Origin of the sequence: Demequina subtropica (assembly GCF_000971235.1) — a bacterium.
Classification (GTDB): Bacteria; Actinomycetota; Actinomycetes; order Actinomycetales; family Demequinaceae; genus Demequina; species Demequina subtropica.
Map to the genome: position 1 here is coordinate 65,876 of NZ_BBMB01000006.1, position 49,510 is coordinate 115,385.

Below are 49,510 nucleotides of genomic sequence, written 5' to 3' on the forward strand. Positions count from 1 at the left end.
GTCGGGGCCCACGCGCGCGTCGACGGCCGCCACCGCGACCCCGGGGGCCACGCGCCCCAAGGCGTCCGCGGCGGCCTCGACCTTCGCGCGCCCCACGTCGCCGGGCCCGAACAGCACCTGCCGATGCAGGTTGGTCACGGACACGCGGTCCGAGTCGATCAGCGTGAGGGATCCGACCCCCGCGGCCGCGAGGTACAGCGCAGCGGGGCACCCGAGGCCCCCCACGCCGACCACCGCGACCCGCGCCGACCCGAGCGCGTCCTGCCCTGCGGCCCCGAAGCCCGGCAGGGCGCGTTGCCGCACGTACGCGTCAGCTTCCACCCGCGTCACGGTACCGGTCGAGCACGATCTCCACGAGGCGAGGATGCGGCGCCAGCGGGGCGGTGACGTAGTCCGCGCCCGCCTCGGTGAGCCGCTTCTGGAAGAACCCCGGTGCGAGGAGGAACGATGCGACGGCGACCACGCCGTCCTCTCCGTACGCGCGGGCCTCGGTCACCGCATCCGCCACCGTCGGGTGGATGCCCGCCGCGTAGCCGATGCGCACCGGCCCGCCCCACCGCGCACGCAGCATCTCCGCCGCCGTCGCGGTGTCGGCCTCGCTGCGCGGGTCGGAGGAGCCGGCCGCCGCGAGCACGAGCGTCGCCGTCTCCGGCACGCCCGCCTCGTGGATCCGATCGAGCACGATGTCGATGAGCCGGGCATCGGGCCCGAGCGCGGTCGCCGAGACGACGTCCGTGCGGTCCGCGACCGCCTCCGCGATGTCGTGGTAGACGTGATAGCCGCCGGCAAGCAGCAGCGGCACCACCACGGCGGAGGTGTCCTCCTCCGTGGAGACCTCGGCCACCACGTCCTTGCAGTAGGGGCCGTGGACGTCGACGTAGGCGTCGCGCACATCGTGGTCGGGCAGCGCCGCACGCACGTCCTCGACCACGCGCAGGATGGTCGCCTGGCCGTCCGGGTCCTTGGTGCCGTGCGCGCACGCGATGAGCACGCTCATGCCGCGCTCACCGCCAGCGCATAGCCCCGCTTCACCACAGTTCTCACCAGCATGGGTGCCCCCGAGTTCTCCCTCAGCCTGTTGATCGCCGCCTCGACCGCGTGCGGACCCGCCTGCGCGCCCGGAAGCACCGCGGCGAGCTGCTCACGCGTGAGCACGTTCCCCTTGGCGTGCGCAAGCGCACGCAGGATCTCCAACCCCGTCGGCGTGAGCGGCAGCACCCGCCCGCCGAGCACGGCGGAGGTCGCGCGCATCACCAGCGGGCCGTCGGGGGTCGGCACGCCCACCGCCGACTCCGTGAAGTCCTGGACCAGCAGGCGCACGAGCGCGCCGAGCCGCCAGCGATCGGGATGGCGCACCGCGATGCCCGCCGCCTCGAGCGGGCCGGCCGTCACCGGACCGACCGCCGCGACGACCAGGTCGCCCGCCTCCGCCCGCGCCGCGAGACGCTCGAGCATCCCCCGGGACCGCGCGGTCGCGAGCCACGACTCGGCGCCCGGGGCGGACGTGAACAGCACCGCGTCGACTCCGCCCGCCGCGGCCTGGTCGATCCATTCGTCGTGCAGCGCGGGGTTGAGCGGCGCGCCCCAGCCGTAGACCAGCAGGCTCTGCACCTCGGCACCGGCCGCCGTGAAGGCCTCGTCGAGGCCGTCCGAGCCGTTGCCGTGATGCTGGACCGCGACGCGGAGCCCGTCGACGCCCTCGGCGAGCAGGTAGTCGCGCAGCTCGACGGCGGTCTCGGACTCGGCCACCCAGTCGGCCTCGAAGCCCGCCTGCTGGATCGCTCCGCGCGCCTTGGGCCCCCGGGCGATGAAGCGGGCGTCCTTGATCGCGTCGAAGAGGTCGTCCACCAGCCCCGCCGCATCCGCGGCCTCGACCCATCCGCGGAACCCGATCCCCGTGGTCGCGACCACGATGTCCGGCGGCGACGCGATGAGCGCACGGGTGTCCGCGATCAGACGCGCGTCGTCAAGATGCGGGATGGTGCTGAGCGCAGGCGCATGCCGCACGATCGCACCGCGACGCTCGAGCGCCGAGGCGAGCTCGCGCTTGCGACGATCCGCGGTGATGACCATCACACATCCCGACAGCGGCTCTCCCACCATCGACATGCGGTCCTCCCCGTCACTCGCGTCGCTGCGGCGTCGCGGCGACCTGCGAGGCCAGAAGACCCGGCCTCGCCACGTTTCCGACGACCATAACGGCGGGAGGTTTCACCCCTGTTTCACCCGCGATAAGAACGATGTCAGCCAATGTCCCGTGGGTGACGCGCTCGTCGGCGGTGGTGCCCGACTCGACGATCGCGACCGGCGTCGCGGGGTCCGCACCCCCGGCCAGACCAGCGGCGACGATGTCCGGCAGCGCCGCGACGCCCATGAGCACCACCACGGTGGTGCCGTGCGTCATCGCCGCCACCGAGGTCGCGTCCGCGCCCGCATGCCCCGACGTCACGAGCACCGCGGTCGACAGCCCGCGCTGCGTCACGGGGATGCCCGCGCGACCGGGCACGGAGAGCGCCGACGTCACCCCCGGCACCACCTCGACGGCCACGCCGGCCTCGAGGCACGCGTGCACCTCCTCGCCGCCGCGGCCCAGGACGAACGGGTCGCCGCCCTTGAGCCTCACCACGGTGCGGCCCGCCTGGGCATGCTCGACAAGGATCCGGTTGATCTCGTCCTGCGGGACGGGGTGGCGGTCGGGCGACTTGCCCACGTTGACCACCTCGACGTCGTACGGCACCGTCACCAGCAGCTCGGTGGTGCCCAGGCGGTCGGTGACCACCACGTCGGCCTCGGCGAGCGCCTGGCGGCCGCGCACCGTGATGAGGCCCGGGTCGCCCGGACCGGCGCCCACGAGGATGACCCTGCCCGCGCCGGACCGGCGGCGGCGGAGGTCCACCTCCCCCGCGTCGATCTGAGCCGCGATCGCGTCGCGCACCGCGCGGATGCGGCGCGGATCCGGCGTGTCGGTGGAGATCACGCCCACCGACAGCTCGCCGTGCGACGAGACCGCGGCCTGGCGCGCCGTGCCTCGCGCCGCGTCCGAGGCGTCGATGCAGAACACGCGCCGCGCCTCCGCCCACGCCGCGACCGCGTCGTTGACCTCGGGGCTGTCCGTCGCGGCGAGCACGAACCATGCGCCGTCGACGTCGCCCTCCTCGACCGGACGCGCCGCCCAGTCCAGGTCGCCGTGCTGCGCGAGGCGCCGTACGTCGTCGCTCGCGTCCGGCGACACGACGCGCACGTCCGCGCCCTCCGCGAGGAAGCGCTTGATCCGCCGCGAGGCGACATGCCCCGCGCCGACGACGAGGACGCGCCTGCCCTTGAGATCGAGTCCGAAGAGAGCCGTCACGCACTACCTGCCAGGTCGATGAACACGTCGCCATTGTCGAGGCTCACCCGGTGAACGACCAAGTCCGCCGCGCGCCCCTCCTTCGGCTGCTTGTCCATCGTGACCAGGCAGGTCCCGTCGAGGAGGGAGAACACCTGCTTGTAGATCGGCGACGCGATCGTGGGGACGTCGCCCTTGGAGCCCGTGATCCCCCGCGACAGCACCGAGGCGCCGGAGAACGGATCGAGGTTCTGCACGCAGTGGAGCGAGCCGTCCGCGAGCAGGAAGATCGCGACCTGCTCGCCGTCCACGAGCGCCGCCACGCCGAGCTCGGGCGTGAGGTCCGCGAGCGCGCACACGCGGGTGGGAGCGGACGTGCCCGCGGTGGACGATGCGGTGGGCAGGGTCGCGGTCATGAGCGGACCTCCAGGGTGGTCGGGGCGATGAGCACGGGCGCGCTCGCCCGCTCCTCGGGTGTGGCGGGGCGGCGCTGGCCGCGTTGCGGGACGTACGCGAGCGTCGGGTCGGGCTCCTCGGGAGCGTTGACGAACGAGGCGAACTGCCGCAGCCGCACCGGGTCGTTGAGCACCGCCTTCCACTCGTCCTCGTAGCTGTCGATGTGGCGGGCCATGTGCGCGTCGAGCTCCTCGCCCAGGCCCAGGGAGTCGTCGACCACGATCCGGCGGATCTCGTCGAGCCCGCCCTCGTGCTCCTGCTGCCACGGCGCGGTCCGCTGCAGCCTGTCCGCGGTCCGGATGTAGTACATGAGGTAGCGGTCGATCACGCGGAAGACGTCCTCGTCCGGCACGTCCTCGACGAGCAGCTGCGCATGCACCGGGGTGAAGCCGCCGTTGCCGCCCACGTACACGTTCCAGCCCTTGTCGGTCGCGATGACGCCCACGTCCTTGCCGCGGGCCTCCGCGCACTCGCGTGCGCAGCCCGAGACGCCCAGCTTGAGCTTGTGCGGGCTGCGCAGGCCGCGGTAGCGCAGCTCGAGCGCGATCGCGAGCCCCACGGAGTCCTGGACCCCGTACCGGCACCACGTCGAGCCGACGCACGACTTCACGGTGCGCAGGGACTTGCCGTACGCGTGGCCCGACTCCATGCCGGCGTCGACCAGCCGCTTCCAGATCTGCGGGAGCTGCTCGAGGCGGGCGCCGAACATGTCGATGCGCTGGCCGCCGGTGATCTTCGTGTACAGCCCGAAGTCCTGCGCGATCTGCCCGATGAGGATGAGGTGCTCGGGCAGGATCTCGCCCCCGGGCACGCGCGGCACCACCGAGTACGTGCCGTCCTTCTGCATGTTCGCCATGACGCGGTCGTTGGTGTCCTGCAGGGCCGCCCGGTCGCCCGCGAGCACGTGCTCGTTGTAGAGGCTCGCGAGGATCGACCCGACCGTGGGCTTGCAGATGTCGCAGCCGCGGCCGGCGCCGAAGCGCTCGATCACCTCGGTGAACGTGGTGACCTCCGCGACCTTGATCGCGTTGAAGAGCTGCGCGCGCGACAGCGCGAAGTGCTCGCACAGCGCGTTCGAGACCTCGATGCCGGACTTCTCGAGCTCGGTCGCCATGATCTTCTTCACGAGCGGCAGGCACGAGCCGCACGAGGTGCCGGCCTTGGTGCAGGCCTTCACCGCGCCCAGGTCGTGGCACTCGTGGTCGTTGACGGCGCCGCGGATGGAGCCCGCCGAGACGTTGTTGCACGAGCACACGCCCGCCTCGTCCGGCAGCTCGATCTCGCCCTTCTCGACCGAGCCCTCGGGGAGGATCCACGCGGCCGGGTCGCCCGGCAGCTGGGCCCCCACCATCGGTCGCAGCGAGGCGTAGGCGCTCGCGTCCCCGACCAGGACGCCGCCCAGCAGCGTCGTCGCGTCGTCGGTGAGCACCAGCTTCTTGTAGACGCCGTTGACCGGGTCGGCATAGACCATCTCGAGCGCCCCGGGCGTGGTCGCGAACGCATCGCCGAAGGACGCGACGTCGACCCCGAGCAGCTTGAGCTTGGTGGCGGTGTCGGCTCCCGGGAAGGTGCTCTCGCCGCCCAGCAGGCGGTCCACGGCGATCTCGGCCATGGTGTTGCCGGGCGCGATGAGGCCGATGCAGGCGCCCTGGATGCACGCCACCTCGCCGATCGCGCTCACCGCGGGGTCGCCGGTGAGGCACGTGTCGTCGACCACGACACCCCCGCGAGGCCCCATCTCGAGACCGGCCGCCGCGCCGAGCTCGTCCCGCGGGCGCACGCCCGTGGCGAAGACCACCACATCGACCAGCTGCTCGGCGCCGTCCGCGAACGCCATCGAGCCCACGTGACCGTCCTTGCCCGCGCGGATCTCCTTGGTGGCGGTGTTGCAGCGCACCGCGACGCCCATGCCCTCGATGAGGCGCTTGAGCGCCTCGCCGCCGCCCGCATCGACCTGGAGGTTCATGAGGCGGTCGTTGAACTGGATGACCGTGCTGTGCGCGCCGAGGCCCTGGAGCGCGCCCGCGGCCTCGAGGCCGAGCAGCCCTCCGCCGATCACCGCGCCCCGCACCGGGCGTCCGAGCGTCGCGCGGCGCTCCTCGACGTAGCCGCGCAGCGCGGCGACGTCGTCGAGCGTGCGGTAGACGAAGACCCCGGGGAGGTCGGCGCCGGGCGTGGGCGGCGTCCACGCGTAGGACCCGGTCGCGAGGACCAGGTGGTCGTAGGCGACCTCGCGGCCGCCCTCGACGGTGACGATGCGGCGGTCGCGGTCGACGCCCGTGGCGCGGGAGTCGCGGTGCAGCGTCACCAGCGGGTCGTGCCACAGCGCGGGGTCGCCCAGCTGAAGGTCCTCGGGGGCGCGGCCGGTGAAGTAGCTGGTGAGCGCGACGCGGTCGTACGGCGCGCGCGGCTCCTCGGCGATCACCTCGACGGAGTAGCGCCCTTCCGCGTCGCGCGCGCGCAGCGCCTCCGTGAACCGGTGGGCGACCATGCCGCCGCCCACGACGACGATGTGCTCGGTGGTCATCGGGCCTCCCCCGCCCCCGCGAGCGCGGGGGTCTTGTCCTCGCTCGCGGCGTGCGCCTCGAGCAGCTCCTTCACCTGCGGCTTGCAGTCGCCGCATCCGGTCGACGCGCGGGTCGCGCGCGACACGTCCTGCAGGGACCCGCATCCATCGGCGATCGCGTCGCAGATGCGTCCCTTGCTGACCCCGTTGCACTGGCAGACGGTGTCGTCGTCGTCCATCTCGGTCACGCTCTTGCGGGCCGGCCCCGCGCCGGGGACGGGCCGGACGATGAGGTGGGCCGGGTCCGCCGGCACCGGCAGCATTCGCGTGTAGAGCGCCTGCAGCTCGGTCGCGCAGGCCTTGTCGCCGACGACCGTCGCCCCGACGAGCAGGCCGTGCGAGATCACGACCTCGACGAAGCGGCCGATGGTCGGGTCCGAGAGCCGGACCGCGCGCAGCTCGCGCTCGCCGTGCTCGAACTTGCCCGACAGCCCCATCGTCACCACGTCGAGACCGCTCGCCTTGACCCGCACCACGTTGGTGGTGTCGGCGTCCTCGCCGCGCGGGCGCGCGAGGTGGACGCCGGGCACATGCGCGTCGACCCACGCGTCGACGAGCCTCGCGGCCTGGTCCCACCCCTGCGCGACCAGCCCGGTGCCGCCCTCGGGCGGCTGCGCGCAGTCACCGATCGCGAACACGTGGGCGTCCTCGGGCGACGCCAGGTCCTCCCCCACCACGATGCCGCGCTCGCACGGCAGCCCGGCGCGCCGCGCGAGGGCGGTCTCGGGGATGGTCCCCGCGCACATGACGAGCATGTCGGTGAGCACCTCGGCGCCGGTGCCGAGCACGACGCCGCTGATGCGGCCGCGGCGCTCGAGCACCCGGGTCACCGAGGTGGTGGTCACCACCGTGATGCCGAGGCGTCCGAGCGCCCCCTCCGCCACGGCGGAGGCGGCGCTGCCGAGCTGGCGCTCCATGAGCCGGTCGGCGTGGTGCACGAGCGTGACTGCGATGCCTCGCGCGGCCAGCCCCGTCGCGACCTCCAGCCCCAGCACGCCCGCGCCGAGCACCACGGCGCGGCGCGCCTTCGGCAGCGCCGCGAGGATGCCCTTCGCGTCGTCGAGGTCCTTGAGGACGCTGACGCCGGAGACCAGGCCGTCGGGGGTCGCCACGTGCTGAATCTGAGGGATCCGGGCGGCGGACCCGGTCGCGAGCACGAGCCGGTCGTAGCGGTGCAGCGAGCCGTCGGACGCGGTGACGATGCGCCGCTCGCGGTCGATCTCCGACGCCGACACGCCCTGACGCACGTCGATGCGCTCGTGCTCCGGCGCGTCGAGCGCGATCCCGTCGGCGGCGGCCTTGCCGGCTACCACGCTCGACAGGAGGACCCTGTTGTACGGGGCGTGCGGCTCGCGGCCCAGCACCGTGACGTGTGCGTCGGGCAGGCGGGTGACGGCGTCCTGCGCGAAGCGCGAGCCCACCATCCCGTGACCGATGACGACGATCCTCATCGTGCCGCTCCTTCCAGCTCCGTCGCGGGGCGCAGCTGGTGCGCCGCGCGGATCGAGACGGCCGTGACCTTGAACTCGGGCATCGACGAGGTCGGGTCGGTCGCGTCGTTGGTGAGCCGGTTCGCGCTGCCCGCGCCCGCCCAGTGGAAGGGCATGAAGACCGTGTCGACGCGGATGTCCATCGTGAGGCGCACCCGCGCCATCGCCTCGCCGCGGGACGTCGCGAGGAACGCGACCGCGCCCTCCGTCAGCCCGTGCCGCTCGGCGAGCAGCGGGTGCATCTCGACGAAGGCCTCCGGCTGGGCCTGCACCAGCTCCCTGACGCGGCGCGTCTGCGCGCCCGACTGGTAGTGCTGGAGCACGCGGCCCGTTACCAGGTAGGTGGTCGCGCCGGGACGGACCTCGTCGTCGGGACCCCGGTGCGCCACCGGGATCATCCGCGCCCGGCCGGAGGGCGTGGGGAACCTGTCGAGGAACGGGCGCGGCGTGCCCGGGTGGGGCTCGTGCCCGAGGTCCGCGGCCGGGCATGGCCAGAACAGCTCCTCGCCCGCGTCGAGCCGGGCGTAGGTGATGCCGCTGTAGTCGGCCTTGCCGCCGGCCGAGGCACGGGCCATCTCGTCGAACATCGTCTCCGCGTCGTCGCTGAAGAGGGCGTCGCACCCGAGGCGCCGGGCCAGCTCCCCCAGGATCCACAGCTCGCTGCGGGCCTCGCCCGGGGCCGCGACGGCCGCACGACGGCGGATGATGCGGCCCTCGAGGTTGGTCATGGTGCCGTCCTCCTCCGCCCACTGGGTGACGGGAAGGATCACGTCGGCGAGCATCGCCGTCTCGGACGGCACGAGGTCGCACACGACCAGCAGGTCGAGCGCCCGGAGGCGCTCCTCGACCGCGGTCGCGTTCGGCGCGCTCACCACGACGTTGCTGCCGTGCACCAGGAGCGCGCGCGGGCCGCCCGGGGTGCCGAGCGAGCTCAGCAGCTGCACGGCGGGAACGCCGGGGCCGGGGATCACCTCGGGATCGACGCCCCAGACCGACGCGACATGAGCGCGCGCGGCGGGGTCGGTGATCATCCGGTATCCGGGGAGCTGATCGGACTTCTGGCCGTGCTCGCGTCCGCCCTGCCCGTTGCCCTGGCCGGTGACGGGCCCGTAGCCGGAGCCGACGCGGCCCACCAGGCCCAGCGCGAGCGCGAGGTTGATCGCGGCGTTCACGCAGTCGGTGCCCTGCGCCATCTGCTCGACCCCGCGCCCCGTGAGGATGTAGGCGCCCCGGCCGCCGCGCGAGGGGGATGCGGCGGCCAGGAGTCGCGCGACGTCGCGAAGCGTGTCGGCGGGGATCCCGGTGACGGCCTCGGCGCGCTCGGGCCACCACTGGGCCACCGAACGGCGGGCGTCGTCGAGGCCGTCGACCCGCGCCGCGAGGTACGCGGCATCGTGAAGGCCCTCGGCGAGGACGATGTGCAGCAGCGCGAGCAGCACCACCATGTCGGAGCCGGGCACGGGCGCGAGGTGGACGCCCGCGCCGCCGGCGGCGAGCTTGGCGGTCACGGTCGCGCGGGGGTCGACCACGACCAGCCCCCCACGCGACCGCACCCCCGCGAGATGCTGGACGAACGGGGGCATCGTGGTGCCCATGTTCGATCCGAGGACGAGCACCGCATCGGCCCCGCCGAGGTCCGCGAGCGGGAAGGCGAGGCCGCGGTCCATGCCGAGCGCGCGGTTCGAGGCCGCGGCGGCCGACGACATGCAGAAGCGGCCGTTGTAGTCGATGAGCCGCGTCCCGAGCGCGAGCCGCGCGAACTTGCCGAGCGCGTACGCCTTCTCGTTGGTGAGGCCTCCCCCGCCGAACACGGCCACCGCATCGTCCCCGGACTCCGCCTGGAGCGCCGAGATCCGCGACGCGACCAGGTCGAGGGCCTCGTCCCACGAGGCCTCGCGGAAGCCGCGATCCGCGGTCCGGATCATCGGTGCGGTGATGCGGTCGGAGGCACGGAGCACCTCGGCCGAGGTCCAGCCCTTCTGGCACAGGCCTCCGCGGTTGGTGGGGAACTCCCGCCCCGCCACCGTGACGGGGAGGCGCTCCCCCGCCGTCACGGTGAGCGTCTGCGCGCACTGGAGCGCGCAGTAGGGGCAGTGGGTGGCCACGGCGGCGGCGGCGTGGGGAGCCGCCGCCACCGTGGCCGGCTGGGGGGCCGTCATGTCAGACGTTCCTCATCGTGGCGCCCTTGCGCAGGTAGAACACCCACGTGAGGGCCGCCATCACCAGGAACACCACCACGTAGATCTGGAGCGCGGGGACGATGGTGCCGCTCTGCTCCTTGGCGATCTTGTAGATGAACGGGATCGCGAAGCCGCCGAAGGCGCCCACCGCGGAGATGATGCCCACGGCACCCGCGGCCTGACGCTTGAAGTCGAGCCGGCTCTCGTCGGTGTCGGCGCCCTTGGACTTCTGGAGCCGGCCGAAGATCGACGGGATCATGCGGTAGGTCGAGCCGTTGCCGATCCCGGTGGCCGCGAAGAGGACCATGAAGCTCACGAAGAACAGCGCGAGCGAGTGGTGCTGCACGCCGATCACCGCGGTCACGCCGGCGATCGCCATCACCACGAACGCACCGACAGTGATGATCGCGCCGCCCACCCGGTCGGCGAGCTTGCCGCCGTACGGGCGGGACAGCGAGCCGATGAGCGCGCCGAGGAAGCCCCAGCTGAGCGCGATGTCGGCACGCTCGAAGACCACGGTGAGCAGCGTGGGGAACGCCGCCGAGTAGCCGATGAACGAGCCGAAGGTGCCGATGTAGAGGAACGCCATGAGCCACGTGTGGCCGTGCTGGAGCGAGGCCGCGGTGGGCTTCGGGTCGGCCTTCGCCTCGCGCAGGTTGTCCATGAAGAGGAACGCGAGGATCGCGGACGCCACAGCCAGCGGGACGTAGACGAGGCCCGCGGCCGAGAGGCCGAGCGCGCCGATGCCGATGACGAGCGGCACGAGCTTCTGCGCGACCGCGACACCGATGTTGCCGCCGGCCGCGTTGAGGCCGAGCGCCCAGCCCTTCTCCTTGTCGGGGTAGAAGAACGAGATGTTCGACATCGACGAGGCGAAGTTGCCGCCGCCGAAGCCGGCTGTCGCAGCGATGAGCACCAGCACGCCGAAGGAGGTCTCGGGGTACTGGACCACCCAGGCGAGGCCGAGCGTGGGGATCAGCAGGAGGAGCGCCGAGATGACGGTCCAGTTGCGGCCGCCGAAGATCGGCACCGCGAAGGTGTAGGGGACGCGCAGGAATGCGCCGACGCCGGAGGCGACCGCGAGGAGCGTGAAGCCCTGGCTCGCGGTGAGCGCCCAGCCGTTGGCGCCGGCCGTGACAAGCGCTCCGGACTCGTCGAAGGTGCCGTACATCCGCACGACGACGATCGACCACAGCAGCCATACGGAGAATCCGATGTGCTCGGCGACGATGGAGAACACGAGGTTGCGGAACGCGATGGACTTGCCGCGGGCCTCCCAGAACAGCGCGTTCTCGGGCTCCCACCGCTCGATCCATCGGCCCTTGCCGATGACGCCGGGCTCGATGGCCTCGACGGCGGTCTTGTCGGAGATGGTCATGGTCCCTCCCGGGGGACTGAGGTCCGACCGGGACGGTTGCCCCGCGGGGAATCGGACTCCTCAGACGCTACGGAGGGGAGGTTTCGCCTGAACGCGCGCGCGATGAAACCTGCGAGAACTCTTCCTCACGCACGCGTGGGGCACTCGGTGAGAACTCTCACCGCGACCTGCCGACCACGAGAGGAACGCGACCTACCAGGAACGACGCCCTTTGGACGGGCCTCACAGCGCCCGCCGCGGCGCGGTGAGGAACGCGTAACCGCGAAACATGGGCGTCCCGCCCACGCCTCGCGGCTCCCGTCAGGCGTGCGCCGCGACCTCGCCGTCGGCCCAGTGGGCGACCGTCGAGACGATGTGGCGGACGTCGTGCGCGGTGTGCGCGGCGGAGACGAACCACGCCTCGTACGCGCTCGGCGGGAGAGCCACGCCCTCGCGGCGAAGCGCGTGGAAGAGGCGCGCGAACGCCTCGGTGTCCTGGCGCGACACCTCCTCGAAGGTGGTCGGCGCCTCGTCGAGGCCCAGGAAGATCGAGAACAGCGTCCCGGCGCGCCCCACCGCGTGGGCGATGCCGCGCGCGGTCAGCGCCTCCGAGACGCCCTCGACCAGCGCGTCGGCCACCGAGGCGACCCGCGCGTGGACCTCGTCGGTGAGCAGCCGCATCGTCGCGAGGCCCGCCGCGACCGCGACCGGGTTCCCCGACAGCGTGCCCGCCTGGTATACCGGGCCGAGCGGCGCGAGCTGCTCCATGAGGTCGCGGCGCCCGCCCAGGGCGGCCACGGGCAGGCCGCCGCCGATGACCTTGCCGAAGGTCACCAGGTCCGGGGTCCAGGGGTCGAGGCCCTGCGCGGCGTCTTGGTCGCGCTCGACGCCCCAGTACCCGGCCGGCCCGGCGCGGAAGCCCGTGAGCACCTCGTCGAGGATCATCACGGCGCCCTCGTTGCGGCACAGGGTCGAGATGAGGCGGTTGAAGCCCGCGGGCGGCGCGATCACGCCCATGTTGGCGGGCGCGGCCTCGGTGATGACGGCGGCGATCTCGGCGCCGTGCTCGGCGAACGCCTCGGTGAGCGCCGCCTCGTCGCCGTACGGCAGCACGATGGTGTCCTGCGCGGCCCCGGGCGTGACGCCCGCGGAGTCCGGGACGCCCGCCGTCGCGAGGCCCGAGCCCGCCGCGACCAGGAGCGCGTCCGAGTGGCCGTGGTAGCAGCCCGCGAACTTGATGAACTTCTGGCGTCCGGTGGCCGCGCGCGCGAGTCGGATCGCGGTCATCGTCGCCTCGGTGCCGGTCGACACCAGGCGCACCCGCTCGGCGGGCGCGTACCGGTCGCGGATGATCTCCGCGAGCTCGACCTCCGCCTCGGTGGTCGCACCGAAGGACAGCCCCTTCGCGGCGGCGGCCTGCACGGCCGCGACCACCTCGGGCCTCGCGTGGCCCAGGATCGCGGGGCCCCACGACGCGACCAGGTCGATCATCTCGCGGCCGTCCGCGTCGACGATGCGGCTGCCGTGAGCCTCCGCGATCGGCACGGGCTCTCCCCCGACGCCGTTCCAGGCACGCACGGGCGAGTTGACGCCCCCGGGCAGGATCGCGCGGGCGCGCTCCGAGTACTGCGACACTTAGTTCTCCTTGAGCCAGGCGGCGAGCTCGAGCGCCGCGTAGGTGACGATGATGTCGGCGCCGGCGCGGCGCATCGAGGTGAGGGCCTCGAGGTGCGCGGCGCGGCGGTCCAGCCAGCCATGCGCGGCGGCCGCCTCGATCTGGGCGTACTCGCCCGACACGTGATAGGCCGCGACGGGGACGCGCGACTGCGCGGCCACCTCGGCGACCACGTCGAGGTACGGCAGGGCGGGCTTCACCATGACGATGTCGGCGCCCTCGAGCTCGTCGAGCTCGGCCTCGTGGAGGCCCTCGCGGCCGTTCGCCGGGTCGAGCTGATAGGTCCGGCGGTCGCCCTGGAGCTGGCTGTCGACGGCCTCGCGGAACGGCCCGTAGAAGGCCGAGGCGTACTTCGCCGCGTAGGCGAGCAGCGAGACGTCGGCGAAGCCCTCCGCCTCGAGCGCGTCGCGCACCACGGCGACCTGGTGGTCCATCATGCCGCTGAGGCCCAGCACGTGGGCGCCGGCGCGGGCCTGCGCGAGGCCCATCTCCACGTAGATCGCGAGCGTCGCGTCGTTGTCCACGCGACCGGCGCCATCGAGGACGCCGCAGTGACCGTGGTCGGTGAACTCGTCCAGGCACAGGTCCGCCATGATGACCAGGCGGTCGCCCGCCGCGTCCGCGGCCGCGCGGATGGCCCGGTTGAGGATGCCCTCCGGGTCGACCGCACCGCTGCCCTCCGCGTCGCGCACGGACGGGATCGCGAACAGCATGAGCCCGCCGATCCCGGCCTCGATCGCGGCGTCGACGAGCGCCGGCACGGCGGACAGGGGGTGCTGGGACACCCCGGGCAGCGAGCCGATGGGACGCGCCTCGGTGAGGTCCTCGTGCACGAAGACGGGCCAGACCAGCTCCGAGGCGTGCGGCCGCACCTCGCGGACCAGGCGGCGCATCGCCGGCGTGGTGCGCAGGCGTCGGGGGCGGTACGAGGTCATGCGGCGTCTCCCTCAGGCGTCGGACGGGTCGGCGGTGGCGAGCGCCGCGTCGAGCGCGGCCCTGATGCCAGCGTAGGTGGGCGTCTCGGCCACGGCATCCACCGTGAGCCCGGCCGCGCGCGCACCCGCCTGCGTGGTGCGGCCGATCGCGATGATCCGCGTCCCGGGCGCGACGCGCGGGCAGGCCGCCGCGAAGCGCTCCGCGACGGAGCCTGAGGTGAGCAGCACGGCGTCGATCCCGCCCGCGGCCACGGCGGCGACCGTCGCCTGGTCCGGGCCCGGGCCGTCGACGGTCCGGTAGGCCTCGACCGTCGTCACGGTCCATCCCTTGCGCTCGAGACCGCGCTGGAGCACGGGAGACGCAAGGTTGCCCAGGGGCGCCAGCACCCTGCCGGGTCCCTCCGGCATCTCGGCCACGATGCCGCGCGCATCGTGGCGCTCCGACGGCACCAGGTCGATGGCGAGACCGACAGACGCGCACACGCCCCGCGTCGCCTCACCCACGGTCGCGATGCGCGCGCCGGGCTGAGGCTCGCCGAGCGAGCGGCCGCGCGAGCGCGCGATGCGGTCCATCGCGAGCACAGCGTTGCGGCTCGTCACCGCCATCCAGTCGTAGTCGCCCGCGAGCCACGCGAGCGTGGCCTCCTCGAGCGCCTCCGCGTCCTTGGGCCCGTCGATCGCGATGAACGCGACCGCGGTCACGATCGCGCCCTCGGCGGCGAGATCGTCGGCGAAGGCCGTGCGCTCGGCGGTCACGGGGACCAGGAGCCGCCGTCCCGCGAGGCTCATGCGCGGCCCATGAGGCGCTCGGCGCCGCGGCCCAGGAGCGAGAAGCCGCTCGACCGGCCGATCGACGCGGCCTCGGCCACCACACCCGTGTTGCGCTCGTTGAGCGCGAGCGCGCCGTCCGTGGAGATGACGCGTGTGTGGAGCGTCAACCGACCGCGCACGACGGTCGCGTGCGCCGCGACGGGCGCGGCGCAGCCAGCGTCCAGCACGCGCAGCGCCTCGCGCTCCGCGGTCACGCACGCGCGGGTCTCGGCATGGTCGAGCGTCGCGAGCAGCGTGCGCAGCTCGTCGGGGGCGTCCTCGCGGATCTCGATCGCGAGGGCGCCCTGACCCGGTGCCGGGACCATGTCCCCGACCGCGAGCGGCGCCGTCGCATCGTCCGCGCGGCCCAGGCGGTTGAGGCCCGCGGCCGCGAGGAGGACCCCGTCGAGGTCCTCGCCGATGTGGCCGAGCCGCGTGTCGACGTTCCCCCGCAGCGGGCGGATGTCGAGGTCGGGTCGCATCGCGAGCAGCTGCGAGCCCCGGCGGGGCGAGCCCGTCCCGATCGCCGCGCCCGCGGGCAGCTCGTCGAGCGTGCGCCCGTCGGTGCACAGCACGTCCCTGGGGTCCTCGCGCTCGGGGATCGCGACCACCTCGAGGCCCGGGTACGGCTGCGTCGGGACATCCTTGAGCGAGTGCACGATGAAGTCGCACTCCCCCGCGAGCAGCGCCTCGCGCAGCGCGGTGACGAACACGCCGGTCTGGGACAGCCCGACGAGCGAGCCGCGGTCGACGTCCCCCTTGGTGGTCACCTTCACCAGCTCGACGGTCGCCTCGGAGCCGCGCGCCGCCGCGGCGGCGACGACCGCATCGGCGAACTGCCCCGACTGTGCCGTCGCGAGCGCGGATCCACGGGTGCCCAGACGGAGATTCATGCGTACCAGGGTAACGAGTCGGTGACGGGACCCTGGACCGCGACGGGACCCGTCAGCGGCGGTAGCCCGGGCCGACGAACACGAGCACGACGGCGACGAGCGCGAGCGCCAGCGCGACCCAGGCCGGAGCCACGTAGCCCCAGCCGAGCCCGATCACCACCGCACCCAGGCCCGTGCCGACCACGGTCGCCGCGTTGAGCGCCGAGTGCGACAGCGCCGCGCCGAGCGAGGGCGAGGTGTGCACCACGTCCATGAGGTGCGCCTGAGCCGACTGGGAGAAGATCTGGATGCACGCGCCGAGCAGCACGAGCGCGATCACCACAGGCCAGCCGAGCGTGCCCACCAGGCCGAGCGCGAGCAGCATCACCCCGACCCCGATGATCCCGACCCGCGCGGTGAGCAGGGTGGACCGATCCGTGAGGCTGCCGCCGATGAACGCGCCGGCCGTCATGCCGAGGCCGAAGATGCTGAGGATGACGGTGACGGCGCCCGTCGAGAACCCGTTGGTGTCCTCGAGCAGCGGCACCATGTACGACTGCACCGCGCCGAGCCCGGCGAACCCCACCGTGACCGTGAGGATCGCTGTCCACAGCACGCGCCCGCGCAGCGCGGCGATCTCGCCGCGGAAGCCCGATCCGCGGGTCCCCGGGACCGACGGCACGAAGGCCCACATGAGCGCGAGCCCCACCAGCCCCACCGCGGTGACCACCGCGTAGGAGGCGCGCCATCCCGCCTGCACGGAGAGCCACTGCAGGCCGGGGACGCCCACGACCGCCGCCGCCGTGAGCCCGTACATGAGCGTCGCGATCGCCTTGCCACGGCGCTCCGGCCCGAGCGCGAGCGCGCCCACGTACGTCGCGCTCCCCAGCAGCGCGCCGTGCGGGAGCCCGTTGAGGAAGCGGATCACCAGGAGGGACTCGACCGTCGGGGCCACCGCGGTGAGCGCCGCGGTCGTGACGAACGCCACGGACATCGTGAGCAGCAGCGTGCGGCGGTCCCACGCGGCGAGCCCGACCATGATGAGCGGCGCGCCCACCACGACGCCGAGCGCGTACGCGACGATGGTCCAGCCGATCATGTCGACCGTGGTGTCGAGCGCGCTCACCTGATCCTGGATCACGCCCGCCGCACCCTGCTGCGACAGGCCGATCCCGAAGGCGGCGATCACGAATCCTGCAAGCACCAGGCCTGGGTGGGCCGCGTGGGCGGTGGGCGGCATGAGCCAGCGTGGGATGCCCGACCGCGACGTCGGGGGAAGGTTGGTCATCAGGAGCCTTGCGTGACGAGCCACACCGCGGACGCGGTGGCGGGCGGGACGACGATGCCGGTCGCCTCATCGGTCTCCACCTGGATCCCGCCGGACGGATCGGGGCCATGCACCCGGATCGAGGCGTCCACGGTCAATCCTAGGGACGCCAGGTCCCGGAGCACGGCAGGATCTGCGTCGGACAGCCGCGCCACGCTCCACGCGCCCGGCGCCGCGAGGGCGAGGTTGGTCCCGTCGACCGCGACGATGCGCCCGCTCGCGGTCGGGATCGGGTCGCCGTGCGGGTCGCGCGTCGGATGGCCCAGCAGAGAGTCGATCGCGTCGATCATGCGCGACGAGCACGCGTGCTCGAGCACCTCGGCCTCGTCGTGGACCTCGTCCCACCCGTACCCGAGGTGCGTCACCAGGAACGTCTCGATGAGCCGATGCCGGCGCACCATGTCGAGCGCGCGGCGCTCCCCCTCGACTGTCAGCGTGATCGCGCCGTACGGCTCGTGGTCGAGCAGACCCGCCGCGACGAGCTTGCGGACGTTCTCGGACACCGTGGGAGCGGACACCCCGAGACGCTCCGCGAGCGCCTTGGTGGTGACGGGCGCGTCGGACCACTCGGTGGCGCTCCACACGATCTTGACGTAGTCCTGGGCGGTCGCGGTGAGCGGTGCGTCGGCCATCGCGTCAGTCCTCCCGGCGCTGGCGGAGCGCGATCGTGAGCGCGAGCGCCGCGGCGGCGACCACGCCGATGATGACGTACACCGCGGGGTTGGGCCCGACCTCCTCGTACACGGTCACGTGCGGGCTCGGGCTCGCGGTCACCACCGGGCCCGCGGCCGCCGACGGCTCCACGGTCGCCGACGGGCTCGGCTCCGCCGGGCCGGACGCCTCGACGGGCGCGTAGGTGAACGTCACCTCGCCCTCGATGGGGTGGCCGTCGGCCGACACGACGCGGAAGGCGAGGATGTTCTCCCCCGCCGCGAGCGCATCGTCCGGGACGGCGGCGGTCACCACCTCGGTCACCGGCGCGTCGATCTCGAGCGCGGTGCGCGTCCCGTCGGGGGCGACGATCGCGAGCTCGTTGCCGATGTCGAGCAGCTGCTCGGTGAACTCGAGCGAGACCTCGGACAGCTCCGTCACGGTCTCGCCCTCCGCGGGCGAGGACGAGACAAGCGCGGTGTGGGCCGAGGCGGGCGCCGCGACCACGACGGCCGCCAGGAGCGACACCGCGAGGGCGGCCAGGAGCGCGGGGATCGTGCGAGGCATGCCCCGATCCTCCCACGAAGCCCTGGGAGCCTTCATGCAACCGTCATCGGACCGTCATGCGACATCAAGCCCGACGCAACCGTCGGTTCGCCTGGGCACCGAACACTGACGCGTGTGAAGGTCGCGCTGGTCGCAGAGTCGTTCCTGCCGCACACGAACGGCGTCACGCACTCGCTGCTGCGGGTGCTCGATCACCTCGCCGCCCGCGGCGACGAGGCGGTCGTCATCGCCCCCGAGGCCCCCGGGGCTCCGGACACGGTCGCGGGGGCGCGCATCGTCCATGTCCCCGCGGTCGGCTGGCCGGGCTACCGCGACGTGCGCGTCGCGCTGTCGAGCGTGCGCCGGCTCACCCGCCTCCTCGCGGAGCTCGGGCCCGACGTGGTGCATCTCGCATCGCCGTTCATGCTCGGCTGGGCCGCGGTGCGTGCCGCGGCGGACCTCGGGCTGCCGACCGTCGCGATCTACCAGACCGACGTGCCCTCCTACGCGGCCGCCTACGGGATGCCGTGGGGCGAGCCGCTGCTGTGGACCCGGGTGCGCCACATCCACAGCGCCGCCGACATCACGCTCGCCCCCTCGACCGCGGCGATGGGCCAGCTCGAGGCGCTGGGAGTCGAGCGCCTCGGGCTGTGGCCGCGAGGCGTCGACACGGCACGGTTCGATCCCGCGCACCGGGACGATGCGCTGCGCGCGCGGTGGGCGCCGCACGGCGAGGTCGTCGTCGGGTACGTGGGCCGGCTCGCGCCGGAGAAGCGCGTGGGCGACCTCGCGAGGATCGCGCGCATGCCGGGAGCGAGGCTCGTGGTGATCGGCGAGGGCCCCGAGGGCGCGCGGCTGCGGCGCGCGATGCCGCGCGCCGAGTTCGCGGGCTTCCTGGGCGGCGGAGAGCTCGCACGCGCCGTCGCGAGCCTCGACGTCATGGTCCACCCGGGCGAGCTCGAGACCTTCGGGCAGTCGGTGCAGGAGGCGCTCGCCTCCGGCGTACCCGTGGTCGCGCCCCGCCGCGGCGGCCCCATCGACCTCATCGACCACGGCGCGAACGGCTTCCTCTACGAGCCCGGCCGCCTCGACCACCTCGAGGACGCCGTCGCCGAGCTGGTCGCGTACGAGGACCTCCGCGCGCTCCAGGGCGCCCATGCGCGGATCTCGGTCGAAGGCCGGACCTGGCCGCGCGTGTGCGAGGCTCTCACGCGCCACTACGAGGCGGCCATGGCGGCGCGGGCGGTGCGGCGATGAGGATCGCGCAGGTCGCCAACTTCTACGGGCCGCGCTCGGGCGGCCTGCGGACCGCGCTTCACGCCCTCGGCCGCGGCTACGTCGAGGCCGGGGACGACGTCCTGCTGGTGGTGCCGGGCGACGCCGACAGCATCGCGGACACCCCCCATGGCTGCGTCGTGACGCTCCACAGCCCCCTGCTGCCGCACAGCGGCGGCTACCGCGTCATCACCCGGCTCGGCGCCGTGATCGACACGCTCGCGGCCTTCGCCCCCGACGTGCTCGAGGTCTCCGACCGCACCACGCTCGCGCATCTCTCTCCGTGGGCGCGCGAGCGCGGGACCGCCACCGCCTTCCTCGCTCACGAACGCGTGAGCGGGGTCCTCGACACCGCGCTGCGAGGCCGCGCGCCGGGCGCCGCCGCGCGGCTCACCGAGGCGCACTCGCGCTGGATCGCGCGCAGGTTCGACACGCTCGTCGCCACCACCGCCTACGCGGGCGCGGAGCTCGCCGCGGTCGGCGCGCACGTCGAGACGGTGCCGCTCGGGGTCGACCTCGACCGCTTCCATCCGGGCCGCGCGAGCGCCACGACCCGCCGTCGCCACGCTCCCGACGACGTCCCGCTGCTGGTCATGGCCTCGCGGCTGTCCCGCGAGAAGCGCCCCGACCTCGCGATCGAGGCGGTGCGCGAGCTGGGGCGCCGCGGCCGACCGGTGCGCCTGGTGGTCGCGGGGAGCGGGCCGCTCGAGGGGCGCGTGCGACGCGCGGCCGCGAGCCTCCCGGTCGAGCCCCTGGGGTTCGTGGACGACCGTGACCGCTTCGCGTCGCTGCTCGCCTCCGCCGATGCCGTGCTCGCGCCGGGCCCGATCGAGACCTTCGGGCTCGCGGCGCTCGAGGCGCTCGCCTCGGGGACCCCGACCGTCGTGAACGCCGCCTCCGCGCTCCCCGAGGTGGTGGGTGACGCGGGGCTCGCCGCGCTGGGCACGCCGGCGGCGTTCGCGGACGCGGTCGAGACGATGCTCGCGCGCGACGGGCGGCAGCGGCGGCTCGACGCCCGCGCGCGGGCCGTGCGGTTCCCGTGGTCCGCCACGGTCGCCCGCATGCGCGAGGTCCACTCGCGGGCCCTGGCGGGGGCGCGATGACCGGCCCGCGCATCGTCGCGCTCGGGGACTCGATCACCCTCGGGGTCGGCGACGGCGTGCAGCGCGCGTGGGGCGAGGTCGGCTGGGCGGCGCACACCGCCGCAGCCCTCGGCGCCTCGTCCTTCCTCAACCTCGCGGCGAACGGCGTGCGCGCCCAGGAGATGCTCGAGCGTCAGGTGCCGCGCGCGCTCGCCGCACGCCCCGACGTCGTGCTGCTCACGGTCGGCGGCAACGACGTGCTGCGTGGGGACTTCTCGCCGGTCGAGGTCGAGCGGGCGCTCCGCGGCGCGATCGATCGGCTCGCGAGACCCGGGCGACGCATCGTCACGGTGTCGCTCGATCGCATCGGACTCTTCGACCTGGCGCCGCGTCGCGTCGCCGAGGCCATGGCACGGCGCGTCGGCGAGGCGAACGCCGCGATCGCGCGGGCCGTCGCGCTCACGGACGTCGAGGTGATCGACGGCGCGACCCTGCTCGCCTCGCTCGGCCGGCGCGCATGGCACATCGACCGGATCCACCCGTCTCCGCTCGGCCACCGCGCCCTCGCCGGAGAGGCCGCCGCGCTTCTCGCCGGCGACTGGCGCCCCTGCGGCGCGGTCCCGGCCCCGCCTGAGCCGCCGAGCCGCGCCGCGGTGGCCGCGTGGCTCGCGGTCAACGGGGTGCCGTGGGCGGTCAAGCGCAGCCGGGACCTCATCCCCCAGGTGACGATGGTGGTCGCGCGCGAGCTGCGCGACGAGCGGCGCGCGGCGCGGCGTCCCGCGGACGCGTGACGCGTGCACGCACGACGAAGGGGCGGGACCCCGCGGCCCCGCCCCTCCTGCGTCCGGTCGGCTAGACCAGCCAGCTCTTCTCTCCCACGAGCCCGCGCCACCAGCGCCCGAGGCCGATGGTCTGGTGCTCGAGCTCGACCCACACGATCGCGAAGATCGCCAGGATGTAGATGATGTGCTCGTCGAAGATCGGGTTGGTCGACACGGGCATCTGCGTCATGTACATGAACAGCAGCATGAGCCCGCCCGCGAAGGCGGCGACCTTGGTGCCCATGCCGAGCATGAGCGCGAGGCCCACGCCCAGCAGGCCGAGCATGAACGGCCAGTCGGTCCAGCGCTGCCCGCCGAGGTCCACGAAGAAGTCGTGGAACGGGCTGTTGACGTTGCCCGCGTAGACCAGGTAGCCCTCCGTGATGGGCGCGCCGTTGAGCCACGACTTGTCGCAGAACGCGTCGATGGTGAAAGTCCCATCCTCCGCCGTCGTCCGGCACGTCGAGAAGCCGAGGCCCAGGAACTTGTCCAGGAACGCCCAGAGGAAGTAGAAGCCGAGCGAGATGCGGGTCACGCTCAGCATGGCCCAGCCGAAGCCGCTCCTGGTGGTCGAGCTGCTCGTCGTGGTTGTGGGTTCGGTGCTGTCCATCACTGCCTCCCGGATGAGATGCGAATGCGGTTCGTATCGACGGACTCCCTTGTCCGCTCCGACCACGCTACTCCGGATTGCACCATTCCTGCTGGAATGCAACGAAAACGGGGTCCCGCGCGCCGGCGCGGGACCCCGTGAGAACGGCCGTGGCGGTCAGACCAGCCACGCGTTCTGCTTGACGAGGGGAAGGCTCCTCCACCACTTCCCGAGCCCGATGGGCTGGTGCTCGAGCTCGACCCACACGATGGCGAGGATGGCCAGGATGTAGATGATGTGCTCGTCGAGGATCGGGTTGGTCGACGGCAGCATCTGGGTCATGTACATGAACAGCAGCATGAGGCTGCCGGAGATCGCGCCGATCTTGGTGCCGATGCCGAGCATGAGCGCGAGGCCCACGCCCAGGAGGCCGATCATGAACGGCCAGTCGGTCCAGCGCTGACCGCCGAGGTCCACGAAGAAGTCGTGGAACGGGCTGTTGACGTTGCCCGCGTAGACCAGGTAGCCCTCGGTGATCGCGTGGCCGTTGATCCACGCGCTGTCGCAGAACGCGTCGATGGTGTAGGTCCCATCCTCCGCGACGGTGCGGCAGGTCTGGAAGCCGAGGCCCAGGAGCTTGTCCAGGAAGGCCCAGAGGAAGTAGAAGCCGAGCGCGATGCGGGTCACGCTCAGCATGCGCCAACCGAAGGCGCTGCGGGTGGTCGTGGAGGTCTCAGCGACCTGCGAGTTGACTGCCATTGTCATTCTCCTTCGACGCGAGCCCTGTGGGCTCTCGGCGCCGGGGTAGCGCCTGGTACGAACCTAGAAGCGTTGCTGACAGCCCGGTAGGGACCTGAGTCCCGATCGATGATGGGTCAACCACCTGCACCCGCGTGTCACGTCAGCTGGGCGCGCAGGTGCGCCTCGAGCACCGCGGCCATGTCGACCTCGGGATCGAGCAGCCACTGGACCTGGAGCCCGTCCATGAGCGCCACGAGCTGGCGCGGCGCGGCCTCCGGCTCCACGCCGGCGGCGAGCGCCCCGGCCTCCGCCAGGGCGCGGTAGGCCCGCTCGAGGTTGGCCACGAGCGCGGCGTAGCGTGCCTGGAAGTAGGCGCGCGCGGGATGGTCGGGGCTCGACGCCTCCGCCGACAAGGTGGCGTAGAGCTCGACCACGCCGCGCTGCGTCGCGTTGAGCCGCGCGGTGGCGACGAGGTGCTCGAGCATCGCACGCGGCCCGAGCGCCTCGAAGCCCTCGCCACCGTCCGCCTCGTCGCGGCGCGTGAGCACCGCCATGAGCAGGTCCGGCTTGCGCGGGAAGTGGTAGAGCAGCGCCGGATGGGTGAGCCCGCAGCGCGACGCGATCTCGCGCACCGAGGTGCCGCGGTACCCGCCCTCCGCGAAGGCCGCGAGCGCGGTGTCGAGGATCAGTGCGCGCGTCTCCGCTCCTCGGTCGGACAGCTCCCTGGTCGCCATGCGTCCCCTCCGCTTGCATCGTTTCGACAGTCCTTTTTACCATGTGGTAGAACTCTCGGGACAGCCCCGCCCGCAGCCGTGCGAAAGGAACCGCCGTGACCGCTCCCTACCTTGACCCGACGCTCGCCACCGCCGAGCGCGTCGCCGACCTGCTGGGCCGCATGACCCTGCCCGAGAAGGTCGGGCAGATGATCCAGATGCACACCTACGACGGCGTCCCGCATCTGATCGAGGAGATGCACGTCGGGTCGATCCTCCACGCCTCGCCCGAGCGCCTCGCGCTCGCGCACTCCCTCGTCGAGCAGACGCGCCTGCGCATCCCGCTGCTCATCGGCGAGGACTGCATCCACGGCCACTCGTTCTTCAAGGGCGCGGAGATCTACCCGACGCAGCTGGGCATGGCCGCGACCTTCGATCCCGACCTCCTGGAGCGCGTCGCACGCGCCACCGCGGTGGAGGTCGCGGCGACGGGCATCCACTGGACCTTCTCCCCCGTGCTGTGCATCGCGCGCGACCTCCGCTGGGGCCGCGTGTCCGAGACGTTCGGCGAGGACCCGTACCTGCTGGGCGAGCTGGGCGCCGCGATGGTCCGCGGCTACCAGGGCGACGGGCTGGGCGACCCCACCGCGATCCTCGCGACCGCCAAGCACTTCGCGGGCTACTCCGAGACCCAGGGCGGGCGCGACGCGTCCGAGGCCGACATCTCGCAGCGGAAGCTCCGCTCCTGGTACCTGCCGCCGTTCGAGCGCATGGCGCGGGCCGGCTGCGGCACCTTCATGCTCGGCTACCAGTCCACCGACGGCGTGCCGATCACCATCAACGAGTGGCTGCTGAAGGACGTCATGCGCGGCGAGTGGGGATACTCGGGCACGCTCATCACCGACTGGGACAACGTGGGCAACCTCGTGCGCGAGCAGCGGCTCTTCCCCGACTACGCGCAGGCCGCGGCGGCCGCGGTCAACGCGGGCAACGACATGATCATGACCACGCCGGCCTTCTTCCAGGGCGCTCAGGACGCCGTCGCGCAGGGGCTGCTCGAGGAGTCGCGCATCGACGAGGCGGTGTCGCGCATCCTCACCCTCAAGTTCGACCTGGGCCTGTTCGAGGACCCGCGCCTGCCCGACCCGGCGCTCCAGGCCGCCGTGGTCGCCCAGCCCGCGCATCGTGCCCTCAACCTCGAGGTCGCGCGCCGGTCGCTGGTGCTGCTCGAGAACGACGGCACGCTGCCGCTGCCGGCCGACCGACCGCTGCGCCTCGCGGTCGTGGGCCCCAACGCCGACGACGCGGACTGGATGCTCGGCGACTGGGCCGGCGCCTCCGGCCAGGCCGACTGGCTCATGGAGGGCCACCCGCGCGACATGATCACCACCGTGCTCGACGGGCTGCGCGCGCTCGCGCCGTCCGGCTCCGAGGTGACGCACGCCCGGGGCGCCGAGATCATCACCACCGGTCCGGACCCCAAGGGCGCGTTCTTCCCCGACGGCCAGCCGCGCCCCCTCATCGCCTTCCCGGTCGAGCCCGACCCGGAGATGATCGCGGAGGCCGTGGCCGCCGCCGAGGGCGCCGATGCGGTGGTCGCGGTGCTGGGCGACCGCATCGAGCTCGTCGGCGAGGGCAAGTCGACCGCGACGCTCGAGCTCCTCGGCGGACAGGTCGCGCTGCTCGACGCGCTCGTGGAGACCGGCACGCCGGTGATCCTCGTGGTGCTCGCGTCGAAGCCGCACGTGCTGCCGCGCTCGGCCGAGCGCGCCGCCGCCGTGATCTGGGCCGCGAACCCGGGCATGGCCGGCGGGACCGCGCTCGCCGAGCTCCTGCTCGGGCGCATCGAGCCCAGCGGCCGCCTGCCGATCTCGTGGCCGCGCCACGTGGGCCAGCAGCCCACGTTCTACAACCAGATCGACGCGCAGCACGGCTACCGCTACGCGGACCTCACGCAGGAGCCGCGCTGGGTCTTCGGCGACGGGCTCTCGTACTCGAGCGTCGAGTACTCCGGCCTGCGCCTCGCGGCGTCCTCGCTGGGCCTCGGCGACACCGTCGAGGCGACGGTCACGGTCACCAACACCGGCGACCGCCCGGTGCTCGAGACCGTCCAGGCGTACGTCCGCGACGTCACCACCTCCGCGACCTGGGCCGACCGCGAGCTCAAGGGCCTCACGCAGGTGACCCTCGAGCCCGGCGCATCGGTCGAGGCGACCGTGCGCATCCCCGTCGCGGACTGCAGCATCGTGAACGCGCGCGGCGAGCGCGTGGTCGAGCCGGGCGCGTTCCAGGTGCTCGTGGGTCCCACCTCGCGCCTGGCGGACCTGCTGGTCGCGGACCTCTCGGTAGCGTGAGGCCATGACCGTCCCCACGGGAGCGCCCCCCGTCGCACGGCACCTGCGCCGCGCACGCCTCGGCGTCTCGCTGATCTTCTTCACCAACGGCATCGTGCTGGGCGGGTTCGCGCCGCGCGTGCCGGAGATCAGGGCGGGGCTGGGCATCTCGTACGGGACGCTCGGGGTCGCGATGGCGATGTGGTCCGTGGGCGCGCTCGCGCTCGGGCTGCTCGCCGCCGCGATGATCCGCCGGTTCGGGTCGGGACGGGTCGCGACGGTCACGATGATGGTGAGCGCCGCCGCGATGCTCGCCGCGGGGCTCGCGCCAGGGGTGTGGATGTTCGCCATCGCCCTGTTCGTCGTCGGCGTGACCGATGCGTGGGTCGACGTCGCGCAGAACGCGCACGGCCTCGAGGTCCAGCGGCTCTACAAGCGCTCGATCCTCAACTCCTTCCACGCGCTGTGGTCCATCGGCGCGGTGACGGGCGGCCTCATCGGCGGCGCGTGCGCCGCGCTCGGCATCGGCGTCCCGTGGCAGTTCGCGGCGACGCTCGCCATCGTGATCGCGGCGAACCTCGCGGCGTCCCCGCTGCTGCTGCGGAAGGACGCACCCACCGAGTCCGAGGTCGACCACGCCGCCGGCGAGGCCGCGGTGCCGCAGCACACGCCGCTCCGCAGGATCCCGCTGCGCACCTGGGGCACCCTGCTCGCCCTCACCGTGATCGCGATCGGCGGCGGCTGGGCCGAGGACGCCGCGTCCACGTGGTCCGCGTCCTACATGTCGGACGAGCTGCTCGCAGGCGCCGGGCTCGCCGCCTTCGCGTTCGTCGCGATGCAGGGATGCCAGTTCATCGGGCGCCTCCTGGGCGACGGCATGGTCGACCGCTGGGGTCAGCGCGCCGTGGCCCGGTGGGGCGGCGCGCTCGTCGCGGTCGGCATGGGGCTCGCGCTCGCGTTCCCGTCGCCGTGGGGCACCATCCTGGGCTTCGGCGCGGCCGGCTTCGGCGTCGCGACGCTCATCCCGGGCGCGATGCACGCCGCCGACGAGCTCCCGGGCCTCCGTCCCGGCACCGGCCTCACCATCCTGTCGTGGCTCCTGCGCCTCGCCTTCCTCCTGTCCCCGCCCGTGGTCGGCTGGATCGCGGACCAGACCTCGCTGCGCGCCGGCCTCACGCTGGTGCCGGTGTTCGGCGCGCTCATCGTCCTGCTCGCGGGATCGATGGCCACCCGCAAGGAGCCCGCCCCCGCGAACTGATCCGACCCCCGAACCCGGGTCGGGACGCTCAGCCCTCCTCATGGCGCTCCCACCGGGCCTCGCGGGACACTGAGTCCTCATGGACCACGTCAAGGCGAGCCCCGCCGCCCCGCCAGGCTTCTTCGAGGCCGAGGCGGCCGGGCTGCGCTGGCTCGCGGAGGCCGGCGGCGCCCGGATCGCCGCGGTGCGTGACGTGAGGCCGGGCCGCATCGTCCTCGAGCGGGTCGAGCGCGCGACCCCGACCCCGGCCGCCGCACGTGCCTTCGGTCGCGGCCTGGCCCGCACCCACGCGGCGGGGGCGCCGGCCTTCGGCGCGGGGCCCGAAGGCTGGGACGGTCCGCTGTTCATCGGCAGCCGCGAGATGCCGGCCACCACCCACCCACGTTGGGGCGCCTTCTACGCCGAGGCGCGCGTGCGCCCCTTCCTGGACCCCGCGCTCGCCGCCGGCTTCCTGCGCGAGGAGGAGGCCCGCATCGTGCACCAGGCCTGCGACCTCATCGCGAGCGGCCCCTTCGACGACGGCGCCCGGCCTGCCCGGATCCACGGCGACCTGTGGGCCGGCAACGTCCTCTTCTCCCCCGCCGGCGTGGTGCTGATCGACCCCGCCGCGCACGGCGGCCACGCCGAGACCGACCTCGCGATGCTCGCGCTCTTCGGGCTGCCGTTCCTGGACGATGCGCTGGCGGGCTACCAGGACGCGGCGCCTCTCGCGCCGGGCTGGCGGGCGCGGCTCCCGCTGCACCAGCTCCACCCGCTCGCCGTCCATGCCGCGGGGCACGGGCGCGGCTACGGGGTCGCGCTAGCCGAGGCCGCAGCGGCTGTGATGCGGCTCGCCTAGAGCTCCACCGTCTCCCCTGGCGCCACGTGCTCCACATCGACCGGCACCAGCGGGCCGGCGCTGAGGAACCTCGTCGCGGAGGCGATCCCGATCTCCGAGAGCATCGCGTCGTGGATCTGGACCGCCCGCGCGGGCGCGACCGCGCGCACGAAGTCGGCGGCCTCGCCGAGCTTGGCCCACGGCCCGCTGACGGGAACCAGCAGGACCTCGACCTCCACCCCCGGCGCCTCGTACGAGTCGCCCGGATGGAAGACCCGCCCGCCCACCAGGTACCCGACGTTGACGAAGCGCGGCAGGTCCGGATGGATGACGGCGTGCAGGCCGCCGTTGACCGCCACCGACAGCCCTCCGGCCTCGAACGCGTCGCCCGGCGCGACCACCGTCACCTGCCCCGGGAAGCGCTCGACCCACTCGCCGACCACCGCCGCAGGCCCCCACACGCGCAGCGCCGGCCGCGCCTCGAGGTCGGCGAGGATCGCCTCGGCGTGGACGTGGTCGGGGTGCTCGTGCGTGAGGAGCACCGCGGACGTGGCAGCCAGGAGCGCCGCGGCGTCGGGAGCGTAGACGCCCGGATCGATCAGCAGGTGACCCTCGTCGGTGGAGATCGCGACGCAGGCATGGGCGTGCTTGGTGACGAGCATGGCCCCATCACAGCACAGCGCGAGCGGAGGTGAGCGTCCCGCGTGAAGGGGTTTCGGAGGATCGCGGAGTGCTGAGCGTCCCGACTCCAGGGGCGGCGGGAATGAAACACCGGCGCGCGCGTTAGTTACATGCGTACGCATATAATCGGCGGCAGCGACCGGGAGCACCGCACCCGGCACGAGCAGCCCTCGAGTCCCCCGCAGGAGGCACACCATGCAGTTCGGCATCATGTCCGTCTCGGACATCACCCGCGACCCGGTCTCGGGCCACACACCCTCCGAGGCGGAGCGCATCGAGAACATCGTCAAGATCGCCGTCCACGCGGAGGAGGTGGGCCTCGACGTCTTCGCGATCGGCGAGCACCACAACCCGCCGTTCTTCAGCTCGTCCCCGACCACGCTCCTGGCACATATCGCGGCGCTCACGAAGACGCTCACCGTGACCACGAGCACCACGCTCATCACCACCAACGACCCGGTGCGCCTGGCCGAGGAGTACGCGATGCTCCAGCACCTCGCCAAGGGCCGCATGGACCTCATGCTGGGCCGCGGCAACACCGCGCCGGTGTACCCGTGGTTCGGTCAGGACATCCGCCAGGGGCTGCCCTTGGCGCTCGAGAACTACAACCTGCTCCACCGCCTGTGGCGCGAGGACGTGGTCGACTGGGAGGGCCAGTTCCGCACCCCGCTGCAGGGCTTCACCTCGACCCCGCGCCCGCTCGACGACGTCCCGCCGTTCGTGTGGCACGGCTCGATCCGCACCCCCGAGATCGCCGAGCAGGCCGCGTTCTACGGCAACGGCTACTTCGCGAACAACATCTTCTGGCCCAAGGAGCACTACAAGCGCCTCATCACGTTCTACCGCCAGCGCTTCGAGCACTACGGCCACGGCACGCGCAAGCAGGCCGTCGTCGGGCTCGGCGGCCAGGCCTTCATCGCGAAGAACAGCCAGGAGGCGCACGACCAGTTCCGCCCGTACTTCGACGAGGCACCCGTGTACGGCAACGGCCCGCGCATGGAGGACTTCGAGGAGATGACGCCGCTCAGCGTCGGCTCCCCGCAGGAGGTCATCGACAAGACCCTCACCTTCCGCGACGCCTTCGGCGACTACCAGCGCCAGCTGTTCCTCATCGACCACGCCGGCCTTCCCGTCGACATGGTGCTGAAGCAGCTCGACCTGCTCGGCGAGCACGTGGTGCCGGTCCTGCGCGAGGAGCTGGAGTCGCGCCGCGACCCCGAGGCGCCGGCGAACCCGCCGTCGCACGCCGACCTGGTCAAGGCCAAGTACGGCGACGCCGCCCCGCGCCAGCCGCGCCCCAACGCCAACCGCGGCGACAACGTCACGGGCGGCTCCCCGTACCAGGACTCGGAGTCGGCGGTCGACTCCTACCCGACCCTCTAGGAGGGACGATGGACACCCGCACACGCGGCCGCACGCGCCTCGCGAACGATGCGTGGGAGGCCGCCCTGGGCGCGCACGGCGCCCTCATGCGCGGCTTCTCGGCGGAGGACGTCTGGCACGGCCTCACGATGCGCGAGTACGACGTCCTCTACACGCTGTCCAAGTGCGACTCGCCGCAGCGGCTCGGCGACCTCGGCGGCCACGTGCTGCTGAGCCAGCCGGGCCTGTCGCGGCTGGTCGACCGCCTGGTCGAGCGCGGGCTCGTGGCACGATGCGCGGATCCCCGCGATGCGCGCGCGGCGAACCTCACGCTCACCGACGAGGGCCGCTCGCTCCAGCGGCGCGTCGGCCGGGCGCACGGCGCCTCCGTGGCGGCCGCGATGACGGCCCGCCTCACCGACGAGGAGCTCGCGCTCCTCGAATCCCTCTCCCTCAAGCTCGCGACCGACCCCGAAGGGGATCCGACATGACCGACTTCCGCCTCGTGGTGGTGAGCGCCGGCGTCTCCGACCCGTCCTCGACCCGCCTCCTCGCCGACCGCGCCACGCAGCGCGTCACCGCGCTCGCCAAGGAGCGCGGCCACACCGTCACCGTCACCACGGTGGACCTGCGCGAGCTCCTCCCCGAGCTCCCCGCCGCGCTCTCGAGCCAGCTCCTGGGCCCCCGGTTCACGCGCGCCGTCGACGCGCTCGGCGCCGCCGACGCGATCGTGGCCGCCGCGCCGGTGTACAAGGCCAGCGCGTCGGGGCTGTTCACCAGCTTCTTCCAGGTGCTCGACAACGACCTGCTGATCGGCAAGCCGGTCATCCTGGCGGCGACCGCCGGCACCGCTCGCCACGCGCTCGTGGTCGACGAGGAGATGCGCGCGCTGTTCGCCTACCTCCGCGCCCTGCCCGTCCCGACCAGCCTGTTCGCCTCGACCGAGGACTGGACGGACACCGGCTTCGGGACCCGCATCGACCGCGCCGCGCGCGAGCTGGTGCTCCTCATGGAGTCCGGTTTCGCCCGGGCCGTGCGGGACGATGCGTGGGGCGCGTACCAGCACAGCTACGGCTCGGCGGGCGGCACCGAGCTCGACATCGACCTGAACTCGGACCTCATGCGGCTCGCGACGGGCGGCACGCTGCGCCCGAGCACCGACGAGGACCCGTTCGACCCGCGCAAGGGCTAGACCCTCTCCCCTGGCAGACCGGCGCCTCACGAAGCAGGATGGAGACATGCCTCTTCACGAGCTGCCGGGGATGCCCGAGCACATGGTCGGGTTCCGCGCGACGGGACTGGTGAGCGCCGAGGACTACCGCGCCGTCTTCGACCCCGCGCTCGAGCGAGCCATCGCGACGGGCACCCCCGTCAACGTGGTCTACGTCCTCGGCCACGACTTCGACAGGTACTCCGCGGGCGCGCTCTGGGAGGACCTCCGGCTCGAGGCGCAGCCCCATGACTCGTGGGGCCGTCTCGCGCTGGTCACCGACCACGGGGTGCTCGCCGAGGTGGTCCACCTGCTGTCCTTCCTGCTGCCCGGCCATGTGCGGATCTTCCCCACCTCGGAGGAGCGCGAGGCGGTCGCCTGGGCGAGCGGCGCCACCGCGTGAACGACGTCGACGTGGTCCGGGTCGAGGACCGCGCCCGCTACGAGCTCCTGATCGACGGCGCCCTCGCGGGGGTCGCCGAGTTCAGGCTGCGCTCGGGCCGCATCGTCTTCACGCACACTGAGATCGCCGGCGCGTACGAGGGCCAGGGCCTCGGCACGACGCTCGCTCGCGAGGCCCTGGCCGATGCCGCCGCCCGCGGCGAGGTCATCGTGCCGGTGTGCCCGTTCATCGGGGCGTACCTGCGCCGGCACACCGTCCCGGGAGCCAGCGTGGACTGGCCGGAGAGCGCGTGACGCGCCTCGACGCGGGGCCGGTCGCGGAGGTGCTGCGCCCCGGGGCCGGACAGCGGCCCGGGCCCGTCGCGCGCGTGCTCGAGCCGCGCGACGTCCCTCTCGGCGGGGTCCGCGCGATGAGCGTGCGCCGCTCCCTCCCGCAGCGCGGGCTCACCACCATCGGCGCCTGGTGCTTCCTGGATCGGTTCGGGCCGCAGGAGGCGCTGATGCGGGTCGAGCCGCACCCGCACATGGGCCTCCAGACGGTGACATGGCCGCTCGCCGGCGAGATCCGCCACCGTGACTCGCTCGGCTCCGACGTGGTGCTGCGGCCCGGCGCGCTCAACCTCATGACCGCGGGGCACGGCGTCTCGCACTCGGAGTACTCGCTCGGGGAGGACGCGATCGAGCTCGACGCGCTCCAGCTGTGGGTGGCGCTGCCCGAGGACGCACGCCACGGGCCTGCCGGCTTCGAGTCGCATGCGACGTTGCCGACGCTCGTGCTCGGGGACGGCGCCACCGCCACCGTGGTGCTGGGCACGCTTGACGGGGTCACCTCGCCGGCGACGGCCTTCACCCCGATCGTGGGCGCACAGGTCGCTCTCGACGCCGAGACCGAGGCGGAGCTGCCGCTCGATCCACGGTGGGAGCACGGCGTCGTCCCGCTGTCGGGAGACGTCGAGGTGCACGATGCGACGGGCACCCTGGCCTTGCCCGAGCCTGGCGGGATCCTCTACCTGGGCACGGACCGCACCTCGGTGCGGCTGGGGTCGCGGCACGGCGGCACCGTGATGCTTCTGGGAGGCGAGCCCTTCCCTGACGACCTGGTGATGTGGTGGAACTTCGTGGGGCGCGACCACGACGAGATCGTCGAGGCATGGCATTCCTGGAACGGGGACGACGGCCGCTTCGGCACCGTCCCCGGTCACGGCGACATGCGCATCCCCGCGCCGCCGATGCCCGAGGTGAGGCTCAAGCCCCGGACGCGCGGGAGCTGATCTCCGGCGCTGCCCGGGTGCGGTCCGCGAGCGGAGCTCTCCCGTGGTCATGCGATGGGCCGTGGGTCGAGGCGTGCGGTGCCGCCGCGGATGGGGGTGCGGGTGTGGTCGACGGCGGCGGGTGGGATCAGCCACGGGTGCCCGTCGCGCAGCTCGAGCTCCCACTCGCTTGTGTGGAGCCGGACATGGCATCCCGTGCAAAGAAGCACGCCGTTGCCGATGTCCGTGCGTCCGCCGTCCGACCAGAATTCCACGTGGTGGACGACGCACCGGGTCGGCGGGGCGAGACACCACGCGCAGCCTCCGTCGCGTTCGACGATCGCTTTGCGCTGCGCTGGCGTGAAGAGCCGCTTCCTGCGCCCCCAGTCGAGCGGGAGGCTCTCTCCGCCGAGCACGACGGGAAGCATGCCTGCGTCGACAGCCATGATGCGCGCCGTGCCACCGCTGATGGGCCCCGTGAGCGAGTCGCACGAACCCACTCCGATCCCAGAACGGAGGGTGTCGTAGTCCAACCTCACCACCACCTCGGTGCGCACCCCGCTGCCGGGCTCGTCACAGCCCAGGCAGTGCTGCGCGAGCATCACCAGCGCGTCGGCGCGGATCTGCCCCGCGGTACGGGTGTCCGCGTCGGCGACCACCGCGTCGTCGCGTCGGCGCTGGAACGCGTCACGCACCTGCGCATCCAGCAATGCCACCACGGGCGCGGCGGACGCGGCATCCAGTCGTGCGCGGAGCGTGACCATGCCGTCCCCGTCTCGACCGACGACCAGCTCACGCTGGTCACGGTGACGGCGTTCCTTCTGCTCCAGGAGCTCCCGGCGATGCAGCGCGATCGCCTGCTCGCACGCGCGGCGGAGCTCACGAAGCGTCAGGCGCTCGGCCTTTGCGACAAGGCGCGCCTCAAGACCGGCAGGCGCCTCGCCCAGCATGTTCAGGCAGTGCTCGAGGATCTCGACCGCGGGTGCACCGATGCGCCCCTGACGGAATGCCTCCCGCGCCAGCGGGTGCCTCGCACGGTCGGGTTCCCCGCCGGCGGCGATCAGCTGTTGCGCGCTGCGCTCATCAACACCCAGCATCTGCGCCGTGTCACGGCGCTGCCCCGCGAGCTCGCGCGGCGTCGGCTCCCCACGCGTTCCCCGCACCCGATCGAGCTGCGCGGCGGCGCCCGCCGCGACGATCACACCCGCCTGACGGTAGACCGCAGCCGACGCGGCCGTGAACCGCGTGAGCTCGTCCACCGTCAACGCCGACAAGTCCCGACCCTCGAACTCGCGCAGCGCTTCGAGCGCCGTGGCGAGCCGGACCGAGGAGAACGTCATGGGTACATTCGATCACCAGGGTCTGACATCGCCCCCGGCCTTTTTCACAGATCTACCAGGGTGGATAACTCTCGCGCGCACGGGACTGTGGACATCGCCTCGCGAGACGGCGGCAACGCGGCGGCGGACATCCACGGGCGCTCAGGCGAGGCGAGGGCACACGAGGACTCCCTTGGAAACCCTCGTCACCCCACGCGGAGGACCCGCACCAAGCGAGACCGCACCAAGCGAGATCGCACCGACCCACGTCAGCGCGACGCTCAGCCGATCTCGATCTGCGCGCCCACCTGCAGAGCGGTGCGGCTGAACGGCACCTTGTCCTGCGCGTCCCACGCCGTCGAGCCGTCCTTGCCGGTCCACGCGTTGAGGTTCGCCCCAAGCGTTCCCGCGAGCGTGCCGCGCACGCCGTGGTCCCCTGGCTCCGAGGTGTCGAGGTCGGTGAGGTCCCACACCACGGGGAACGATGCGGTCCCGCCGCCGTGCAGCCGCGCCTCGGCGAACGCCGGGAGGGCGACGTCGAGCGCCTCGACGGACGTGCCCGCCGAAGCCGCGACCACCCCGAGGTCCGTCCGGACGGGACCCGCCGCATCGGCCCGCCGCAGGGCGTCGTGCCGGTCTCGCGTGAGCCCCAGGATCCCGCCGTGCTTGGTGGCGGCGCGCAGCGAGAACCGCGGGCTGTCGAGCGGAGCCCACGGGACGTCCGCGTCGAGGTCCGTCGAGACCATCGGCCTGTAGCCCACCGAGGGGATGACGTCCACGTAAAGGTACCAGCGGTCCTCACCGTGAGCCTTGAACATCGTGGGGCCCTCGACACCGTGCCCGGCGGCGTAGCCCTCGCCGATGCGGGTCTGGACCTCGCGCCACGCGGCGCCCGGCTCCCACCAGCGCTCGGCCTCGGTGACCTCCATGAACAGGCCGCGACGCGTCGCGCCGTTGGACTTGGTCACGCGGTAGGTCCGGCCGCCACGCTGGATCATCGTGGTGTCGATGGTGTCCTCGCCCTGGTCGAGGAGCACGCCCCCGTAGGCCCACGTGGACTGCGTGAAGTCCGTGGTGGAGCCCCACAGGATCACCTGGTGGTCGCCGACGGTCGACGTCCAGTACACGACGAAGGCTCCCTGACCCGCGCCGTGGAAGTCGGGCACGAACGTCGTCTCGGCGGCCCACATCATGCCCATCTCGGGCGCACCGGCGGCAGGCTCGCCGGCAGGACCGCGCGCCACGTCGATCTGGCGCAGCGGCGACCACGTGATGAGGTCGCGCGACTCCCACACGTTCATGCGGGTCGAGTAGCCGTGCGACCAGCCCGCCCAGCCCGCATCGTCCCCGCCGAAGACCCGCAGGTCGGTGCCGAGGATGTAGTAGACCCCGGTCTGCGGGTTCACCGTGAGGTGCGGGTCGCGCACGCCGGTGGTGCCCAGGTGGGACGCGAGCACGGGCGCCCCGCCGTTGAGCGGGACCCATCGCTCGGGGTCGTCCCCGTCGGAGAGGTCGAGGTAGATCTTCTCGGCATAGCCCTCGGGGTCCTCGAGGAAGTGGACCATGAGGTACCCGTAGGGCTGGTCCGTCATGCCACGACCACGGTGACCGCGACCTCGCGCAGCTCGGGCAGCAGCTCCTCGTCGGTCTCCATGTCGAGCACCGGCATGCCGTCCGCCGCGAAGTGGACCCGGCGCACGAACATGTCGCGACCGGTGAGGCCCTTGTGGTCGGTGCGCGCGTGGAACACGTACAGCAGGTTCCCGTCCTGGTCCTCGGACCACATGCCGTGGCCGGTGCCCAGCTGCATCTCGCCGTTGAACGGGCCGGACTTCTGGATCGGGTAGTTGAGGCGCGTCCAGGCGGCCGGGTCGGTGAGGTCGACGCCCTCGCCGGCGGTCGCGGTCACCAGGCCGGTGGTGTAGCTGTCGCCCACGGTCGAGCCCGAGTAGAGCATCCACAGGCGGCCGTCGCGCACCAGCACGTTGGGGCCCTCGGCGATGAAGTTGTCCCACGCATACTCCGGCGCGACGATGCGCACCGGCTCGGAGGTGAGTCGCGTCGGGTCGGCGGGGTCCATGGTCGCGACGAAGACGCTGCCGAGCATCTGCCAGGCGTAATAGTGCAGCCCGGAGTCCTGGAAGTACGTCATGTCGAGCGAGATGCCCTGGATCGTGTTGAGCGGCGAGCCGTCGGCGCAGACCACGTGGCGCGCCGCGGTCCAATGCTCGGGCACGGTCGGGTCGAGGTGGTTCCCGGACTCGTCCTTGCGCAGCTGGACGATGCTCGCACGGCCGGACCACATGTCCGTGGGCTCTCCGTAGGAGGGCATGAAGAGGATCGACAGGGTGCCGTCGATCAGGTGGATCTCGGGCGCCCAGAAGCAGCCGGTCATGGGGTTGCCGTCGGCGTCGAGCGAGCCGTGGACCAGCAGGTCGACCTCGGCGACGCGCCCGGCCTCGAGCGCCTCGTCGGAGAGGTCCTCGATGCGGTCCGCCATGCGGATCGGCATGCCCACGGGCTCGCCAGCGTTGTTCACCGGGTCCATGTGGAGGTCCTTGGTGGCGATCATGAGGAACTTCTGCACACCGTTGAAGTCGAAGCGGTAGACGCTCGGATCGGCGCGCTCGTCGGCGAACGGGGTCGGGTAGACCTCCTGGCGGACGCGGCCGTTCACCACATGCTCGCCCGGAGCCGTGGTGTCGATCGCGGCGATCGCCTCGGCGTCCCACCCGATCGCGAGCGAGCCGGTCGAGCCGTCGCTGTAGTCGAGCTCGAGGCGCGCGGGCAGGGCGTCCGCCGAGAGCGAGCCCCCGACGGCGACCTCGACGGCAGGCAGCGGGCGCGCACCCGTGTTGACGATCGGCCCGAAGCGGACCTCGAGGCCTCGCGCGACCTCGGCGGGGATGGCAAGGGGCGCGCCGGGCTCGAGGCCGGGGACGCCGCCGGGCTCGGCGGGGCTGACGGTGCCGCCGTCCGCGGGATCGGTGACGGCGGCGTGCCGAGCCTCGCCCGCATCGTCCGTCCAGGACACGAGGTACGTGTCGCTCTCCGCGTCGTAGACGGCGGCGGGACGATGCACGCCGTCGGTCACGCCGAGGTCGAGCAGGCCGAGCTCGGTGTAGGTGAGCAGGTCCGGCGAGACCGCGACGAGGACGCTCGAGCGCTCGGTGCCGTCGGGCCCGCCCCCGCGCGCCACCCGCGTGGCGACCACGCCGAAGCCGCCGTCACGCATGCGGAACAGGTGCGGGTCGACCAGCGACCGCATGATCTCCTCGGTGGTGCCGGCCGGTCCGGGGACCTCCGAGACGAGCGGGAAGAAGATGCCGTAGTCGTCGAACAGCGGTGCGAAGCCGTCGGGGCCCTCGAGCGCGAGGTGCAGGCTCAGCGCGACGTCCTCGTTGTTCGCCTCCGCGGCGGTCGTGGGCGTGCGGTGGTAGGCGCGGACGCGGCGCTCCGTCGAGTCGGTCACTGGCGCTCTCCTTCGAGTCGGGCTGCGGGGGGCAGACAAGAAATTTACATCGATTACCTACGCGGCACAAAAGGGCCGGGACCACGCCTGTCCCAGTCCTCCGCGACAGTCCGCCCGGCGACCTCGAGCCAGCGCTCGGGCGCGGCCATGGCGGCCTCGCGCGCGCCGGCGAGCGCCGCGAGCGAGACCGACGGCACGCCGGGGTCGACCGCCACCTCGCCCGCGACCACCGCGACGCGCGGGAAGGCCGCAAGCGCGTGTCCCGTCACCTTCCCCAGGACGGACTGCGCATCGAACCGCCCCTCCCCCGTGATCACCAGGTCCGCCGAGCGCGCGACGGCGTCGAGGCCCGTGAGCCGAGCCATCTGGCGCGCGCCCTCGACCAGCGCCGCTCCCCACGCGTGCAGCGCATAACCCACGCCGCCCGCGGCGCCCGCGCCCGGCGTGCGGGGATCCGCGCCGAGGCGCACCGCCACCGCCTCCAGCCTCGCCTCGAGCGCGCCGACGTCGGCCGCCGAGGCCCCCTTCTGTGGCCCGAACACCGCCGCCGCCCCTCCCGGGCCGAGCAGCGGCGCGCGCACGTCGCACAGCACCGTCACGCCTCCGGGCGGAGGCCTCCGGTCGCCCAGGGCCTCGAGCACGGGGACCCCGCCGTCGGTCGACGCGGAGCCGCCCAGCGCGATCACCAGGCGCGACGCCCCCGCATCGAGCGCGCGCGCCATGACCTCGCCGAGGCCCCGCGACGTCGCGCCGAGCGCGTCGAGACCCGGCATGAGGTGCATGCCCGCGACCAGCGCGAGCTCGCACACGGCGGTCCCGTCGCCGAGGTCGAGCCACGCGCCGGGGACCGGCGCGCCAGCGGGTCCGGTGACGTCACCGCACGGGTGCGTGGTCGAGCCTGGCAGGGCACCGCGGATCGCGGCGATGGTGCCCTCGCCGCCGTCGGCCTGCGGGATCTCCACCACCTCGTCGTCGGGCCGCACCGCGCGCCAACCGCGAGCGATCGCCGCGGCCGCACGCCCGGCGGCCAACGTGCCCTTGAACGAGTCCGGCGCGACCACCACCCGCATCGTCAGCCCGCCTCGCCGCGGGCGCGCGCGACCACCCGTCCGCGCTGCGAGCGGGGGAAGCGCGCGAGCATGTCACGCAGCTCGTCCGCGGTCGCGTCCGAGCCGAAGACGTCGGTGGGCGGCTCGAGCATCACCCCCGCGGACAGCGGTCCCGCATCGACGGGGTCGAAGCCCATCGCGTCCACCAGGGCCGCGACCACGGCCCTGTCCCTGGCATCGTCGCCCGCGATCGCGAGCCCGCGGCGGTCGGGATGGCCGGCCGGGTGCGCGAGGTTCTCGAGCTCCCACACGCTCGCATGGTTGAAGGCCTTCACCACGCGCGCGCCATCGAGGAACGCGGCGACCGTCTCGGACGTGGAGGTGCGCGGGTCGTCGAGGTCGGGCCGCGCGCCGTCGAGCTCCCACCAGTAGTTCATCGCATCGACCACCAGGCGGCCCCGCAGCAGGTCCTTCGGCAGCGTGCGGTACCGCCCGAGGGGCACTGCCAGGATCACCACCTCCGCGGCGCACGCCGCCGCGGGATCGTCGCGGGACGATGCAGCGTGCACCTCGAGCCCGGCGTCGCGTGCGAGCCGTGCCAGCACCGTCCCGACCCGGCCCGTGCCGAGGATCCCCACCGTGCGCGGCAGCGCCGCCTGGCCGCCGTCCCGCGCATCGTCCACGCCTGCGAGGCTACCCGGGGCGGTCGACGGGTGCCCGCCGTGCCGCCCTTACAGGCGCTCGATCTCGACGACCGCGTAGACGCCGTCGTCGGCGATGTACGCCATCGCATCCGCCACGAGGGCCCCTGACCTCGCGATCAGTGCGGCGAGCTCCGCGAACGTCCACCGCGGAGGGCTCGGCCACGCGGCGTTGAGGTCCGGCTCCGGGCGGTCGGCGAGCATCGCGGAGAACGCGAGCGCCCCACCGGGTCGCACCAGGGAGAACGCGCGTCGCAGCGCGAGCGCGGCCTCGGCCGGGGTGCGGTCGGCCAGCAGGTCGAGCGCCTCGACGAAGTCCTGCGACGCCTCGGGGACGGGCGGCTCGGAAGCCCCGAGCGCATCGGTACGCGAGAGGAAGCGGTGGCGCGCGGGATCGAGGCCCTGCGTCCGCACGAACCGCCGGGTGACGTCGAGCGAATCGTGGCACGTGTCGATGAAGGTGGCCTCGACATCCGCGCCCACGTCACGCGCCTCGGCGAGCGCGCCGATCACGGGAAGTGCGGGACCGCACGCGAGGCTGGTCCAACGCACCGTCCGCGCGACGTCGATCGAGGTGCGCACCGCGAGCCACTGCGTGACGCGGGCACGCGCCCTCAAGGCCCGGGCGTCGCGCACGAGCGTGAGGTAGCGACGCGTGAGCGCGTCCACGGGCGAGCCGCTGAAGATCGCCTCGCCCTTGCTGCGGCTCGAGAGCCGTGGCGCGGCAGGCATGTAGATGTTCGGCATCGCCGCGGCGGTCCCCAGGCGCGCCGACCACTCCCGGAACGCCGGGGTGTGGACCGGCGAGGGATGCGCATCGGCGTCCTGCGGACCGGCGTCGGACTCATCCCCGACTGCCAATCGCAGGACCCTCAGCCCTGACGGATCGAGCGCGGCCCCATTCACCCGCACGTCACGCTTCACGAAGCGCTGCGCGGCCCCCTCAGCCGTGTGCACCATCAGAACCTCCGCATCCCCCGCCGGCCGGCGGTCCCCCAGGAAGAGCGTGTCGACGGGGTGCACCGTCGACATCGGCATCACGATGTTATGGCGCTCGTGCGGGATTCGGCAAGGCGAGGGGCGGAGCCGCCCCCTGAAGCGGGGGCTGACGCGATGTCGGACCCTCGTCGCACAATGGCGTGATGACCGACGAGCTGGTGACCCGCGAGGACCGTGCGGTGGACGCGCCCGACCCCGAGATCGCACGCCGGAACACCGCGGTGATCTGGGTGCTGATCGTCGCCGCGTTCGTGGTGATCCTCAACGAGACCGTGATGGGCGTCGCGATCCCCCACCTCATGGAGGACCTGGGCATCACCGCGATCGCTGCGCAGTGGCTCACCACCGCGTTCCTGCTCACCATGTCGGTGGTGATCCCCGTCACGGGCTTCCTGCTGCGCAGGTTCCACACCCGGCCCATCTTCCTCAGCGCGATGTCGCTGTTCGTCGGCGGCACGCTCATCGCGGCGCTCGCGCCGGGCTTCGAGGTGCTGCTCGTCGCGCGCGTGGTCCAGGCCTCGGGCACGGCGATCATGCTGCCGCTGCTCATCACCACCGTGATGCAGCTCGAGCCGCCCGAGACGCGCGGGCGCCGCATGGGCTCGATCTCCGTGGTCATCGCGGTCGCGCCGGCGATCGGGCCCACGATGTCTGGCCTCATCCTCAGCGTGCTGCCGTGGCGCTTCATGTTCGTGTTCGTCCTGCCGATCGCCGCGACGGTGCTTGCGCTCGGCTGGCGGCTCATGCGCAACGTCACCGAGCCCTCGGACGCCCCTCTCGACGTCCTGTCGGTGGTGCTCGCCGCGCTCGGCTTCGGCGGCGTGGTCCTCGGCCTCAGCCGGATCGGGGAGGCGGGCGGCGACGGCGTGCCCACCTCCGCGTTCGCGTCGCTCGGCGTCGGCGTCGGCGTGCTCGCGCTGTTCGTGTGGCGGCAGATCGTGCTCCAGCGGATCGACGACGCCCTGCTCGACCTGCGCACCTTCAGGGTGCCCACGTTCGCGGTCTCGATCGTGATGTTCGTCATCCTCATGATGTCGCTGTTCGGGATGATCATCCTGCTGCCGCTCTTCATGCAGGGCGTGCTCGGGCTGTCGGTGCTGCAGAGCGGGCTGCTTCTGCTCCCGGGCGGGCTGCTCATGGGCCTGTGCGCCCCGGCGGTGGGACGCGCGGTCGACCGCATCGGGCCGCGACCGCTGCTGATCCCGGGCGCCGCGCTGGTCGCGGGCGTGCTGTGGACGCTGTCCTTCCTGCTGTCCGAGACGACGCCCTGGTGGGCGCTGCTCGCATGCCACGTGGTGCTGAGCGCGGGGCTCGCGCTCATGTTCACGCCGCTGTTCGCAGCGAGCCTGGGCTCGCTCCCGCCGCGCCTCTACGCGTACGGCTCCGCGACCGTCTCGACCATCCAGCAGGTCGCCGGGGCCGCGGGCACCGCCCTGTTCGTCTCGACGATGGCGGCGGTCGCGGCATCGCAGGAGGCCGCCGGAGCCGCGGAGGCCGCCGCTCAGGCCAGCGGGATCCGAGCGGCCTACCTGATCGCCGCGATCCTCGCCTCGGGGGCGGTCGTCGCCGCGTGCTTCATCCAGCGCCCCCTCGACGCGCCGGGCCCCGAGCACGCGGGTCACTGAACACCACCGCCGCCACCTCGGCCACGCGTGCCGCCACCACCCCAGCCTCCCGCGCCGCCACCACCTCAGCCACCCGCGCCGCCACCAAAGTGGTAGCTAGTTGACGCATTCCACGGTTTGCCGCGTCGCACTGGTCGACCATTGTCGGCACACCCCTGGGCCCCGACGCTGAGCCACCACTGCCGCGCGGCGATCCTCCGAAACCGACACTGATCTACCACTTCCGCCGGGCGCGGGCCGGAGCGCGGGCGCGGGCGCGGGCGCGGGCCGGGGCACAGGCAGGCTCAGCGCTCGAAGCGCGTGACGTCCCTTCCCGCGAGGACCGTGCCGACGCGGCCCTGCATCTCGCGCGACAGGGGTGGAAGGGCGTCCTCGTCGAACCAGGCGACCTCGGAGTTCTCGCCGTCGGCGGGATGCGGGTCCCCGCTGACGTACCGGAACCGGAACGTGAGGTCCAGGAACTGGACCCGGTCGCCGTTCGGGTACGTCGCGGGCGCCTGCGCGTGGACCCACGCGAGGGCCTCGGGCTCCGCCACCACACCCGTCTCCTCGAGGCACTCGCGTGCGGCCGCGACCGCGGGCTCCTCGCCGGGGTCGATGATCCCTCCCACGGCGGCCCAGACGTCGAAGTCGGGACGATGCGCGAGCAGCACCTGCCGCACGCCGGGGCGGCCGGGGGACGGGCGCAGCACCACCGCGGACGCGCTCATCAGCCACAGCGGATGCGACCCGACCCGCTCCCGCAGCGCGAGGATGAAGCCCGGGGTCGCCATGCGGCCACGCTACCGCGGCGAACGGGGGCCGACCAGGGCCGATGCCCGAACGCCCCGCGGAAGGGTCAGAACGCCCAGCGCGCCACGTCGCCCGGCGCGATCCCCGCGGCCACGCGCGCCGCCATCTCGGGAGACATCGCGGGAAGCTCGTCGAGCTCGAACCAGGCCGCCTCGAGGTTCTCGCCGTCGGCGGGGTGCGGCTCGCCGCTCACGTACCGGAAGCGGAAGGTCAGGTCGAGGTACTGCGAGCGGTCGCCGTTCTCGTAGGCCATCTCCGGAAGCGCATGCACCCAGACGAGCGCCTCGGGCTCGGCCACCACATCGGCCTCCTCGAGGCACTCGCGCGCGCCGGCGGCGGCAGGCTCCTCGCCGGGATCGATGATCCCCGTCACCGGGGTCCACTGACCGTTGTCCGCGCGGCGGACCAGGAGCACCTGGCGCTCGCCCGGACGCGCGGGCGAGGGCCGCAGCACGACGGCGGTGACGCCGGGGAGCCACAGCAGGTCGGTGCCGATCTTCTCGCGCAGCTCGAGGATGAACTCAGGTGTCGCCATGGCGCCACGCTACCGGGCGCGCGTCACGCGCCCGGCGCCTCGATCGTGGTCCATGCGGGATGCTTGGGCGTCCGGCCGTCGCCCGACGAGCGGCCCATGAGGCGGCGCCCGATCCACGGCAGCACGTAGCGCCCCAGGTATCGCGACTGCTCGAGCACCCCCGGTCGCCCGGGGTCGCCCGCCGGCGCGAGCGGCAGGTCCGTCTCGACGTCCAGCGCCGCGAGGACTCGCGCCGCGACGCGCGAGTGGCCCAGCGGGTTGAGATGCAGGCGGTCGTCGTCCCAGTACGCGGCGCGGCGCATCTCGGGATCCCGGTAGTTGTCGACGAACGTGACGTGGTCGTGCGCCGTCGCGAGGTCGTCGATCAGCGTCATGAGCGGATCGGCGCGCTCGGAGAAGGTGCGCCCACGCGGCAGCCGCTCCGTCGGGTCCGGTCCGGACAGGATCACCAGGCGCACCCCCGCCTCGCCCGTGCGGTCCACGACGCGGCGCGTGAGGGTGTCGATGCGGGCGAGGTCCCATCCGGGCCTCATCATGTCGTTGCCGCTGCCGTTGAAGGTCATGAGGTCGGGACGCGGGTCGAGCGCCAGCGCCGCGTCGCACTGGTCGGTCGCGATCGGCTCGAGCAGGCGCCCGCGGATGGCGAGGTTCGCGTACTCGACGCTCCCGTGCGCCGCCGCGAGCCCGAGGGCCACAAGGTCCGCCCAGCCGCGCATCGTCCCATCCGGCTGCGGGTCCCCCACACCCTCGGTGAAGCTGTCCCCGATCGCCACGTATCTCACGGGAATCGACCCTAGCGCGCCCGCCCCGCACCGATGCGCGGGGCGGGCGATGCCAGCGGCTAGGCCACCGCGGCGGCGTCGGGCGCCGGCGCGGGGGCGGGAGCATCGTCCCCCCGGTTCGCCGCGTGCGTGCCGGCGAGGTAGCCGAACACGAGCGCCGGGCCGAGCGTCGAGCCCGCACCCGGGTACGTGCGACCGCAGACGGCCGCCGAGGTGTTGCCCGCCGCGTAGAGCCCGTCGATGACCGTCCCCTCGGTGGACAGCACCCGCGCATGCTCGTCGGTGAGGAGCCCGCCCTTGGTCCCCAGGTCGCCGAGCACGATCTTGAGCGCGACGAACGGGCCGTGCGCGATCTCGCCGAGGTTGGGGTTGGGACCGTGGGTCGGGTCGCCGTAGTAGGTGTCGTACGCGTCGTGACCGCGACCGAAGTCGTGGTCGACGCCGTCGCGGGCGAACGCGTTGAAGCGCTGGATGGTCGCCTTGAACGTCGCCTTGTCGACCCCCATCTTCTCCGCGAGCTCCTCGAGGGTGTCGGCCTTGACCGCGACACCCTCCTCGAAGAAGGTCTTCGACCCCATGAGGAAGGCGTTGTTGAGGTAGCGCCGACGGTGGCGCACGTCGAGGACCATCCAGCTGTGGTTGGTGCGCTCGAGCCCGCGCTCGATCATCGCGTGCCCGAAGTCGACGTAGCTGGTCGACTCGTTCACGTAGCGGCTCCCCTCCTGGTCCACCACGATCGAGTACGGCATGGACCGCTCCGAGACGATGAAGGTGGGCCCGCCCTTGCTGGTCGGCGCGACCGAGGGCCCCCACCACGCATCGTCCATGAGCGCGACGTCCGCACCGTGGCGCATGCCGATCTCGATGGCGCCGCCGGTGTTCGCGGGGTTGCCCGACGACTGCTCGTCGGACAGCCCCTGGTACTCCTCGCGCCAGGCGGCGTTGTGGTCGAAGCCGCCCGCTCCGAGGTGCACGCCGCGCCGAGCGCGGATACGGCGCTCGCCCTCGGGGCCGGCGACGACGGCGCCGACGCACGCGCCGCCCTCCATCACGAGGTCGACCAACGGCGTCGAGAGCCTCACCTCGGTGCCCTGCTGCATCTTCGCGATGTACATGAGCCGTGCCGCGAGCGACATGCCCAGCCCCGAGAGCTTGCGCGCGGTGACCGCGCCGCCGAGGGCACGGAACACCAGGCGCGCGCCGCCGACCATGCCGGAGAACGTCGACCAGGAGCGCGCGAGCAGGTACGTGTCCCCCGCGAACAGGGGCAGGCCGGGCGGCAGGGTCTCGCGCGCGTGGCCGTACCAGTCCCCCAGCTTCTTCACATCGAACGGCGCCGGCTCGACGGTGCGTCCGCCGGCGATGCCGCCGGGCAGGTCCGGGTAGTAGTCGGGGTACGCCTTCGCCGTCTTCCAGACGAGCCCGTGGTCCTCGAGCCAGGTGTGCACCAACGGCGCCGTGCGCACGAAGGCCTCTCGTCGCGCGAGGGACGATGCGGGCCCCACCTCCTCGGGAGTTCCCACGCACGCGTCGAGGTAGGTGAGGACCTTCTCCTCGGAGTCCTCGACGCCGATCTCCTTCATGCCGGGGTGCGTCTGGAGCCAGCAGCCTCCGCCGCTCATCGCGGTCGAGCCTCCCCACTTGTCGGAGCCCTCGACCACGAGCACGTCGAGCCCCGCATCCGCCGCGGCGATGGCGGCGGACATCGCCGCCGCACCCGTGCCGACCACCAGGAGGTCGACCTCCTCGTCCCATCCGGTCATGCGTCTCCCCTTCGGGTCCAGACCGGACAGCGTTGTCCGGTTCTGGCGCCCGAGCCTACCGGACATCCTTGTCCGGTCACAGGGTGGATCCGCGAACCTTCCGACGGGGCCGGCCCCGAGGCGCCGGCTCAGCCCATCTGGACCACGAGCGAGCCCCCGGCACGGCCGGAGCGGAGGTCCGCGAGCGCGTCCCCGACCCCGTCGAACCCGTAGGTGGTGACCGCCGGCGCGAGCCGCAGGTTCCGCGCCAGTGCCAGGAACTCCGCGCCGTCGGCTCGCGTGTTGGCCGTGACCGAGCGCAGGTCGCGCTCGTAGAACAGCGAGCGGTCGTAGTCGATCTCGGGGATCGGCGACATGTGGATCCCCGCGCTCACCACCGTGCCGCCCCGCGCTGTCGCATCGAGCGCCTGCGTGAGGATCGCGCCGACGGGCGCGAAGACGATCGCCGAGTCGAGCACCTCGGGCGGGACGGCGTCCTCACCCCCGACGTAGTCCACCTCGAGCTCGCGCGCGAGCGCCTGGTTGCGCGCGCCCCGCGTGATCGCGAACACCGTCGCGCCGGCCGCCTTGGCGAGCTGCGCCGTGATCGACGCGCTCGAGCCGAAGCCGTAGATCCCCAGGACGCCTCCTGGCGGGAGCTGCGCACGCCGCAGGGCTCGGTAGCCGATGATGCCCGCGCACAGGAGCGGCGCGAGCGCGAGAGCCTCGTCGTCGTGCGGCAGGGGGTAGGCGTAGGACTCGGGCACCGTGACCAGCTCGGCGTAGCCGCCATCGTGATCCCACCCGGTGAAGCTCGCGTCGGGGCACAGGTTCTCGCGGCCCGACCGGCACCAGCGGCACGTCCCGCACGTGCGATGGAGCCACGCGACGCCGACCCGATCGCCGAACCCGGTCGAGCGCACCGCGTCGCCGGCGCCCATCACCGTGCCGACCACCTGATGCCCCGGGACCACGCCGGGACGATGCACGGGCAGGTCACCGTCGATCACATGAAGGTCGGTGCGGCACACGCCGCACGCCTCGACGCGGACCAGAAGCTCGTCGGGCGCGGGCACCGGGTCGGGCGCCCCCTCGCGCCGGAGCGCACCGTCGCGCACCTTCCAGGCGTCCATCGCGCACCTCCGAGACCAGTGAAACACCGGGCGGGACGATGCGCCCGGGCATCGTCGCCCCCGCCGCCACGCGGGGCCGCCGCGAGCCCCGAGGATGCTCGCAAACCTCCTATTGCGGGCGCCGTTACATCGTTGTAAGGTCACGAGCGGCGGGATCGATGCAGATCCCCGCAACATTCTCTGTCCAACGATGAACAGGAGATGACGTGACCATCAGCCGCAGCGCGCGCCTCGCGATCGGGACGGTCGCCGCGACCGCGAGCCTCGCGATCGCCACGCCCGCATGGACCGCATGCGCCCCCGCGACGGGCTCACCCAAGCCGCACCCGCACGAGGCACCCGCGCCGACCTTCACCGAGGCGACGGTCCACGACCCGTCGGTGGTGACCGCAGGCGACCAGGTCTGGGTCTTCGGCTCCCACGGGGCGTCGGCCTACACGACGGACCTCATGAACTGGACCCAGAACTCGGTCGATCTGAGCCAGGACCCGGACAACCCGCTGTTCGAGGACATCTACACCGAGCTCGCGGAGACCTTCGCCTGGGCCCAGACCAGCACGTTGTGGGCGGCGGACGTGATCCAGCTCGCCGACGGCCGCTACTACATGTACTACAACGCCTGCAAGGGCGACTCCCCCCGCTCGGCTCTCGGCGTCGCGGTGTCCGACGACGTCGACGGCCCATACGAGGACCTGGGCATCATCCTCAAGTCCGGGATGTGGGACGAGGAGTCGGAGAACCCCGGCGAGATCTACGACGCCACCATCCACCCCAACACCGTCGACCCCGACACGTTCTACGACGCCGACGGCAACCTCTGGATGGTCTACGGCTCGTACTCGGGCGGCATCTTCATCCTGCAGATGGACCCGGCCACCGGCCTGCCGCTCCCCGATCAGGGCTACGGCACGCACCTGGTCGGCGGCAACCACGCGCGCATCGAGGCGCCGACGATCCGCTACGACGAGGAGACCGGCTACTACTACCTCTTCCTGTCGTACGGCGGCCTCGGCGCGGACGGCGGCTACGAGGTCCGGGTCGCGCGCTCGGAGAGCCCCGACGGCCCGTACGTCGACGCCAACGGCCACGACATGTCGACCGTGAAGGGCGCGGAGGGCACGCTGTTCGACGACGCCTCGATCCAGGACTACGGCGTCAAGATCATGGACGGCTACCTCTTCACGCGCGAGGTGGGCGACCCCGGCACGGGCGCGGGCACCGGCTACGTCTCCCCCGGCCACACCTCCTGGTACGACGACCCCGACACGGGCGACTCCTACATCGTCCTCCACTCGCGCTTCCCAGGCACCGGCGAGGTCCACAACGTGCGGGTCAACCAGATGTTCATGGACGCCGACGGCTGGCCCGTGGTGGCCCCGTTCCGGTACGCGGGCGAGTCCGACGGCCGCCTCAAGGCCAAGGACGTGGCGGGCACGTGGCAGATCGTGGACTTCGACACGGCGATCAGCGCCGCACCCGCCCTCCCCGTCGAGGTCACGCTCGCGCCGAACGGCCGCGTCACGGGCGACCTCACGGGCACCTGGAGGATCGGCCGCGACAACGCCGCGACGCTGCAGACCTCCGACGGCACCTACACGGGCGTGTTCACCCCCGTGTGGGACGACCAGCGCGAGACCTGGAGCGTCGGCCTCACGGTGCAGGACTCCACGGGCGACTCCCTGTGGGGCCGCCAGGTGGTGGTCCTGAAGCCCAAGGACGCGGTCGCCGCGGTCGCGGCGGACCTCGACCTCGGCGACACCTCCGCGGTGGTCGCCGATCTCGACCTGCCCACCACGGGAACGAGCGGCACCACCATCACGTGGGAGAGCTCGGACCCGGCGCACGTCTCCACCACGGGCGACGTGACCCGGCCCGGCGTGGGCGAGGACGATGCGACGGTCACCCTCACGGCGACCATCCGGAACGGCAAGGTCACCACGACCGTCGCCTTCACCGTGGTGGTGAAGGCGCGCCCGGCCCCGGTGCAGGTGGGAGCGTGGTCGTTCGAGGGCACGCTCGCGGACGATGCCGGCGCACTCGCCATGCCGACCGTCACCGGCGACCGCATCGACAACACCGGCGGCACGGTGTCGTACGTGGCCGACGGCGTCAGCGGATCCGCGCTGCACCTCGACGGCGCGACCGGAGTCCGGCTCCCGGACGGCCTCATCCAGGGCGACACCTACACCGTGTCGCTGTGGCTGCGACCCTCTGCGCTCACGCCGTACACCACCGCGTTCTTCGCGGCGAGCTCGGGCACGCAGTTCCTCAGCGTGGTGCCGCAGGGCTGGAACGGCGAGACGATGCTGTGGTCCAACAACAACGGCACCTGGTACGACGGCTTCACCGGGCAGCTGCTCCCGCTCGACGAGTGGACGCACGTCGCCTTCGCGGTCGACGCCGGCGAGGTGACGCTGTACATCGACGGCGTCGACGTGGGTGCGAGCAGCGCCTTCAACGACGTGCTCACCAGCCCGACCGCGCTGTTCGCGCTCGGCGTCAACTGGTGGGACACCCCGTTCCAGGGCGACATCGACCAGCTCGCGATGTGGACGTCCGCCTTGACCCCTGAGGAGATCGCAGACCTCGCCACGGCCTGATCTCCTCACCCGAGGAGATCGCAGACCCGCCACG

General features: G+C 72.9%; 45 protein-coding genes. 14 read left to right on the top strand and 31 right to left on the bottom strand.

Annotated features, from left to right (window positions below):
* The 16 genes from AOM06_RS06310 to AOM06_RS06385 form a co-directional block, all read right to left on the bottom strand.
* On the bottom strand, positions 1–321 hold a 321-nt coding region (locus AOM06_RS06310; protein ID WP_369401399.1), incomplete at its 3' end, for a HesA/MoeB/ThiF family protein.
* A complete protein-coding gene (locus tag AOM06_RS06315) occupies positions 311–997 on the bottom strand; it encodes a sirohydrochlorin chelatase (protein WP_082105362.1) in 687 nt (228 codons plus the stop codon). The genes AOM06_RS06310 and AOM06_RS06315, both read right to left, overlap by 11 nt.
* The gene (locus AOM06_RS06320; RefSeq protein ID WP_369401400.1) at positions 994–2,109 is read right to left on the bottom strand and encodes a uroporphyrinogen-III synthase; all 1,116 of its coding nucleotides are present in this window, start codon (positions 2,107–2,109) and stop codon (positions 994–996) included. Before AOM06_RS06320 ends, AOM06_RS06315 begins: the two co-directional genes overlap by 4 nt.
* A gap of 13 nt (positions 2,110–2,122) precedes the next feature.
* Positions 2,123–3,349 (bottom strand): uroporphyrinogen-III C-methyltransferase, encoded by a 1,227-nt coding sequence (gene cobA / locus AOM06_RS06325; RefSeq protein WP_062303908.1) that lies wholly within the window; start codon positions 3,347–3,349, stop codon positions 2,123–2,125.
* Positions 3,346–3,744 (bottom strand): nitrite reductase (NAD(P)H) small subunit, encoded by a 399-nt coding sequence (locus AOM06_RS06330; RefSeq protein ID WP_062303909.1) that lies wholly within the window; start codon positions 3,742–3,744, stop codon positions 3,346–3,348. Before AOM06_RS06330 ends, cobA begins: the two co-directional genes overlap by 4 nt.
* Entirely contained in the window at positions 3,741–6,311 is a 2,571-nt protein-coding gene (gene nirB / locus AOM06_RS06335; protein ID WP_062303910.1) for a nitrite reductase large subunit NirB, read from the bottom strand. The genes AOM06_RS06330 and nirB overlap by 4 nt, the downstream gene beginning before the upstream one ends.
* Positions 6,308–7,801 carry an FAD-dependent oxidoreductase gene (locus AOM06_RS06340; protein ID WP_062303911.1) on the bottom strand — a complete coding sequence of 498 codons (1,494 nt, stop codon included), beginning with the start codon at positions 7,799–7,801 and terminating at the stop codon, positions 6,308–6,310. Before AOM06_RS06340 ends, nirB begins: the two co-directional genes overlap by 4 nt.
* Positions 7,798–9,999, bottom strand: a complete 2,202-nt coding sequence (locus AOM06_RS06345) for a molybdopterin oxidoreductase family protein (protein WP_062303912.1) — start codon at positions 9,997–9,999, stop codon at positions 7,798–7,800. Before AOM06_RS06345 ends, AOM06_RS06340 begins: the two co-directional genes overlap by 4 nt.
* Position 10,000: 1 nt before the next feature.
* A complete protein-coding gene (locus tag AOM06_RS06350) occupies positions 10,001–11,398 on the bottom strand; it encodes an MFS transporter (RefSeq protein ID WP_062303913.1) in 1,398 nt (465 codons plus the stop codon).
* 300 nt (positions 11,399–11,698) lie between these two features.
* The gene (hemL, locus tag AOM06_RS06355; RefSeq protein WP_062303914.1) at positions 11,699–13,012 is read right to left on the bottom strand and encodes a glutamate-1-semialdehyde 2,1-aminomutase; all 1,314 of its coding nucleotides are present in this window, start codon (positions 13,010–13,012) and stop codon (positions 11,699–11,701) included.
* Entirely contained in the window at positions 13,013–13,987 is a 975-nt protein-coding gene (gene hemB / locus AOM06_RS06360; protein WP_062303915.1) for a porphobilinogen synthase, read from the bottom strand.
* A gap of 12 nt (positions 13,988–13,999) precedes the next feature.
* Positions 14,000–14,776 carry a uroporphyrinogen-III synthase gene (locus AOM06_RS06365; protein WP_062303916.1) on the bottom strand — a complete coding sequence of 259 codons (777 nt, stop codon included), beginning with the start codon at positions 14,774–14,776 and terminating at the stop codon, positions 14,000–14,002.
* On the bottom strand, positions 14,773–15,690 hold the full coding sequence (hemC, locus tag AOM06_RS06370) for a hydroxymethylbilane synthase (RefSeq protein ID WP_062303917.1): 918 nt from the start codon (positions 15,688–15,690) through the stop codon (positions 14,773–14,775). Before hemC ends, AOM06_RS06365 begins: the two co-directional genes overlap by 4 nt.
* Before the next feature lie 52 nt (positions 15,691–15,742).
* Positions 15,743–16,957 carry an MFS transporter gene (locus tag AOM06_RS06375; protein WP_062303918.1) on the bottom strand — a complete coding sequence of 405 codons (1,215 nt, stop codon included), beginning with the start codon at positions 16,955–16,957 and terminating at the stop codon, positions 15,743–15,745.
* On the bottom strand, positions 16,957–17,628 hold the full coding sequence (locus AOM06_RS06380; protein ID WP_062303919.1) for a metal-dependent transcriptional regulator: 672 nt from the start codon (positions 17,626–17,628) through the stop codon (positions 16,957–16,959). Before AOM06_RS06380 ends, AOM06_RS06375 begins: the two co-directional genes overlap by 1 nt.
* Positions 17,629–17,632: 4 nt before the next feature.
* A complete protein-coding gene (locus tag AOM06_RS06385) occupies positions 17,633–18,214 on the bottom strand; it encodes a copper resistance CopC family protein (protein WP_062303920.1) in 582 nt (193 codons plus the stop codon).
* Between the two features lie 114 nt (positions 18,215–18,328).
* Between AOM06_RS06385 and AOM06_RS06390 the strand changes: the two genes are divergently transcribed.
* From AOM06_RS06390 to AOM06_RS06400, 3 genes are read left to right on the top strand one after another with little or no spacing between them, the layout of a single operon-like run.
* Positions 18,329–19,450 (top strand): glycosyltransferase family 4 protein, encoded by a 1,122-nt coding sequence (locus AOM06_RS06390; protein ID WP_062303921.1) that lies wholly within the window; start codon positions 18,329–18,331, stop codon positions 19,448–19,450.
* Entirely contained in the window at positions 19,447–20,571 is a 1,125-nt protein-coding gene (locus AOM06_RS06395) for a glycosyltransferase (protein WP_062303922.1), read from the top strand. Before AOM06_RS06390 ends, AOM06_RS06395 begins: the two co-directional genes overlap by 4 nt.
* Positions 20,568–21,341 (top strand): SGNH/GDSL hydrolase family protein, encoded by a 774-nt coding sequence (locus AOM06_RS06400; protein WP_062303923.1) that lies wholly within the window; start codon positions 20,568–20,570, stop codon positions 21,339–21,341. Before AOM06_RS06395 ends, AOM06_RS06400 begins: the two co-directional genes overlap by 4 nt.
* A gap of 61 nt (positions 21,342–21,402) precedes the next feature.
* On the opposite strand, the gene AOM06_RS06405 is transcribed toward AOM06_RS06400, so the two are convergent.
* From AOM06_RS06405 to AOM06_RS06415, 3 genes are all read right to left on the bottom strand, one after another.
* Complete coding sequence (locus tag AOM06_RS06405; protein WP_082105364.1) at positions 21,403–21,981, bottom strand: hypothetical protein; 579 nt, start codon at positions 21,979–21,981, stop codon at positions 21,403–21,405.
* Between the two features lie 156 nt (positions 21,982–22,137).
* Positions 22,138–22,719, bottom strand: coding sequence for a hypothetical protein (locus tag AOM06_RS06410; RefSeq protein WP_062303925.1), 582 nt, complete (start codon positions 22,717–22,719; stop codon positions 22,138–22,140).
* Between the two features lie 137 nt (positions 22,720–22,856).
* Entirely contained in the window at positions 22,857–23,435 is a 579-nt protein-coding gene (locus AOM06_RS06415) for a TetR/AcrR family transcriptional regulator (RefSeq protein WP_062303926.1), read from the bottom strand.
* 95 nt (positions 23,436–23,530) lie between these two features.
* Between AOM06_RS06415 and AOM06_RS06420 the strand changes: the two genes are divergently transcribed.
* The 3 genes from AOM06_RS06420 to AOM06_RS06430 all read left to right on the top strand — a co-directional run bounded on the left by AOM06_RS06420 (position 23,531) and on the right by AOM06_RS06430 (position 27,843).
* A complete protein-coding gene (locus tag AOM06_RS06420; RefSeq protein ID WP_062303927.1) occupies positions 23,531–25,768 on the top strand; it encodes an exo-beta-d-1,3/1,6-glucosidase in 2,238 nt (745 codons plus the stop codon).
* Positions 25,769–25,772: 4 nt separating this feature from the next.
* The gene (locus AOM06_RS06425) at positions 25,773–27,005 is read left to right on the top strand and encodes an MFS transporter (RefSeq protein WP_062303928.1); all 1,233 of its coding nucleotides are present in this window, start codon (positions 25,773–25,775) and stop codon (positions 27,003–27,005) included.
* A 79-nt stretch (positions 27,006–27,084) separates the two neighbouring features.
* The gene (locus AOM06_RS06430) at positions 27,085–27,843 is read left to right on the top strand and encodes a fructosamine kinase family protein (protein WP_062303929.1); all 759 of its coding nucleotides are present in this window, start codon (positions 27,085–27,087) and stop codon (positions 27,841–27,843) included.
* On the opposite strand, the gene AOM06_RS06435 is transcribed toward AOM06_RS06430, so the two are convergent.
* On the bottom strand, positions 27,840–28,484 hold the full coding sequence (locus AOM06_RS06435; protein ID WP_062303930.1) for an MBL fold metallo-hydrolase: 645 nt from the start codon (positions 28,482–28,484) through the stop codon (positions 27,840–27,842). The genes AOM06_RS06430 and AOM06_RS06435 overlap by 4 nt on opposite strands.
* A gap of 214 nt (positions 28,485–28,698) precedes the next feature.
* On the opposite strand from AOM06_RS06435, the gene AOM06_RS06440 reads away from it, so the two are divergent.
* From AOM06_RS06440 to AOM06_RS06465, 6 genes are read left to right on the top strand one after another with little or no spacing between them, the layout of a single operon-like run.
* Positions 28,699–29,886: a CE1758 family FMN-dependent luciferase-like monooxygenase gene (locus AOM06_RS06440; RefSeq protein WP_062303931.1), complete on the top strand. Its 1,188-nt coding sequence runs from the start codon at positions 28,699–28,701 to the stop codon at positions 29,884–29,886.
* An 8-nt stretch (positions 29,887–29,894) separates the two neighbouring features.
* Positions 29,895–30,356, top strand: a complete 462-nt coding sequence (locus AOM06_RS06445) for a MarR family winged helix-turn-helix transcriptional regulator (protein ID WP_062303932.1) — start codon at positions 29,895–29,897, stop codon at positions 30,354–30,356.
* On the top strand, positions 30,353–31,057 hold the full coding sequence (locus tag AOM06_RS06450) for a CE1759 family FMN reductase (protein ID WP_062303933.1): 705 nt from the start codon (positions 30,353–30,355) through the stop codon (positions 31,055–31,057). Before AOM06_RS06445 ends, AOM06_RS06450 begins: the two co-directional genes overlap by 4 nt.
* Before the next feature lie 46 nt (positions 31,058–31,103).
* On the top strand, positions 31,104–31,478 hold the full coding sequence (locus AOM06_RS06455; RefSeq protein WP_062303934.1) for a SpoIIAA family protein: 375 nt from the start codon (positions 31,104–31,106) through the stop codon (positions 31,476–31,478).
* A complete protein-coding gene (locus tag AOM06_RS06460; protein WP_062303935.1) occupies positions 31,475–31,771 on the top strand; it encodes a GNAT family N-acetyltransferase in 297 nt (98 codons plus the stop codon). The genes AOM06_RS06455 and AOM06_RS06460 overlap by 4 nt, the downstream gene beginning before the upstream one ends.
* Entirely contained in the window at positions 31,768–32,748 is a 981-nt protein-coding gene (locus tag AOM06_RS06465) for a pirin family protein (RefSeq protein WP_439644725.1), read from the top strand. Before AOM06_RS06460 ends, AOM06_RS06465 begins: the two co-directional genes overlap by 4 nt.
* 47 nt (positions 32,749–32,795) lie before the next feature.
* Here the strand turns inward: AOM06_RS06465 and AOM06_RS06470 are convergent, their stop codons facing one another.
* From AOM06_RS06470 to AOM06_RS06495, 6 genes are all read right to left on the bottom strand, one after another.
* Positions 32,796–34,067 carry an HNH endonuclease gene (locus AOM06_RS06470; RefSeq protein ID WP_062303936.1) on the bottom strand — a complete coding sequence of 424 codons (1,272 nt, stop codon included), beginning with the start codon at positions 34,065–34,067 and terminating at the stop codon, positions 32,796–32,798.
* Between the two features lie 260 nt (positions 34,068–34,327).
* Positions 34,328–35,638, bottom strand: a complete 1,311-nt coding sequence (locus tag AOM06_RS06475; protein WP_228372875.1) for a hypothetical protein — start codon at positions 35,636–35,638, stop codon at positions 34,328–34,330.
* The gene (locus AOM06_RS06480) at positions 35,635–37,518 is read right to left on the bottom strand and encodes a family 43 glycosylhydrolase (RefSeq protein WP_062303937.1); all 1,884 of its coding nucleotides are present in this window, start codon (positions 37,516–37,518) and stop codon (positions 35,635–35,637) included. The genes AOM06_RS06475 and AOM06_RS06480 overlap by 4 nt, the downstream gene beginning before the upstream one ends.
* Before the next feature lie 53 nt (positions 37,519–37,571).
* Positions 37,572–38,588 (bottom strand): glycerate kinase, encoded by a 1,017-nt coding sequence (locus AOM06_RS06485; RefSeq protein WP_062303938.1) that lies wholly within the window; start codon positions 38,586–38,588, stop codon positions 37,572–37,574.
* A 2-nt stretch (positions 38,589–38,590) separates the two neighbouring features.
* Positions 38,591–39,250, bottom strand: a complete 660-nt coding sequence (locus tag AOM06_RS06490; protein WP_228372876.1) for an NADPH-dependent F420 reductase — start codon at positions 39,248–39,250, stop codon at positions 38,591–38,593.
* A 48-nt stretch (positions 39,251–39,298) separates the two neighbouring features.
* A complete protein-coding gene (locus AOM06_RS06495; RefSeq protein WP_228372877.1) occupies positions 39,299–40,300 on the bottom strand; it encodes a hypothetical protein in 1,002 nt (333 codons plus the stop codon).
* A gap of 110 nt (positions 40,301–40,410) precedes the next feature.
* On the opposite strand from AOM06_RS06495, the gene AOM06_RS06500 reads away from it, so the two are divergent.
* On the top strand, positions 40,411–41,892 hold the full coding sequence (locus tag AOM06_RS06500) for a DHA2 family efflux MFS transporter permease subunit (protein ID WP_062303940.1): 1,482 nt from the start codon (positions 40,411–40,413) through the stop codon (positions 41,890–41,892).
* 284 nt (positions 41,893–42,176) lie between these two features.
* Here the strand turns inward: AOM06_RS06500 and AOM06_RS06505 are convergent, their stop codons facing one another.
* From AOM06_RS06505 to AOM06_RS06525, 5 genes are all read right to left on the bottom strand, one after another.
* Positions 42,177–42,665 (bottom strand): NUDIX hydrolase, encoded by a 489-nt coding sequence (locus tag AOM06_RS06505; RefSeq protein WP_062303941.1) that lies wholly within the window; start codon positions 42,663–42,665, stop codon positions 42,177–42,179.
* 65 nt (positions 42,666–42,730) lie between these two features.
* The gene (locus AOM06_RS06510) at positions 42,731–43,219 is read right to left on the bottom strand and encodes an NUDIX hydrolase (RefSeq protein WP_062303942.1); all 489 of its coding nucleotides are present in this window, start codon (positions 43,217–43,219) and stop codon (positions 42,731–42,733) included.
* Positions 43,220–43,242: 23 nt separating this feature from the next.
* On the bottom strand, positions 43,243–44,001 hold the full coding sequence (locus AOM06_RS06515; RefSeq protein ID WP_062303943.1) for an SGNH/GDSL hydrolase family protein: 759 nt from the start codon (positions 43,999–44,001) through the stop codon (positions 43,243–43,245).
* A gap of 59 nt (positions 44,002–44,060) precedes the next feature.
* A complete protein-coding gene (locus tag AOM06_RS06520; RefSeq protein WP_062303944.1) occupies positions 44,061–45,764 on the bottom strand; it encodes an FAD-binding protein in 1,704 nt (567 codons plus the stop codon).
* Positions 45,765–45,892: 128 nt separating this feature from the next.
* Positions 45,893–46,876 carry a zinc-binding alcohol dehydrogenase family protein gene (locus AOM06_RS06525; RefSeq protein WP_062303945.1) on the bottom strand — a complete coding sequence of 328 codons (984 nt, stop codon included), beginning with the start codon at positions 46,874–46,876 and terminating at the stop codon, positions 45,893–45,895.
* A 206-nt stretch (positions 46,877–47,082) separates the two neighbouring features.
* Between AOM06_RS06525 and AOM06_RS06530 the strand changes: the two genes are divergently transcribed.
* A complete protein-coding gene (locus AOM06_RS06530) occupies positions 47,083–49,476 on the top strand; it encodes a LamG-like jellyroll fold domain-containing protein (RefSeq protein WP_228372878.1) in 2,394 nt (797 codons plus the stop codon).
* The last annotated feature ends 34 nt before the right edge of the window (positions 49,477–49,510 follow it).

Excerpts from the sequence above, each read along its gene's own strand:
- AOM06_RS06525 (WP_062303945.1), bottom strand. The coding sequence starts at position 46,876 with ATGGACGCCTGGAAGGTGCGCGACGGTGCGCTCCGGCGCGAGGGGGCG.
- AOM06_RS06475 (WP_228372875.1), bottom strand. The coding sequence starts at position 35,638 with ATGACGGACCAGCCCTACGGGTACCTCATGGTCCACTTCCTCGAGGAC.
- hemC (WP_062303917.1), bottom strand. The coding sequence starts at position 15,690 with ATGAATCTCCGTCTGGGCACCCGTGGATCCGCGCTCGCGACGGCACAG.
- AOM06_RS06440 (WP_062303931.1), top strand. The coding sequence starts at position 28,699 with ATGCAGTTCGGCATCATGTCCGTCTCGGACATCACCCGCGACCCGGTC.
- AOM06_RS06315 (WP_082105362.1), bottom strand. The coding sequence starts at position 997 with ATGAGCGTGCTCATCGCGTGCGCGCACGGCACCAAGGACCCGGACGGC.
- AOM06_RS06435 (WP_062303930.1), bottom strand. The coding sequence starts at position 28,484 with ATGCTCGTCACCAAGCACGCCCATGCCTGCGTCGCGATCTCCACCGAC.
- AOM06_RS06505 (WP_062303941.1), bottom strand. The coding sequence starts at position 42,665 with ATGGCGACCCCGGGCTTCATCCTCGCGCTGCGGGAGCGGGTCGGGTCG.
- AOM06_RS06495 (WP_228372877.1), bottom strand. The coding sequence starts at position 40,300 with ATGTCGACGGTGCACCCCGTCGACACGCTCTTCCTGGGGGACCGCCGG.
- AOM06_RS06400 (WP_062303923.1), top strand. The coding sequence starts at position 20,568 with ATGACCGGCCCGCGCATCGTCGCGCTCGGGGACTCGATCACCCTCGGG.
- AOM06_RS06375 (WP_062303918.1), bottom strand. The coding sequence starts at position 16,957 with ATGACCAACCTTCCCCCGACGTCGCGGTCGGGCATCCCACGCTGGCTC.
- AOM06_RS06470 (WP_062303936.1), bottom strand. The coding sequence starts at position 34,067 with ATGACGTTCTCCTCGGTCCGGCTCGCCACGGCGCTCGAAGCGCTGCGC.
- AOM06_RS06405 (WP_082105364.1), bottom strand. The coding sequence starts at position 21,981 with ATGGACAGCACCGAACCCACAACCACGACGAGCAGCTCGACCACCAGG.
- nirB (WP_062303910.1), bottom strand. The coding sequence starts at position 6,311 with ATGACCACCGAGCACATCGTCGTCGTGGGCGGCGGCATGGTCGCCCAC.
- AOM06_RS06415 (WP_062303926.1), bottom strand. The coding sequence starts at position 23,435 with ATGGCGACCAGGGAGCTGTCCGACCGAGGAGCGGAGACGCGCGCACTG.
- AOM06_RS06450 (WP_062303933.1), top strand. The coding sequence starts at position 30,353 with ATGACCGACTTCCGCCTCGTGGTGGTGAGCGCCGGCGTCTCCGACCCG.
- AOM06_RS06365 (WP_062303916.1), bottom strand. The coding sequence starts at position 14,776 with ATGAGCCTCGCGGGACGGCGGCTCCTGGTCCCCGTGACCGCCGAGCGC.
- AOM06_RS06320 (WP_369401400.1), bottom strand. The coding sequence starts at position 2,109 with ATGTCGATGGTGGGAGAGCCGCTGTCGGGATGTGTGATGGTCATCACC.
- AOM06_RS06410 (WP_062303925.1), bottom strand. The coding sequence starts at position 22,719 with ATGGCAGTCAACTCGCAGGTCGCTGAGACCTCCACGACCACCCGCAGC.
- AOM06_RS06455 (WP_062303934.1), top strand. The coding sequence starts at position 31,104 with ATGCCTCTTCACGAGCTGCCGGGGATGCCCGAGCACATGGTCGGGTTC.
- hemB (WP_062303915.1), bottom strand. The coding sequence starts at position 13,987 with ATGACCTCGTACCGCCCCCGACGCCTGCGCACCACGCCGGCGATGCGC.
- AOM06_RS06425 (WP_062303928.1), top strand. The coding sequence starts at position 25,773 with ATGACCGTCCCCACGGGAGCGCCCCCCGTCGCACGGCACCTGCGCCGC.
- AOM06_RS06350 (WP_062303913.1), bottom strand. The coding sequence starts at position 11,398 with ATGACCATCTCCGACAAGACCGCCGTCGAGGCCATCGAGCCCGGCGTC.
- AOM06_RS06330 (WP_062303909.1), bottom strand. The coding sequence starts at position 3,744 with ATGACCGCGACCCTGCCCACCGCATCGTCCACCGCGGGCACGTCCGCT.
- AOM06_RS06430 (WP_062303929.1), top strand. The coding sequence starts at position 27,085 with ATGGACCACGTCAAGGCGAGCCCCGCCGCCCCGCCAGGCTTCTTCGAG.
- AOM06_RS06395 (WP_062303922.1), top strand. The coding sequence starts at position 19,447 with ATGAGGATCGCGCAGGTCGCCAACTTCTACGGGCCGCGCTCGGGCGGC.
- AOM06_RS06445 (WP_062303932.1), top strand. The coding sequence starts at position 29,895 with ATGGACACCCGCACACGCGGCCGCACGCGCCTCGCGAACGATGCGTGG.
- AOM06_RS06500 (WP_062303940.1), top strand. The coding sequence starts at position 40,411 with ATGACCGACGAGCTGGTGACCCGCGAGGACCGTGCGGTGGACGCGCCC.
- AOM06_RS06380 (WP_062303919.1), bottom strand. The coding sequence starts at position 17,628 with ATGGCCGACGCACCGCTCACCGCGACCGCCCAGGACTACGTCAAGATC.
- AOM06_RS06510 (WP_062303942.1), bottom strand. The coding sequence starts at position 43,219 with ATGGCGACACCTGAGTTCATCCTCGAGCTGCGCGAGAAGATCGGCACC.
- AOM06_RS06485 (WP_062303938.1), bottom strand. The coding sequence starts at position 38,588 with ATGCGGGTGGTGGTCGCGCCGGACTCGTTCAAGGGCACGTTGGCCGCC.
- AOM06_RS06385 (WP_062303920.1), bottom strand. The coding sequence starts at position 18,214 with ATGCCTCGCACGATCCCCGCGCTCCTGGCCGCCCTCGCGGTGTCGCTC.
- AOM06_RS06520 (WP_062303944.1), bottom strand. The coding sequence starts at position 45,764 with ATGACCGGATGGGACGAGGAGGTCGACCTCCTGGTGGTCGGCACGGGT.
- AOM06_RS06345 (WP_062303912.1), bottom strand. The coding sequence starts at position 9,999 with ATGACGGCCCCCCAGCCGGCCACGGTGGCGGCGGCTCCCCACGCCGCC.
- AOM06_RS06340 (WP_062303911.1), bottom strand. The coding sequence starts at position 7,801 with ATGAGGATCGTCGTCATCGGTCACGGGATGGTGGGCTCGCGCTTCGCG.